Below are 57,162 nucleotides of genomic sequence, written 5' to 3' on the forward strand. Positions count from 1 at the left end.
CCCCTTCCCGGGGTGGCCGGCCACCGCCAAGTCGTCGTCCGGCCCTCACCACACGGAAGTAATGAAGGCCGACATCGGGGGCATCCTGACGACAGCCGGGACGGTCGCCGTGACGCAGCAGGGGACCTGCTCACCTCCAATGATCGACGGCCGCCCCGGTCCCGCATATGGATCCGGGTGTGTGAAGTCGAAATGGCGGGGCAGGCGACGGAAAGGCGGAACACAGCACGACCGCCGAGCACGACGTACGGAACAAGGAGGATCAGCGGCGAATTCATTTGCCGTCGTCCTCCGTTGACCGGAGGAGTTGTTTTTCGCGTGACTGAGCATGTGTGGAGTTACCAGCCGACTTCGGGCCACCTGGCCGGTACGGACCTGACCGGCTACAAGGTCGAGGCGACCGACGGCAGCATCGGCAAGGTCGACAAGCACTCCGACGAGGTCGGTGACGCCTACCTGGTGGTCGACACCGGGGTCTGGATCTTCGGCAAGGAGGTCCTGCTGCCGGCGAGCACCGTCGTCCGGGTCGACCCCGAGGACAAGAAGATCTTCGTCGACCGCACCAAGGAACAGATCAAGAACGCCCCCGAGTTCCACCGGGACAAGCACCTCGGCGACGCCGGTTACCGGCAGGAGCTGGGCACGTACTACGGCACGGGTGCGCCTTTCAATCGCCCCGTCTGATCGCTTCCCCGTATGACGATGCCGGTCCCGACACCCTTCGTGGGCGTCGGGACCGGCATCGTCGTACGGTCAGCCGCCCTCGAAGGCGAAGACCTCGGCCAACTCGGCTTCCTGCTCGTCCACGTCGCCGGCGCTTGCGGCGATCACCGCGTACCGCCAGGAGCGGCCGTCGGGCGGGACGTCCGCGTAGAGGACCACGCCCTCGCCCCGCTCCGGGTCGAACGCCAGGCCCAGGGCGGTCCCCCACTCCTCCAGCTCACCGACGACGTGCGCGCACGACGGCGGCAGCGGAGAGACGTACCCCGTGAAGGCGGCCTCCGCGCGCCGGCACATCCGCCCTGCGGGCAGCCTCATGCCCAGTCGGCCGGCCGCCTCGCGGAAGCCGGTCTTCGTGTTGAGCAGCATGGTCGTCTCGAGGGCGGCCTCGGCGCGCTCGACGGTGGGGTACGGGTGGACCGCGAGGCCCGTGTCCCGGGCGAACGCGATCGCCGACGCGTCCAAGGCCGTCGGCAGCAGCGCTGCGCCCCGGTCCCCCGCGAGGGCCCGGACGTGCTCGACGAGGCCGGCCTCGCGCACCGCCCGCGCCAGCGGCACGGCTCCGGCGGGCGGCACCTCGACCACCGTCACCGATTCCGGGGGCACGCCGGTCAGGTCGTACACGTACCGCAGGAACTCCCGGCTCAGCGGCACGGGAGTGACGAACACGTCCCCTGCCCGGAGCAGCCACGCCTTCCGCGGAGCCTGCTGGGCCCACTGCGTCAGGATCTGTCCCTCGTCGAGATCCACCGCCAAGTCCGAGACGAAGTTCGCGAACACCACGATCGAGCCCGTCCCAGCCACCGCCAGCCTCCTCTGATTACAGGTCAGGGGAACGGCTCCCACGCCTCGGGGCAGGCTCCCCGCCACTCGACGAAGTCGGGATCGATGCGCACCGGCACCTCTTCACGTCCGAACGGGTGGTCAGGACCGAGCCGGGCCTGCCGTGGCTCCGCGACGGTGAAGCGATCAGCCGGAGACGAGCACCGAGTCATCGAGGGCACCTGTGCCGGGCAGGCGGTGGCGGGCGGCAATAAGAGCAGCGTGGATGTCCGTCGTGCCGGTGGACACGCACAGCGCCCGTTCAACGTCCTCGATCTCCTTGCGCACGGGCGAGTCACCTTCCGCGGCGTCGAGTACCGACAGCGCCCAGTACCGGTCGACGAGGCCTGGGAGCACGGCCGGGTGAGCCATCAGCATGGGGGTGCCTTTCGCCAGCAGATCGAACAGATGGCCGCCGTTTACCCTCCCGATCACCGTTGAATCACACAGCCCAGCCTGTTCGCCTCTGGCCCCTCACCATGGCCTGGACGCTCATGCGGGCCGGTTCGACCCACGCCTCACGGCACAGCTGCGCACCGGCACGGCAGCTCGGCTGCCGCAAGTTCCGGCGCGCCGGCCGCAGAACTCGGCGAAACCGCAAGGGGTCTGCGGGGCTCGGCTGACCGACTCGGCGGATCCCCGCCACGTACCGTAGCCACACTCAGCCGCTCTGCCCTCACCTCGGAACGAGGCACGCGCCGTCAGCTCTTGGCGCTGGGAACGGCCAGCGGCTCGCCGGGAGCCTTCTTCTTCGCCTTCTCCATCTGTTCGCCGAGTTCGGTGAGGCGATTGCGGCCCATGGCCTTGCGAACGCCCGGGAACCACTCCTTCTCCTCCTCCTCGACGTGGTGGCGCACGTTCTCGATGAGGACGGTCATCTTGGCGTCGAAGCGCTCGTCGGCCGCGTCGAGGTCCTTGAGCCCGGAGAGCATCCACAGCACGACGTGGTGCTCCTCGATGCTCTCCAGGACGTGGTCCTCGGTGTCGGGCGCGGCCTCCCGAGCGGCCGGGTAGAAGATCCGCCGTACCGGGCGCCTCGGTCGGGCACCCCGACGGCGTGTACCCGATGCGCGTACGTACCGCTCATCCCCCTGGGGCGATTGGCCCGGACCGTCTGGCAGTGGTTCATCGTCCGGAGTCAGGGCAGGCGAGAAACCGCGGGGCAGGTCTCCCGTGAAAGATGCCGACTCTGGCATCCAGATGCCGTAGAGAAGGGATTGACTCGTGTCGAAGGTAGAAGAGTCCGTCGAGGTCGATGTGCCCGTACGCACCGCCTACAACCAGTGGACACAGTTCGACTCATTCCCTCAGTTCATGGACGGCGTGGAACGTATCGACCAGCGCACCGACACCATGACCCATTGGGTGACGAAGGTCGCGGGCGTGGAGCGCGAGTTCGAGGCCGAGATCACCGAGCAGATACCCGACGAGCGGGTCGCCTGGACGACCCTGGGCGGCGAGGTCAAGCAGGCCGGTGTGGTCACCTTCCACCGCCTCGACGACACCCGGTGCAAGGTGATGCTCCAGCTCGACTACGACCCCGACGGCTTCGCCGAGAACGTCGGCGACAAGCTCGGCTTCGTCAAGCGGCAGGTCACTGGCGACCTCAAGCGGTTCAAGGAGTACATCGAAGACCGCGGCCGCGAAACCGGCTCCTGGCGCGGGAAGGTCTGACCCCTTCCCGGTCCTGTACGTGTCGTCACCGTGGCACGCATCTCCTCCAGGAGCCCGGTCTGCGGTGCGGCACGCTCCGGCAGTGACTCCAGGCCCTTCGCGGAGAGGCGGCCGTCCGTTTCGGCCGAGGACCTCAGCGCCCGCCAGCCGATGCCCTTGCCGTGGGCTGCCAAGGGCATCGGCTCGGCTTCCAGGACATCGCTGAGCGGGGCGCGGGAGAGGGCGTCCCGATATTCCTCGATCTGGAGGACCAGAAGGGCCGGGAAGGGCCCCGTTCTCACGCCAAAGCTCTGACGGGCTGCTCCGCCTGGTGAGATTGAGCTGGGCCCCGCGGAGCTGAAGTCACCGACAGTGAGGGTCCGCTTCACTCGACGCACTCGTCGGCCACCGTCCCGCCCGCTACGCGGTGATTGCTTGACTCCGGCGCCTTCGGGTAGACGCCGAATGGATCGGCGGGCTTCCGCCGGCCACAGCCCATTCGCACCCGACAGTGCGGAATAGGGAGCGCTCCATGATCCTCATACTCGGCCTCGTCATCCTGATCGCCGCGCTGATACTCGCGGTGGCCGGGGTGATGGCGAACCTCGGCGGTGCCCACGAACTCACCAACGACTTCTCCGTCTTCGGCTACCACGTCACCAGCTCGACCGGCGCCCTGTTCCTCTACGGCATCGCCGTAGGCGCGGCCGCCGTCCTGGGTCTGGCCCTCATCTTGGCGGCGGCCCGCCGGGCCTCCCGCCGCAACCGCCTGGCCCGCCACGAAGCTTCCCTCACCTCGAAGCGGGAGAGCGCGGTCGTGGACCGCGAACGCGAGGACCTGATCGAGCAGCGTGACGCCGCCCGCGCGCAAACCGCCCAGGCCCTCGGCGACGACCATCCCACCACCGCGGCCCCGACCACAGGCCACCGGCGCCCCACATCGCTCGGCGGGCGGCACGATCCCCTCCAGTGACGCGAGTCGATCCTGGTGCCAGACCTCCCCACCGGTGGACCGTCAGCTCGTCGGTCACTGCCGGGCTTCCTGGGATCGAACAGCCACGGCCCGAAGAGGGCTGGTGTCGTGCGGTGCGTGAGGCTGAGGCATCTGCGTGGTGCAATGTCACCTGTCCGATGCCACCGGTGGCGCTGGTCCGTCGCGCATCCGAGACGGAGCCGAAGGTCAGCAAGCAGTGGGGAGTCTCTGTGAGCACAGGAGGTCCGGTTGGCGGGGAAGCAACGCGGCCTCCTTCGGGTGGCAACGGCCGGGGTACGGCGATGACCCTGGCCGGGACCCTGGAGGCCGCCGAGGCCGCAGCGCCCGTGGAGTCGCTCGACGTGGTCGCGCGCATGCTCAAGGAACACCTCGGGGCCGCGTCCGTATCGTTCCTGATCACCGACTTCACCGGCAGTTCGGTCGTACGGCTCGGAGCCGCGGGCAGCATCGAGACCGACGAGCCGGCCCGGCGCATCAAGCTCAGAGGCACCCTGTACGACGACGTGATCCGCAGCCAGCAACCTCGAGTCGAGGCCGGGAACGGTGACGAGGACGGGGAGCAGTTGGTTCGCGTCGTCGCTCCGGTGACCAACCGCGGAGATGCCATCGGGCTCCTCGAACTGTTCCTGCCCGCCGCCCCGGACGCGGAGGTGATGCAGGAGATCGGTGAGACCGCGCACGCGCTGGCGTACATCGTCATCGCGAACCGGTCCTTCACCGATCTGTACCAGTGGGGTCGCCGGACCACCCCGCTGAGCCTCGCCGCGGAGATCCAGCACCGGCTGCTCCCCGCGTCCCTGGCGTGCGAGGCGGCCCAGTTCGCGGTCGCCGGGGCTCTGGAGCCCGCCGACCATGTCGGGGGCGACACCTTCGACTACGTCATCGACCGGGACACCGTCCAGCTCTCCGTGACCGACGCCATGGGGCACGACGTCGACGCCGCGATGCTGGCGACCCTCGTAGTGGGCGCTCTGCGGCGCGCGCGGCGGGAGGGCGCAAGCCTGGAGGAACAGGCCCGGCAGGCCGACCGCGCCATACGGGATCACGGCCGCACGGGGTACGTCACCGGCCAGCTGTTGCGCATCAGCCTGCTCGACGGCACCACCGAGTTCATCAACGCCGGCCACCCCTGGCCTCTGCGGATGCGGGACGGGGAGGTCCGGGAGATCGTTCCACTCGTCGACCTGCCCTTCGGTTTCGGTCACCATGCCTCGCACGACTACGCCTACCGGTTGCAGACGCTGGACCTGCGACCGGGTGATCGGCTGGTCATGCTGACGGACGGCATGCTGGAGCGCAACGCCCGGACCCTCGACCTCGCGGACCTGATCATCCGCACCCGCGAGCTGCATCCACGAGAAGCCGCCCGCACCCTCATCGGCACGATCATCGACGCGGGCGACGGCCATCTCGACGACGACGCGACCGTCATGTGCCTGGACTGGCACGGCGTCGCCAACTCCCAACGCGACGCCGCCACCGGCGCAGACCTCACCGACGCCTCACAGCCGTCGAGAACGTAACGAACGAGAACCGGGCTACTGCCCGTCGGCGGGCTACGGGGCTACTGCCCGTCGGCTGGGTTTGATTCGTCGGGCCGGGGAGCGTGCTGCGACCACTTGGGCCGGATCCTTGCCGACTCCTCCGGCCAGGACGCGTGCTTCCGCGTGGTCGACGCCGGCCGGGACCCGACGTCGAGGTCGCCGGCGGCGCGTTCCCGGGTGTTGGCTTCACGGACTCGCTCGGGGTCGCTCGGCGGCGCCGTCGAACCCGTGCCCGCCCGGGAGGGGGCTCCTGGAGGCCGGCCGTGGTCGTCGGCGACGCCGCCCTGATGCTGCAGCAACGGAGGCCCTGGTGGGGCCGTGTCGGTGTCGGACGTCGTACCTTCAGTAGTGGATTCTCCCACGGCTCTCTCCGCTCTGTGCGTGTGATCGCTCCCCCGGGTCAGAGGCCCGGCGGGAACCTGTCCCAGGCGCGGTGCGAGGCCAGGGCTCCGGTGATCTGCTCCGTCACTGCCGCCACGCCTGCGGCCACGGCGATGCCCGGCTCGTCCGATCTCATGCCGGCGCCGGCCAGGAATTCTTCCGCACCGCTCCAGCCGCCGATGGCCTTGCCGTGGCGGTACGCCTCGGTGACGAGCAGCACCACGCGCGGGTCGGGAGCCTGCGGCGGCCGGGCCGTACCGGCCTTGGCGTCGCGGGCGCCGTAGGCGTCCGCGCCCGCTTCGGGCGCCCCGGCCAGGAGCAGCGCGTCGAATTCGACGGAGCGGGCGGTGGCGAAGGTGCGCTGGACGGCGATCGGGTCGCCGTCGGCGTCGAGGGTTCCGCCGGTGGGTGCGATGACCAGGGGCACCATGCCGGAGTCCAGGATCGCCTGGCGGGCGGTCCGTACACCGTCCAGATCGGCCTCCGGGTCGGCGATGATGCCGATCACGCGTCCGTCCGTGGGCCAGGTTCCTCCCATCTGGGAGAGGGCGGGGCTGGGGTCGGCGGCGACGAGGGGCACGGTGGCCACGGGTGCCGGCAGGCCGAGGCCTGCGGCGACCTTCGCCACGAGCTCGGGGTCGATGTTCGCCAAGACCTTCAGGGTGCGTTCCTTGATGGCCTGCTCGTAGCACTTGTTCAGCTCGAAGGTATAGGCGGCGACGATGTGTTCGCGCTCGGTCGGGGTCATGCTGAGCCAGAACAGGCGGGGTTGGGTGAAGTGGTCCGAGAAGGAGGCGGGTGCCTCACGGACCTTGCTCGCCGCCGGAACCTTCACGGGCGTCTCGATGAAGGCGCTCATGTCGGCGCCGGCGAGGAACGGGCAGCCGCCGTCAAGACTGTTGGGGTGGTAGGGGGCGACGCCGGTGTGGACCGCGGTCTGGTGCATGCCGTCGCGGAGCATGTCGTTGACGGGGGCGTGCGGCCGGTTGATCGGGATCTGGCCGAAGTTGGGGCCGCCGAGGCGGCTGATCTGGGTGTCGAGGTAGGAGAAGAGCCGGCCGGCGAGCAGCGGGTCGTCGGTGACGTCGATGCCGGGGACCAAGTGACCGGGGTGGAAGGCGACTTGCTCGGTCTCGGCGAAGTAGTTCTTGGTGTTGGCGTTCAGGGTCATCAGCCCGATGGGCTGGACCGGTGCGAGCTCCTCCGGGACGATCTTCGTCGGGTCGAGGAGGTCGATGCCCTCGAACATCTGGTCCTCGGTGTCGGGAAAGACCTGGATGCCCAGCTCCCACTGCGGGAAGGCGCCGGATTCGATCGCGTCGGCCAGGTCACGGCGGTGGAAGTCGGGGTCCATGCCGCAGATCAACTGCGCTTCCTCCCAGACCAGGGAGTGCACGCCCAGCCTCGGCTTCCAGTGGAACTTCACCAGCACGCTCTCGTCGGCCGCGTTGACCAGCCGGAAGGTGTGGACCCCGAAGCCCTCCATCATCCGGTAGGACCGCGGGATGCCGCGGTCGGACATGTTCCAGATGGTGTGATGGGTGGCCTCGGTGTGCAGGGACACGAAGTCCCAGAACGTGTCGTGCGCGCTCTGCGCCTGCGGGATTTCCCGGTCCGGATGCGGTTTGCCGGCGTGGATGACGTCGGGGAACTTGACCGCGTCCTGAATGAAGAACACCGGGATGTTGTTCCCGACCAGGTCGAAGGTGCCCTCGCCGGTGTAGAACTTCGTGGCGAAGCCCCGGGTGTCGCGCACCGTGTCGGCCGAGCCGCGCGAGCCGAGGACGGTGGAGAACCTTACAAACACAGGTGTCTCCACACCCTTCGCCAGAAACGCGGCCTTGGACACCTCGGCGGCCGCTCCGTACCCCTTGAAGACACCGTGGGCTGCGGCGCCCCGCGCGTGGACCACCCGCTCCGGGATCCGTTCGTGGTCGAAGTGGGTGATCTTCTCGCGCAGATGGTGGTCCTGGAGGAGGACCGGACCGCGCGGGCCCGCCTTGAGCGAGTGATCGGTGTCCGGCAGACGCGTGCCCTGCCCAGTGGTCAGGTACGCACTTCCCTGCGCCACCCGCGCCTGGCCAGCGCCCGTGGCCTGCCCGGTCGGGCTCATCGTCTCGGGGCCGTCCTGATCCGCCTTCGGGGGCAACGGGTCCACCGGCTGCGTGGGCTCGGCCGGCGGTGGCGACACGGGGCCCGGCTTGCCCGGCAGGCTGGGCTCGCCCGACTTGGGGGCGGAGGCCTTCGGAGTGCGCTTCGCGGTCATCATTTCTCCTGTGTCTCGGGGTGAAATGGGGACGTGACGGGCCGACCGTCGCTCACGTCATGGGGTGAAGAGGACTTTGACGGCGCCGTCGCGCTTCTTCTGGAACATCTCGTACGCGTCCGGTGCCTGCTCGAGCGGCAGGTGGTGCGTGGCGAAGTCGTCGACGCCGAGCAGGTCCCCGTCGGTGAGCAGGGGGAGGATGTCGTCCACCCAGCGCCAGACGTTGGCCTGGCCCGTGCGCAGCTGCAGCTGCTTGTCGAACATCATCAGCAGGGGCATGGGATCGACCGCACCGCCATACACCCCGGACACCGAGATGGTGCCGCGGCGACGGACGAGGTCGATGGCGGTGTGGAGGGCGGAGAGCCGGTCGATGCCCGCGCGTTTCATCAGGGCCGCGGCCCATGTGTCCGGCAGGTAGGTGGTCGCGCCCCCGACCGCGCCGATCAACCTGATGCGCCCGGTCCGCTTTCCACCCCGTCGCGTACGACCCGCATGACGAGTGGCCGACGGAAGCGTCGGCTTCAGGGGTCGGCCGCCACGACGATCCGCTCACGGATGCCCCTCGGCGAGAAGCCGACGTACTGCGTCCTCCACGGCGCCGTGCGTCGCGGGGTCCCCCTGCGCGGCGCTCGCGCCGAGCGCGTCGAGCGCGGGCCGGATCGTGATGCCGTCCTCGAACAGCTCCACCACGCGCGGGTTGATGTAGGACGCACGGCAGACAGCCGGCGTATTGCCCAGGTAGCGGCTCACTTCACGCACGGCCCGCGCCTCCGCGCTCCGACGACGGGCGAGCGAGCCTTCGGCCATCCCCTCGGACACGGCGAGGGCCACGGCGGCGAGCACCGTCGCGTGCCACGTGCGGAAGTCCTTCGCGGTGAGATCGGCGCCGGCCCTGTCCCGCAGGTACTCGTTCACCTCCTCGGCGCGTACGTCGTGCCAGGTGCCCGCCTGCCGGTAGACGAAGAGCTGCGGGCGGTCATCGCGCCGCAGGAGCGCCCGGACCACCGCGAAGGAGGCCGGATCCTCGATCGACCGAACCTGCTGCTGGGCCGACTTGCCCGGGAAGTCGAAGCGGACCTGCCCCCGGGCGCACCGTGCGTGTTCCCGCAGCAGTGTGGTCAGGCCGTACGCCTCGTGGTCGCGCCGGTACGCGGCTCCCCCGATCCGGAAAAAGCCGAGGTCCAGCAGCCGCGCCACGCAGGCGAGCACCCGGTCCCGTACCAGTCCCCGCCCACGCAGGTCCTCCTCGACCGCCTCCCTCAGGAACGGCAGGCGCGCGGACACCTCCAGTACGTGATCATGCTTGGACGCTTCACGCAGCTCGCGGAACCGTTCGTGATAGAGGTACTGACGCCGCCCGGCGGCGTCCGTCCCCATCGCCTGGATGTGCCCGTTCCCCCAGGGGCAGACCCACACGTCCCGCCAAGCCGGAGGGATGACCAGCGCCTTGATCCGGGACCGCTCCGCGTCGTCAGTGACACGACGCCCTTCGGAATCGACGTACCGGAACCCGCTCCCCGCGCGCAGGCGCGTCCATCCAGGACGGTCCGGGCGACTCGTACGCAGCCTCACGGCTCACCCCGCCCAAGCGGAGGCGCACACGAGGGCTCACACGGCTCTTTACATGACATATCGGGCGCCTACCCGTGGTGCACGTTCACACTCCCCCGCCCCGCTCCTCACGCGTTCGTCCGGCAGCCCGGCCGCCGGCGCCCAGCAGGCCGGTCTGGACGTCAGGGTGTCCGGCGCCGCGGATGAGGATCAGCTCGGCGGAGAACGGGCCGATGCCGGGCAGATCTCGCGGTGCCACCGGGCAGCGAACCCTCACCATCGACTGGCCGCCCTCTCTGCCCTCCCGGTTCCGTTTCACCGCGAGGGCAGAGAGGAGCTGCGCACCACCAGTTCCGGCTGCAGCACGATGTGCCGGTGCTCGTGTGCGGCCCCGGCTGCCCCCGTCTCCTCAAGGAGCATCTCGGCCGCCAGCGTGCCCATCGTGACGGCCGGCTGCCGCACGGACGTCAGCGGGACCGCCGCCGCCGCGGCGAATTCGATGTCGTCGTAGCCGACGATGGCCACGTCGTCGGGGACCCGCACGCCGGCGGCGTACATGGTCTGCAGGAATCCAAGGGCCAGCAGGTCGTTGGCGCAGAAGACCGCGGTCGGCCGGTCGGACAGGCCCAGGAAGCGCGATCCCGCGTCCCGGCCCGCGGCCACGTCGAGGCTTCCGGCCGGCAGCTCGAACAGCGCCGACTGCGCCAGGCCCGCTTCGGTCAGCGCGTTCCATGCCCCGGTGCGCCGGTCCCTGACCTGGCTGAGCTCCTCGGGCCCGGACACGTAGGCGATGGAACGATGCCCGGCATCGATGAGGTGGCGCACGGCCAGGGCCCCGCCGATCACGTCGTCGACCGAGACCGAACACTGGTCGGCCCCCTCGGCGACCCGGTCGACGACGATGAAGGGAATGCCGTGCCGCCGGAACGCCTCGAGGTTACGGCCGCTGGCGTCGGCGGGTGTGAGGAGCACGCCCCGCACCCGCTGCTCCGCGAAGAGCGCGAGGTATTCGGCCTCCTCGGCGGGGCTCTGCCCGCTGTTGCACACCATGACGCCCAGTCCCGCCCGGCGCGCGGCGCGTTCGGCACCCTTCGCGATGTCGACGAAGAAGGGGTTGGCCATGTCGAGGACGAGCAGCCCCAGGATGCGGCTGTGGCCGGCGCGTAGCTGGCGTGCGGACTCGCTGCGTACGTAGCCGAGCCGGTCGATGGCGGATTGCACCCGGAGCCTGGTGGTTTCGGAGACCGAATCCGGGCGGTTGATCACGTTCGAGACGGTTCCCACGGACACGCCGGCAGCACGGGCGACGTCTTTGATCCCCACCGATGGGGCCATGGGCCCAGACCTCCAGGCAGTACGGGCCGGCAACGGGCGTTCAGGTTACTAGATGAATCGTTTTAACCCCAGCGCCCACATCAGCAACAGCCGGGCCGCCGCTATGCGAGAAGGGCACCCTTGACAGGCAGTTGGCCAAGCTCTTAGCTTCCGAGCAAGGAATTGAATCGTTTCATTTCATCTTCATGCCGCAGGAGCGCCCAGTGACCGACCACGCCACCGTGAAGGCTGCCCTGAAGACCCAGGCCATCGAGACGCCGTCGTGGGCGTACGGCAATTCCGGCACCCGCTTCAAGGTCTTCTCCCAGCCCGGGGTGCCCCGCACTCCGCAGGAGAAGCTCGACGACGCCGCCAAGGTCCACGAGCTGACCGGGGCCGCGCCGAGCGTCGCCCTGCACATCCCCTGGGATCGGGTGGACGACTACGGGGCTCTCGCCGCGGACGCGGCCGAGCGCGGACTGCGTCTGGGCGCGATCAACTCGAACGTCTTCCAGGACGACGACTACAGGCTGGGCAGCGTCTGTCACCCCGATCCGAAGGTCCGGAAGAAGGCGGTCGGTCACCTCCTGGAGTGCGTGGACATCATGGACGCCACCGGGTCCAGGGACTTGAAGCTGTGGTTCGCGGACGGCACCAACTACCCCGGCCAGGACGACATCCGCGCACGCCAGGACCGTCTGGCCGAGGCCCTTGCCGAGGTCTACGGCCGGCTGGGCGAGGACCAGCGGATGCTTCTGGAGTACAAGTTCTTCGAGCCCGCCTTCTACGCCACGGACGTACCGGACTGGGGCACCGCCTACGCGCACTGCCTGAAGCTGGGCGAGCGGGCGCAGGTCGTCGTGGACACCGGGCACCACGCGCCGGGCACCAACATCGAGTTCATCGTCGCGACGCTGCTGCGCGAAGGGAAGCTCGGCGCCTTCGACTTCAACTCGCGCTTCTACGCCGACGACGACCTGATGGTGGGCGCCGCGGACCCCTTCCAGCTCTTCCGGATCATGTACGAGGTGATCCGCGGCGGCGGCTTCACGCCGGACGTGGCGTTCATGCTCGACCAGTGCCACAACATCGAGGCGAAGATCCCCGCGATCATCCGCTCGGTGATGAACGTCCAGGAGGCGACCGCGAAGGCCCTCCTCGTCGACCGGAACGCGCTGGCCGCGGCCCAGCGTTCCGGCGATGTCCTGGCTGCGAACGCGGCCCTCATGGACGCCTACAACACCGATGTGCGGCCCCTGCTCGCCGAGGTCCGGGAAGAGCTGGGCCTGGACGCCGACCCGGTCGGCGCATACCACCGCTCCGGCTGGGCGCAGAAGACCGCCGCCGAGCGGGTCGGCGGCGCGCAGGCGGGCTGGGGTGCGTGAGTCCCGCCAGCGCCCGTACCCCCACTCCACCCCGTCACGGACCTGAGGACACGTAGCGATATGACTCTGCACCCCGAAGCCGCCGCTCTGCTGGAGCGCTCTCACCAGCTCGGCGCGGACGCGCGCAACACCAACTACGCGGGCGGGAACACCTCCGCGAAGGGCACCTCCACCGACCCCGTCACCGGCGGCGACATCGAGCTGATGTGGGTCAAGGGCTCCGGGGGCGACCTCGGCACCCTCACGGAGGACGGGCTCGCCGTCCTGCGCCTCGACCGGCTGCGCGCCCTCGTGGGCGTCTATCCCGGCGTGGAGCGCGAGGACGAGATGGTGGCCGCCTTCGACTACTGCCTGCACGGCAAGGGCGGGGCCGCGCCTTCCATCGACACGGCCATGCACGGCCTGGTGGACGCCGCGCACGTCGACCACCTCCACCCGGATTCGGGCATCGCACTGGCCTGTGCGGCGGACGGTGAGAAGCTGACCGCCGAGTGCTTCGGCGACACGGTGGTGTGGGTGCCCTGGCGGCGCCCCGGTTTCCAGCTCGGCCTGGACATCGCCGCCGTCAAGGAGGCGAACCCGCAGGCCATCGGCTGTGTCCTCGGCGGCCACGGCATTTCCGCCTGGGGCGACTCCAGTGAGGAGTGCCGGCGCAACTCGCTGCACATCATCCGCACCGCCGAGCAGTTCCTCGGGGAGCGTGGCCGGTCGGAGCCGTTCGGGCCGGTCATCAGCGGATACGAGCCGCTGCCGGAGGGGGACCGCCGGGCCCGGGCCGCCGCCCTGGCTCCGCACATCCGGGCCATCGCCTCCCAGGACCGGGCGCAGGTCGGGCACTTCAACGACGGCGAGGCCGTACTCGACTTCGTCGCCCGCGCCGAGCACCCGAGGCTGGCCGCGCTGGGCACCTCCTGCCCCGACCACTTCCTGCGCACCAAGGTGCGGCCCCTGGTCCTCGACCTGCCGCCCACCGCACCCCTTGGCGAGGCCGTCGCCCGCCTGCGGGAACTGCACCTCGCCTACCGCGAGGAGTACACCGCCTACTACCGGCGCCACGCCACCGCCGACTCCCCCGCCCTGCGCGGTGCGGATCCCGCGATCGTGCTGGTGCCCGGTGTCGGCATGTTCTCGTTCGGCAAGGACAAGCAGACCGCGCGCGTGGCGGGCGAGTTCTACGTCAACGCGATCAACGTGATGCGCGGCGCGGAGGCCGTCTCCAGCTACCTGCCGATCGACGAGGCCGAGAAGTTCCGCATCGAGTACTGGGAGCTGGAAGAGGCCAAGCTGCGGCGGATGCCCGCGCCCAAGCCGCTGGCCACCCGCATCGCGCTGGTCACGGGCGCGGGCAGCGGCATCGGCAGGGCGATCGCCCACCGACTGGCGGCGGAGGGGGCCTGCGTGGTGGTCGCCGACCTGAACGAGGACAACGCCGCGGCCGTCGCCGAAGAGCTCGGCGGCCCTGACAGGGCCGTGGCGGTCCGCGTCGACGTCACCTCGGAGGAGCAGATCACGGGCGCGTTCCAGGAGGCTGTGCTCGCCTTCGGCGGCGTCGACCTCGTCGTCAACAACGCGGGCATCTCCATCTCCAAGCCGCTCCTGGAGACCACCGCCAAGGACTGGGACCTGCAGCACGACATCATGGCCCGCGGCTCCTTCCTCGTCTCCCGCGAGGCCGCGCGGATCATGCGGGACCAGGGCCTGGGCGGCGACATCGTCTACATCGCGTCCAAGAACGCCGTCTTCGCCGGCCCTAACAACATCGCCTATTCCGCCACCAAGGCCGACCAGGCACACCAGGTCCGCCTGCTCGCCGCCGAGCTCGGAGAACACGGCATCCGCGTGAACGGGGTCAACCCCGACGGTGTCGTCCGTGGCTCGGGGATCTTCGCCGGCGGCTGGGGCGCGCAGCGTGCCGCCACGTACGGCATCGAGGAGGAGAAGCTCGGCGAGTTCTACGCCCAGCGCACGCTCCTCAAGCGCGAGGTGCTGCCCGAGCACGTCGCGAACGCGGTGCTCGTGCTCACCAGTGGCGACCTCAGCCACACCACCGGCCTGCACATCCCCGTCGATGCCGGCGTCGCCGCCGCGTTCCTGCGATGAGCACCGAGCCGCAGCCGTTCGCCGCGGTCGACCTCGGCGCGTCCAGCGGACGCGTCATGGTCGGCCGCGTCGGCCCCGGCACCCTGGAACTGGCCGAGGCCCATCGCTTCCCCAACCGGCCCGTGCGTGCCGGTGCCACGCTGCACTGGGACATCCTCAGCCTGTACGCGGGCGTCCTCGACGGACTGCGCGCGGCCGGAGCCACCACGGGCGGACGCCTCGCCTCGGTCGGAATCGACAGCTGGGCCGTGGACTACGGGCTGATCGACGACGACGGCGCCCTGCTCGGCAATCCCGTGCACTACCGGGACGCCCGCACCGAGGGAGTGCCTGAAAAGGTGTGGTCCAAGGACCCGGCCGAGCGACTGTACGCGCAGACCGGCATTCAGTACGTGCCCTTCAACACCCTGTACCAACTGACGGCCGCCCGGAGCACTGCGCAGTTGGCCGCCGCTCGGCGGCTCCTGCTGATCCCCGACCTGGTCTCCTACTGGCTGACGGGCCAGGAGGGGACCGAGCTCACCAATGCCTCCACCACCCAGCTGCTCGACCCGCGCACGGGAAGCTGGTCGTACGCCGTCGCCGATGCCGCGGACATCGACCTCAGCCTGTTCCCGCCCCTGCGGCGTCCCGGCGATCCCGCGGGCCTCCTGCTGCCCGAGGTCCTCGACTCCACGGGGGTGGCCGGTCCCGTGCCGGTCACCACGGTCGCTTCGCACGACACCGCCTCGGCCGTTGTCGCCGTTCCCGCAGCGCGGGACGAGCGCTTCGCGTACATCTGCACCGGCACTTGGTCGTTGGTCGGCCTGGAGCTCGAATCACCCGTCCTGACCGAAGCGAGCCGCCGTGCGAACTTCACCAACGAACTGGGGATCGACGGGACCGTCCGCTACCTGCGCAACGTCATGGGGCTGTGGCTCCTGCAGGAGTGCATGCGGGAATGGGAAGACACCGGTCTCGTTCCGCTGCTGAAGGCCGCCGCGGAAGTTCCGGGCCTCGTTTCCGTTGTGGATGCCGCCGACCCCGACTTCCTCGCCCCCGGCCGGATGCCGCAGCGCATTGCCGAGGCGTGCGGCAGGTCGGGCCAGCCGGTGCCGCGTACGCCCGCCGAGACGACCCGGTGCATCCTCGACTCCCTGGCGCTCGCCCACCGTAAGGCCGTCCAGGACGCACAGCGCCTCGCCGACCGGGAGGTCGACGTCATTCACATCGTGGGTGGAGGAGCACGCAACGCCCTGCTGTGCCAATTGACGTCTGACGCGTGCGGGTTGCCGGTGGTGGCCGGTCCGGCGGAGGCGGCAGCCCTCGGAAACGTGCTCGTACAGGCGCGCGCCCAGGGACTCGTCGGCGATCGCGCGGCCATGCGGGAGCTGTTGGCGCGTACCCAGCCCCTGGCCCGCTACGAACCGACCAGTGCCCGGGCGGCCTGGGCCGCCGCAGCCGAGCGGATCACCCCTCCCTGACCGCTGTGCGCGGGCGCGGGTCGAAGCGTCCCCCGCGCCCGCCCGCGGTCCAACAGTCGCTACGAAGGAGCACCATGCGTGTCGCCCTGTTCCTGACGTGTCTGAACGACACGTTGTACCCCGACACCGGCAAGGCGGTGGTGAAGCTCCTGACCCGGCTGGGCGTCGACGTCGACTTCCCCATGGCTCAGACCTGTTGCGGGCAAGCGCACTACAACACCGGCTATCGGCACGAGGCCGAGCCGCTCGCCCTGCACTTCGCCCGCGTGTTCACCGGCTACGACGCGATCGTCACACCGTCCGGGTCGTGCGCCGCGATGGTGCGCGAGCTGTACCCGCGCATGGGCGAACGAGCGCGGGCCGAGGGCCGCGGCGGGACCCTGTCCGCCACCCTGGCCCCCGTGGTGCCCGCGACGTACGAGCTGACGGAGTTCCTCGTGGACGTGCTGGGGGTGACGGACGTCGGCGCGTACTACCCCCACACCGTCACCTACCACCCCACCTGCCACGGGCTGCGCAGCCTCGGCCTGGGAGAGCGTCCGTACCGGTTGCTGCGGGCCGTCAAGGGCCTGGAGTTGGTCGAGCTGCCGGGTGCGGACGAGTGCTGCGGTTTCGGCGGCACCTTCGCGGTCAAGAACGCCGATGTCTCGGCCGCGATGGGTGCCGACAAGATCCGCAACGCCGAGTCGACGGGCGCGCAGGCGCTCTGTGCGGCGGACAACTCGTGTCTGATGCACCTCGGCGGGGCCATGTCCCGGCTGAAGGTGGACATGCGGCCGGTCCACATCGCGGAGATCCTCGCGAGCACGGAAGGGAGGTCCGCGCTGTGAGCGGAACCTTCGTAGGAATGCCGGCGTTCCCGAAAGCAGCCCGTGAGGCCGTCGGGGACGAGCGGCTGCGTGCCAACCTCCGGCACGCCACCCACACCATCCGCGACAAACGGGCCCGCGCCGTCGGCGAACTCGAGGACTGGGCAGCCCTGCGGGAGGCGGGGAAGCAGATCAAGGACCACACGCTCCGTCACCTCGACCGCTATCTCCTCCAATTGGAGGAAGCCGTCACGGCCGCCGGTGGCATCGTCCACTGGGCCTGCGACGCCGCCGAGGCCAACCGGATCGTCGCGGACCTGGTGAAGGCCACCGGCGAGACCGAAGTCGTGAAGGTCAAGTCGATGGACACCCAGGAGATCGGCCTCAACGAGGCCTTGGAGGCCGAGGGCATCCGGGCCTACGAGACCGACCTGGCCGAGCTCATCGTCCAGCTCGCCAACGACCGGCGCCCTGTTCAACAAAGGACGTATCGGGCTCCTCGACGGGGACGACCTCGTCGACGTGACCGAACTGCTCGCCGGCTCCGGAACCTTCGGCGCGGCCGGAGCACTCCACCACCACATCGAGACCGCCGACCGGCACGGCCCCCTAGACCTGGACCTCGCCGGCCGTGCGCGGATACCGCTCGCCGAGGCCGTCCTGGAAGCCCCACTCCCCCGCCCTGGAAAGATCATCGGCGCACCGGTCAACTACCTCGACCACAAGGCCGAGATGGAGTACTCCACGTCGGTCGCCGACCTCGGAGTCTTCCTGAAGGCCAATTCGTCGGTCATCGGACCGGGCCAGGACATCCTGCTGCCCTACTCCGACAAGCGCACAGACCAGGAGGGCGAGCTCGGCGTCGTCATCGGTCGCACCGCCGCGCACGTCGGCCCTGACGAGGCCCTGGACCACGTCTTCGGCTACACGTGCCTGCTGGACATCACCGTCCGCTCCGGCGAAGACCGCTCCACCCGCAAGTCGTTCGACACCTTCACCCCCATCGGCCCCTGGATCGTGACCGCGGACGAGATCCCGGACCCGGACTCCCTCGACCTCCGCTGCGACGTGGGCGGCGCCACCCGACAGCGGACCAACACGGCCCACCTGATCTACGGCATCCGCGACCTGATCGCCTACACCTACTCCGTCATGACCCTCCACCCCGGCAACGTGATCGCCACGGGTACCCCCGCCGGAGTCGGCCCGCTGAGTCACGGAGACCGCGTGGTCGTGGAGATCGAGCGGGTCGGCCGCCTGGAGGTCGGCGTCGACGGCTCCCGTGCCACCCCGTACGAGGAACGTCCCGGCCGTAGGGACCACTGACCGACCGGTCACACGCGAGGTGGTCCCGGCGCGGCGCTCATGGACTCCACCGCACACCGGAGTCCCGCCGGCCGGCACCACCTGTACGAGAGCACACGAGAAGGACGGACCACCGTGGCGCGCGCACTGGAACTGGACAACTACATCGGAGACGAGACGTCCACCCGTCAGGCCTAGGAGTCAGCGCCTTGCGTAGCGGCCGGGACGGCGATCCACCCGACATGACGAGCCAATGGCTATGTTGACATAGGTATCTAGGCATACTTATATTGCCTGCATGGCCACCCCCAGCGCGTCCGAGCAGGACATCCGGCAGATCGCGTCAGCGATGTCGGCCGTCCTGCCCGCGCTGAACCGGGCACTGGACCGGCGCCTCGCCCAGGACTTTCCGCACCCCAAGCCGCCCGAGAGCCAGCTGGCGCTCCTGCGGCTCGTCGGCGAGCGTGACGGTGTCACGGTGCGCGAGGCCGCCGACGTCCTGCTGATGAAGCCGAACAACGTGAGCGCCCTGGTCACCCAGCTGGCGGGCCAGGGGCTGCTGGAGCGCAGGCAGGACCCCGCGGACAAGCGGGTCGCGCACCTGCACCTGACGGCCGAGGCCCGGCAGCGCCTCGACGAGGTCGGGAGCCTCCTGGACGGGTACCTCGTCGAGGCGCTGCACACCCTCACCGACGGGGATCTCGACGCCATCGGGTCCGTGCTCGGCGCGCTGCGGGGCTTGGCGCGGCACATTCACCCCGCCGCCCACTGACGGCGCACGCGTACGCGCGTCCCGTCGACCTCCATCTGTACGAGGAAGCAAGGCACCTCCATGTCCTCCACTGCCGTGGACAGCTCTCCCCTGCCCGCACACATCCGTCCCGCCGCTCCGGTGGGCCGCCGCGCCAATCCCTGGCTGACGCTGATCGCCGTCGCCTTCGGCCTGTTCATGGTCGGTCTGGACGGCTCCGTCGTCGCGATCGCCAACCCGGAGATCGGCCGGGACCTGAACGCCTCCACCGCCGACCTGCAATGGGTCACCAACTCCTACCTGCTGGCCCTGGCCGCGGCCCTGATCCTCGGCGGGAAGCTCGGTGACCGCTTCGGCCGGCGCACCTTCTATCTGATCGGCGTCATCGGTTTCACGCTCGCGTCGGTCGCCATCGGCCTGGCCGGGTCGATCGAGGGAGTCATCGCCTTCCGCGCCGTACAGGGCTTCTTCGGCGCGCTGCTGATGCCCAACACGCTCGGGCTGCTGCGCGCGGTGTTCCCGCCGAAGAAGTTCGGCATGGCCGTGGGCATCTGGGCGATGGTGTCGTCGGTGTCCACCGCGCTCGGCCCCATCGTCGGCGGGCTCCTCGTCGAGCACGTCAACTGGGAGTCCGTCTTCTACATCAACGCTCCGATCGGCGTCGTCGCGCTCGTCTTCAGCGCACTCGTGCTGCCGCAGAGCAAGAACGCCACCGTCTCCGGCAACCAGCGCTTCGACGTCCCCGGTGTGATCCTGCTCGCGGTCGGACTGCTCGTCGTCGTGTTCGGTGTGGTCAAGGGCGAGACGTGGGGCTGGAGTTCCGGCTCGACGCTGGGCGCGCTCGCCGCCGGCCTCGCGATCCTCCTGGTCTTCGGCTGGTACGAAACGCGGGTGGAGCACCCGTTGCTGCCCATGCGGCTGTTCCGCAACCGCGCGCTGACCATCGGCACGATCATCACCGCGATCAACTTCTTCGTCCTGCTCGGCGTGATCTTCTTCGTCATGCTGTACCTGCAGAACGTACGCGGCTTCACCCCCGTCGAAGCGGGCGTCCGCACCCTGCCGCTGAGCCTGGCCTCCGTGATCGCCTCGCCGCTGGGCGCGAAGCTCACCGAGAAGTACGGCGCGGGACTGTCCATGCCGCTCGGCATGGCGCTGCAAGGCGGCGCCGCCTTCGGCGTACTCGCATGGGGCGTGGACTCGCCGTACGTCGCGATGTGGCCCCCCTTCATCGCCCTGGGCCTCGGCGTGGGCATGGTGATGGCCGCCTCCTCCGACGCCATCGTGGGCAACTCCCCCGTCAAGGACGCCGGCGTCGCGGGCGGGCTCCAGGCCACCGCACTCCAGATCGGCGGCGCGCTCGGAACCTCCGTACTCGTGTCCCTGATCAGCAGCCGGGTCAACTCGACCCTGACCACCGAACTCACCTCCGCCGGGGTGCCCGCACCCATGGCCGAGGGCCTGCACGAGGCCAAGGACGCGGTGGCCATGGGTATTTCACCCGTCTCCGGAGACATGCCGGCGCAGCTGAAGGCCGCGGTGATCGAGGGCAGCGGCCAGGCATTCATCAACGGAGTCCACACCGCCGCGCTCGTCACCGGCGCCCTGTGCGTCATCGGAGCCGCCCTCGCCGCAGCCGGCGTACGACGCAACCCGCAGAGCGCCCGCCACTGAGGCGGCGACGGGGCCGACGGCCCGGCGGGGATCGCGAGTCCGCAGGAACGGCGGCTCGCACCCGGCCGGGCCCGGTCCCATGCGCTCCTCGCCGAGCAAACCGCCGGTGGACCGGAACCTCGGAAGAACAACTCACCTGGAGGCCCCGCCAAAGAGCCGCACGAACTGTCGTTTCCCCTGGTCAGCATGGGTGCCGCTGCTGTACCACCAGCAGATGAAGAATCTTCTTTGGCGGTGGGGGTCTTGGGCCGTCGGGAGCAGGACCTCCTCCACGTCCAGCTCGGGGGCGGGTTCGCCGGGGTGGGAGTCCGTTGGGGCTTCCTGTCGCGATTTCCGGACGGCGGGGTGTGAGGCGGGCGCGGTGACGCGTCGGGAGGCCCTGTTCCTAGGAGTGCGGTACCCCCTCCGGCGTGGCCTTCCATGGATACGGCGCCGGGGCGAGTCTCCTGGTGGCGGGATACCAGCCGGTTCCGGCCGTGGAAGAGGACGAGGAGGTGGCACGGTCATGGCGTTGTTGGGTTCGTACGTCACGCTCGGCCGTTCGGGGCTGAGGGTGAGTCCGCTGGCGCTGGGCGCGATGACGTTCGACGACGGGAGCTGGGGCTCGGCGCAGGAGGAGTCCTTCGCGATCATCGACCGTTATCTGGAGGTGGGCGGGAATTTCATCGACACCGCGAACCTGTACAACGGCGGGGCGTCGGAGGAGACGCTCGGGGCGTACTTCGCGGAGCGGCCCGGGGTCCGCGACCGTGTGGTGCTGGCCACCAAGTTCGGCGGCACCATGGACCCTCCCGATCCGAACGCGGGCGGAGCCGGGCGCAAGGCCGTACTCGCGCAACTGGACGCGTCGCTGCGGCGGCTGCGCACCGACTACGTGGACGTGTACTGGATGCACATGTGGGACCGGCACACTCCCCTGGAGGAGACGCTGTCGACCCTGAACGACCTGGTCCACGCGGGGAAGGTCCGTGCCATCGGACTGTCGAACACGCCCGCCTGGTGGGTGGCCCAGGCCGCGACGACCGCCCGGCTGCGGGGCTGGGAATCCGTGGCCGCGCTCCAGGTGGAGTACTCGCTGCTGGCCCGTACCGTGGAGGGCGAACAGTTCGGCGCCGCCCGCGCGTTCGGGCTGGGCATCACCCCCTGGAGCCCGCTCGCCTCCGGAGTCCTGTCGGGGAAGTACTCCCGCACCCGCACCGCCGTTCCGGGATCCGGGCGCGCCGGCTACGCGGCCCCGCTGCTGACCGAGGACACGTTCGTACTCCTGGACGTACTGGAACGCATCGCACAGGACCTGGGTACGACGGTCGCGGCCGTCGCCCTGGCGTGGGTGCGCCAGCAGGACCCCGTCACCTCGGTGCTGGTCGGAGCCCGGACCCTCGACCAGTTGGAGAACAACCTGGCATCGGCGGCCGTGACCCTGGACCCCTCCCAACTCGCCGAGTTGAGCGCACTGACCACGCCGGAACTCAACTATCCACACGCGTTCACCGAAGGGGTCGGGATCGGTTTCCTGCAAGGTGACGCCACGGTCAACGGTGTCACGTCAGTGGCGTTCCGCCGGTCCTGATGCGAGCACCGCCATCGAGGAGCCGAGGAGGGCGAGGGCGTCGGCGTCCGTGCTGCCCGGCTCGGCAGTGCCGATCAAGAGGTGCTGACCGGGCGTGTTCTGGACGTCGAAGGACTGGTACGTGAGGGTGAACCGGCCCACCGCGGGGTGGTTGAAGGTCTTGGGCCTGAGGCCGAATGAACTGACGCCGTGACTGCGCCACATCTGCTCGAACTCCTCGCTGCTGCTGCGCAGTTCCTTGATCGTGGCGGTCATCCGGGAATCGTCCGGATGGTGTCCGGCAGCCAGGCGCAGGGCTTCGACCGAGCATTTCGCGACGCTGTGCCAGTCCGCGTAGAGCCCTCGGGCCGCGGGGTCCAGGAAGAGGGAACGCAGTACTTGGCGCCGGTCGGCGAGTGGTGAGAGGAGGGCATCGGCCAGGGCGTTGGCCGCGAGTACTTCGAGGCGGCGGTTGATGACGTAGGCGACCGCGGTGGGGAAGGACTCCATGAGCTGGAGCAGGGCCGGGTCCACTGCGTCCGACTCGCCGGCGGCCTCGGCCGGCGGCAGGAGGCCGGCGAGACGGTAGGCGTGCCAGTGGGCGTCGGCGTTCAGGCGCAGCGCCCGCGAGAGGGCGTCGATGACCTGGCCGGAGGGGTTGCGTTCGCGCCCCTGTTCGAGCCGCGTGTAGTAGTCGGCGCTGACGCCGGCCAGCACGGCGACCTCCTCGCGCCGGAGCCCCGCGACCCTGCGGTGCCCGTAGGTCGGAAGGCCCACTTCTGCGGGCTTCAGACGGGAGCGCCGCGCTTGCAGGAATTCGCCGAGTTCGTACCCGCTCATGCCTCGATCGTACGCGGCTGGTTCCTGGGAGTGGCGCACCCAGGAAGTCTCGCCCTGCCTGCCCGAGGCGATCGCCTTCAGGATCGGAGGGTGGGTGGACGACCACCCGGTCGGCCATCGCCGGCTTGATCGAAGGGGTTCTCATGACCGTCCCGTCCATTTCCGCAGGCAAGGTCGTACTGATCACCGGGGCGAGCAGCGGTATCGGTGAGGCGACGGCCCGGCGGGTGGCCGCGTCGGGGCACCAGGTGATGCTGGGAGCCCGACGTACGGACCGCATCGCCGCCCTCGCCGAGGAGATCCGCGGCAACGGCGGGGAGGCCCACCACCAGGCACTGGACGTGACCAGCCTGGACAGCGTGCAGGCCTTCGTCAAGGCCGCGCAGGACCGGTACGGCCGCATCGACGTCCTGGTGAACAACGCGGGCGTGATGCCGCTATCTCCGCTGGCCGCACTCAAGGTCGACGAGTGGAACCGCATGATCGACGTGAATGTGCGCGGCGTGCTGCACGGCATCGCCTCGGTGCTTCCTCTCATGCGCGCGCAGGGCTCCGGCCACATCGTGAACATCGCCTCCGTCTCGGGGCACCGCGTCGACCCGACCGCCGCCGTCTACAGCGCGACCAAGTTCGCGGTCCGGGCCCTGTCCGAGGGCCTGCGGCAGGAGAGCCGAGACCTGCGGGTGACCGTGATCAGCCCCGGACTGACCAGGAGCGAGCTGGCCGAGGGCATCACCGACACGGCGGTGCGCGAGGCGACCGAGGACATGCTGAAGATCGCCATGCCCGCTGACGCCATCGCCGCGGCGATCGACTACGCCATCGGCCAGCCCGTCGAGGTCGACGTCAGCGAGATCGTCGTACGCCCCACCGCCCAGGGCTGAGCCGCCGGACCCACGCAGACACGTCGTACGGAGACACCTCATGGTGACGAAACAGCAGGTCGAAGCATGGGTCGAGGCGTACGTGCGGGCCTGGACCTCCAACAGCCGCAAGGACATCGCAGCCCTCTTCACCCCGCAGGCCGAGTATCACGAGCGGCCCTACGAGACGGACTGGATCGGCCGCGATGCGATCGTCGAGGGGTGGCGCGGCCGGGCCGGGTGGCAGGAAGGGGGCTGGGAATTCGAGTGGTCCCTCCTCGCGATCAACGGGGACACCGCGGCCATCGAGGGCACCGGGCGCTACACGGAGCTCGGGACCTTCGCCAACCTGTGGACCGTCACCTTCGACAGCCACGGGAAGTGCACGGTGTTCCGCATGTGGAACAACGAGGTCTGACACCCGCCGCGCCAAACAGAAACGTACGTTTGCGTTACCCCTCCTCCAGTGCTAGCTTCACAGTGAAACGAAAACGCTCGTTTCTCTTTGATGTGGCGGGTCTCCTGCGGATTTCGCAAGGATTCCCGCTCGACGAGGAGGCGTCATGCCTGCGTCGCCCATCACCACTCCCACCCCCCTCCCACCGCACACGGACGTCCTGATCGTCGGCGCCGGTCCCGTAGGACTGGCCCTGGCCGCGAGCCTGCGGCAGCTGGGCGTGGACCACGTCCTCATCGACCGCGACACCTGCGTGCAGAGCGGCAGCAGAGCGGCAGCGCTCCAGCCCCGCACCCTCGAATACCTGGACCGGATCAGCGTCGCCGAACACCTCGCCGCGGCCGGTGAGCGGGGGCGCGGGTTCCGCGTCCACGACCGGGAACACACCCTGCTGCACGCCCCCTACGACGATCTGGACACGCCCTACCCCTACGTCCTGCTCGCCTCCCAGCAGACGACGGAAGAGCACCTGCTCCGACGTCTGGGGAAGCTGGGTGGCGGGGTGCACCGCGGTCACAGGTTCCTCGGCTTCACGCCCGACTTTCCCGGGGTCACCGCCGTGATCGCCGATCCGGAAGGCTCGTTGCGATCGGTCTCCGCGCACTATCTGGTGGGCTGCGACGGTCTGCACAGCGCCGTGCGGACGGCTGCCGGGATCGGTTTTCCCGGAGAGGCGCCGGAGCAGTTGTTCGCCCTGGCCGATGTCCGCCTGGACGCCGGTGCGAGCGGCCTCGGCGAGGACGACACCACCTTCTTCCTCTCCTCCGCCGGGATGCTGCTCCTCTCTCCGCTCGCCGGCGGACAGCACCGCATCGTGACTCCCGCCGCGCCGGGGTCGGCCGCGCCCCGCGCCGTGGACATCGAGCGGCTGATCTCCGAACGCGGGCCTCTGGCAAGGCGCATCCGCGTGGCGGAGGTGGTGACCGCCTCCACGTACCGCGTCCAGGAACGGGTCGCCGAGCGATTCCGGGCCGGTCCGGTCTTCCTGGCCGGGGACGCCGCGCACGCCCACAGCCCGGCCGGCGGGCAGGGCATGAACACCGGCATCCAGGACGCCGGGAACCTGGCCTGGAAGCTGCACGCCGTCCTCACCGGCACGGCCCCCGCCGAACTGCTGGACGGCTACCACGACGAGCGGCACCCGGTGGCAGCCGAACTGGTCGCCTTCACCAGCCAGTTCGCCAAGATCGCCACCCTTCGGGACCCGGCCGCCGGGCAGCGCCGCAACGACCTCATCGCCGCGGCCGCGGCCACCTCCGGGATCGTCGACTGGGTCGCCGCCAAACTCGCCCAGCTCGACATCAGTTACGCGCGTGAGCCCAACCGCGACTCCCCGCAGGTGGGAGACCGGGTCTCGCCCCTGGCCGTCCCGCAGGCGGGCCTGCACTGGACGCTTGCCCTGCCCGGCCGGAGCGGACCGACCGACGGGCGGCAGCCGGAGGGCGTCCTGTCCGTGTGCCGCGTGCCCGAACTGCGCACCCCCCTGCTGGTCCGCCCCGACGGCTACCTCGCCGCACACGGAGTACCGGCCGAACCGGCCGAGGTGCTCAGCCAACTGGCCCAGCACCTGCCGCTGCCCCTGCCCGTTCCGTCCACCCGATGACCCGGCTGTTCAAAGGAGACAAGGACATGTCGACTTCTGCTTCCGCCCCCACCCTCATCCGTAGCGTCGCCGTCTTCGACGGCACCAGGCTCCACGCACCCCAGGACGTCCTCATCGACGGTCCCGTGATCACCGCCGTCGGCCCCGCCCTCGGCACACCGGCCGGGGCGATCGTGGTCGACGGCAGCGGCCGCACCCTGCTGCCCGGGCTGATCGACGCCCACACCCACACGAGCGACACCGAACAGCTGCGGCGGGCCCTGCTCTTCGGGATCACCACCGAGCTCGACATGGGCGGTACGCCCTCGGTCGCCCGCTCCGTACGGGAGGCCGCGCGCGAGCGCGACGACCTGGCCGACCTGCGCATCGCGACCACCGGAGCCACCGCCCCCGGCGGTCACCCGAGCCAGTTGGTCGAACTCGGCCTGATGGCCCCCTTCCCCACGGTCACCGGCCCCGAGGACGCCGACGCGTTCGTCGCGGCACGCGTGGCCGACGGGGCGGACCACCTCAAGATCTTCATCGAGGACGGCACCGCGATCGGCACACCGATGCCCGTCATGTCCCCCGAGACGATCCGCGCGCTGGTCCGGGCCGCACACGGGCGCGGGCTGCGCACCGCCGCCCACACCCTCACCCGCCGCTCGGCCCGCCTCGCGATCGACTGCGGCGTCGACGGCCTCGCCCACGCCCCCGCCGACGGGCCGTCCGACGACGCCCTCGTGGAAGACGCCGCTGCCCGGGGTGTGTTCGTCGTGCCTACACTGACCTCGCTGACCGGTACCACCGACAGCCCGGCCGAGTACGCCCTCATCGACGACCCCCGGTTGCGGCCCTACGCCGACCCGCAGTGGCTCAAGGAGATCGAGCGCATGCGGACCGAAGGCCTGGGCGAGGGCGAGGTGCGGGTGGGGCCGGTCTCGGTCGACGCCCGGTACGCGGCCGACGTCGCACTGCGGATGTTCCGGGCCGGGGTGCCCCTGCTGGCCGGGACCGACGGCACGGGCGGCGCCGGCCACCCCACCACGCACGGCATCAGCTACCACGGCGAACTGGCCCTCCTCGTCGCGGCCGGACTCACCCCGGCCCAGGCCCTCACGGCCGCAACCGCCGCCCCCGCCGACGCCTTCGGCCTGCCCGACCGCGGGCGCGTCGCCGCCGGGCTCCGCGCCGACCTCCTGCTGGTCGAGGGCAACCCCCTGGCCGACATCACCGCGGTACGGGACATCGCCGGCCTGTGGCGGCGCGGCGTCGCCGTGGACCGCGAGGCCGCGCTCCTCGCAGACGGGCTGGTCTGACCATGAGCACCCTGACGACCACGCCGAAGGCCCCGGCACACCAGGGCCTCCACCACCTCAAGCTGTGCGTCAGCGACCTGGAGCGCAGCGCCCGCTGGTACGGCGCCGTTCTGGGCACCCACCGCGTGGCCGAGCTGGACCACCGCCGCCCCGACGGCACCCTGTTCTCCGTCGCCCTCGACGTCCCCCACCTGCCCTGCCGGCTGGAGCTGCGGCTGGACCCGGCGACGGCCCGCGCCCTGGACGGGAACGAGCTCCTCACCCTGGCCGTCGAGGACCGTGCCGCCGTGGACCAATGGATCGCGTACCTGGACGGCCTGGGGGTCCGCCACTCACCGCCGGTCGTCGCGATGGTGGGCTGGGTGCTGGTCGTACCCGATCCGGACGGGCTGCGCCTGCGGCTCTACACGACCGAGCCGCACGGGCTCGACCGGTCGCGCGTCGAGTACGACTCCCCCTGGCTGAGCACCGGACCCTCCGACGGCGCGGCCGCGGAACGGCAGCGCCCCTGAGCTGGGTACGGCACGTGCTGGTGGGGCGCCCCCGCTCGGGGGCGCCCCGTCAGCTGGTCCAGGAGGCCGATCCGAGGGAGGACAGGCCCGCGATGAGGTGCTCGGCGGACACGGGTGCCACCAGGTGCCGGCCGACGAGGAGCCCCGGCATGAGGGTCATCAGCACCGTCGCGATCCCCCGGGGATCGGCATCCGCGGGGACCTGGCCCTCCTCGCACCAGCGCCGGGCCAGCGCCTCCAGCTGACCGTGCACGCCGAGGTAGAAGTCCCGGGTGCGCTCCTCCATGTCCGGCCTGCGCAGGGCCTCCCCCCAGGACTGGATGGCGATCCGCGTGAGGTCGTACTCCGACCGGGCGTCCCGGTCCCGGACCTCACCCACCATCGCGGCGATCACCTGCGCCGGTGACGCGGTGGGACGCCGGGCCAGCAGTCCGTCGAACAGGCTCCGTACGAGGGTCATGGCCTCGTCCGCGGCGGCGTCGATGAGGTCGTCCTTGCTGCGGAAGTACCGGTAGACGGCGCTGGAGGACATGCCGGTCGCGGCGATCACGTCGTCCATGGACGTGGCGTGGAAGCCGTTGGCGGAGAAGCAGGTCCAGGCACTGGTGAGGATGTGACGGCGCCGCTCTTCCCGGCGCTCGTCCGTCAGGCGAGGCATCCCCCCACACTAAACGAGAACGGTGGTTTCCGTTCTGGGCGCGCACGGAGCCACGGAGCTACGGGGCCACGGAGCTACGGGGCGCACAGTTCGCCCAGTTCGTTGACGTCCCGCTGGAGAGTGGTTCAGGGGTGCATCGCGTACGTTCCGGCGACCGCCTCGATGCCCTGCCACAGGTCGTGGGTCCGTGCGGCGTCGTGGGCGGGGGTGCGCAGGCAGGCGAGGGCGTGTTTGCGCTGTTGGTCCGTGGTGGCGGGCTTGCCGTGGAGTTCGGTGAGCGGACCGGCGAAGTCCCTGATGAGCAGGGCGAAGATCTGGTCGAGGACGCCCCGGTCCAGGCCGGTCAGCCGGGCCTGCTCCAGGATGAGGTGGCCGTAGACGACGGTCATGAACAGCCGGCCGATCGGCAGCATGAAGTCGAGGTCTTGCCGCTGTTCTGCGTCCGGGCCGCAGTTGGTCAGCAGCTCCCGGAATCCTTCGACCTGTTCCCGGAACCGGGCCACGTTGGGCACGTCCTCGAAGTGGTCGAAGGCGGGGCGCCAGTCGTGGAAGCGGACCTCGCCGAGTCGGCCGCTCGCCCCCTGCCGGAACAGGAACCCGTCGTCGCCGGCATCCGTCCGGGAGGGCACCGGTTCGTAGGGGGCGTCGCCGAGCAGGTAGTTGTGCAGGAACTTCAGGATCAGCGTGGTGTTGACGTGGACGGTCCCCTCCAGCCGTGGCAGCCCCGGCAGGTCGCGTGCGACCCAGTTGAAGTGGGTGTCGGCTTCGAAGCCCTTGGCGGCGATGGCGTCCCAGAGGAGGGTGACGACCTGCTCCGCTTCCGTGGTCACCTTCGTCTTGGACATGGCCGTGAAGAGGATGTAGCGGCGGTCGTCCTCGTGCGCGGACCGCACGTAGTCGACGGCGCGGTTCGTGAACATCTTCATGGCGAGCAGGCGGAGGTAGGCGTCGCTGAAGATCCGGCGGATGTGCGGGAAGTCGGTGACGCGCCGCCCGTAGAGCATGCGGGTGTGCGCGTGGTTGAGGGACTCGTGGAAGGCGTGCTCACAGGCGCCGATCCCGGCGGTGCCGAGGTTGAACTTGCCGATGTTGACGGTGTTCAGGGCGACGTCGAGGGCCGGTTTGCCGGTGTGCAGGATGTCGTCGGCGGTGACGGGATAGTCGTCGAAGCGGATCTCGGCGACGTAGAGGTGGTCGTTGGCGACGTTGCGGACGGCCGTGTAGTTCGGGTGGCGGCTGTCGGCCAGGAAGAACACGTAGCCGTCCGGGCCTTCGACGTCGGTGCGGCGCCCGAATGCGGTGACGATGCCGGCCACGTTCCCGTTGCCGATGTAGTACTTCGACCCGCTCGCGCGGAACCCGCCGTCGGCCGTGGGGGTGAGGAGGAGGTCCGTCGCGTAGATGTCGGCTCCGTGGGTCTTCTCCGACAGCGCGAAGGCGGCCGAGTGGCCCTGCCGGAGGAGTTCGACCGTACGGCGGCGGGCGGTCGCGTTGCCGCTCTGCCAGACGGGGGCCAGGCCCAGCATGGTGACGTGCCAGGTGTACCAGCCGTTGATGCCGTAGAAGGCGAGGACCTCGTTGAAGGCGGTATTGCGGGCGGTGTCCCAGCGCCCGCTGCCTCCGTCGGCGGCCGAGGGGATCAGGCAGTGCGCGAAGATGCCCTGCTCTCCGGCGAAGGCGAGGAATTCGGCGAACCACGACGCGTAGCTTTCGACGAGCCGCTTCTTACCGCGCCCTTCGAACCAGTCGATCACCGCCCTCAGCAGCCGTCGGGTTTCCGGGTCGAACTCGGCGGGATCGTAGGACCGCGGGTTCAGAATCTCCGGCTGAAGCATGTGGGACCACCTGTTTCCTTGCGTGGCCGGGGTCCCCGGCCGTCCTGGACTCTCGCGCACCCTTCGCGAACGTTGGAACATTCACGCCTGCCATCCCTCCTGCCTACCGTGATGAGGCAGGACATCGAGACCCGTCTCAGGGGTTCACAGGCAGGAGCAGTGATGATGCGCAAGCAACTGATCGCAGCCGCAATGACCGCACTCTTCGTAACCGGTGGGCTGGCGGCAGCGCCGAGCAGCTTCGCCGTGCCGTCGGCCTCACCGGCCACCACGCACATCGCGTCGACCGGCCGGGCCTCCCACCCCGCGTCCCGCGACACCTACGTACCGCTCATCTGCTCCAGGGCCTGCCACTGACCCCTGCCCTGAAGGTGGCCGGCGGCAGCACTACTCCGACCGGGTGGAACGTCGCACGGCCCTGGAATCCGCCCACGAGTACGACCTCCTGACGCTGGGACACCGGTCGCACGGCCTACGGCGGCGGCGTTTCCGGGCACCGCCCCGACCGGGGAAGCGCCGCTGCCACTCATCGTGAGGGGTGATCAACAGCATGTGAATGCTTGCCCGTCCGTACGACTTGCGTGAGAGTCCGCCCATGACCGCACCGTCCTCCACGCCCCACCCCTCGTCTGCGACCTGGGGCGATCCCATCACCGAGACCCTCGAACTCACCGGTGCGCGCTGCGCCTTGTCCCGCGGTCTCATCGCCGCCGGGGACTGGGCGCTGGCCTTTCCGGCGCCGGGCCGGCTCAAGATCCAGGCCGTGATGCAGGGAGTCGTCTGGCTGGTGATAGAGGGCGTCGAACACCCCGTCCGCCTGGAGGCAGGCGACATCGCCGTCTTCGCCGGCGACCGCCGGTACACCCTGGCGAGTGACCCGGCCGTGCCGCCGGTCGACGCGCTGCCCGTCCTCCGGGCGACCACCGAGACCTTCTTCCATGCCGGGGACGAAGGGCGGGACGCTGTCACGATCGGCGGCCACATCGATCTCAACACCACCGGCAAGGACCTGCTGCTGAGCGCCCTTCCGCCCGTGATGCACGTCAGCGCGACCACCGCCGAGGCGCCCGCGGCCTGCTGGCTCATGGATCAGACCCTCCACGAGATGCGGTCGGCCGCACCGGGGGCCGCCTTCGCGGCGGAGCACCTCGCACAGCTGCTCTTCGTACAGGTCCTGCGCGTCTTCCTGACCGACGCGAGCGCCGACACCTACCCGGTGGGCTGGCTGCGCGCCCTCGCCGACGAACGGATCGCCCCCGCCCTGCGCCTCATGCACGGCGACCCGGCCCGCGCCTGGACCCTGACCGAACTCGCCCGCGCCGCGGCCATGTCCCGCACCAGCTTCGCCCAGCGCTTCAAGGAGGTCGCGGGCGTCCCTCCCCTCACCTACCTGTGCACCTGGCGCATGCGCCTGGCCCAGCACAGCCTGCGCCGGGAGGACACCCCCGTGGCGGCCATCGCATCCGCCCTGGGCTACGGCTCCGAGAGCGCCTTCAGCAACGCCTTCAAACGCACCACCGGAGTGGCCCCGCGCCGTTACCGGGAGGCCGCGCGGGCCGGCTGAGCCGCGACCGCCGCACCGACGCTGCCCCCGGCACCGGCAGCCCGCCCCGCGCCCCCTACCCGCCCTGCAGGCCGGGGTCGCGGGGCGGCCAGGAGGTCCCGCGCAGCGCGGCGACCGCCTGGAGCGTCCCGTCCGTACGGCCGGCCAGCAGACCCCGGGGCGTGCGAACGCTCCAGAGGGTGTCCGCACCAGGTGCGGCCCAGCCCAGGGGAAGCGGATGGGTGATGTCCGTGACGTCCTGGATGACGACCTCGCCGTCGGAGCGGGCCGCGCTGTAGCTGCGGCCCATGCATTTGAAGACCGTGGGCCTCGAAGTGACATCGGCGAGCCCGAGCAGGGGGGATACCCCCTGCTCGGGACCGCTACCGGACAGTGGACCGCGCATGGCGCCTCCGTTACAGCACGCGACCAATCAAACGCTCATGGTAGCCATGAGGCGGCAGTGCTCCTGCGGCCCAGCGAGTTCACCCGTCCGCGATACCTGCGTGAGAGTCCGGAACGGGCCGTGGCGGACTCTCGCGCAGGAAGCCCGGACGGTTGCGCATTCCGTCCGGATGGCGGGCAAACCTAGCCTGGCTCCGCGGGCATCGGAAGCCGGCCAACGGGCCGCCGGAGTGCCCGTTCGCCCCGCAACCACCTCGCCGGCGCCTTCGAACCGCTGCGGGAACGCGCAACCCCCAAGGACGAGAACGTGACTACGGACGCCCCCGCATACCTGCCTCCCCGCACGGTCGCCACCGCTCCCGGGTGCCTGCCCCTGGTGGGGCACTCGCTGGCGCTGCTGCGCGATCCGATCGGCGTACTGCAGTCGATCCGGCCCCTGGGCGACCTGGTGGAGATCCGGCTCGGCACCCTGTCCGTGTACGCCGTCAACTCGCCGGCGCTCCTGCGGGAGATGCTCGTCACCGACGCGGTCTCCTACGAGAAGGGCCGCTACTTCCAGAAGTCCCGCCCCTTCCTCGGCAATGGACTGCCCAACTCCGAGGGCGACTTCCACCGCCGCCAGCGCCGCCTGATGATCCCCGCGTTCCACCGCGAGAAGCTCAACTCCTACACCGGCGTCATGCGCCTGAGCGCCACCACGTACTCCGAGGCCTGGACACCCGACAGCACGATCGACGTGGCCTCCGAGATGTACGCGATCGGCAGCGAGGCCGTGGCCAAAGCCCTCTTCGGCAGCGCCCTCGGCAACGAGGAGGTCCGCCTCATCCGGCGCTGGCTGCCCACCTACGTCCACGAGCTGATGCGCCGCGTCGTCTCGCCCGTCGACTGGCTCGACCGCCTCCCCACCCCCGGGAACCGCCGCTTCCAGGAATCGGGCACCCAGTTGCGCAAGGTCGTCGACCGGCTCATCCGCGAGCGCCTCGACGACGGAGAACCCCGCGCGGACCTCCTCGGCATGCTGATGGCCGCCCGCGACGCCGACACGGGCGAACCGATGAGCCCCGACCAGCTCCACGACGAGGTCATGACCGTCATGGCCGCCGGGATCGAGACCGCCTCGACCAGCCTGACCTGGCTCTTCCACGAAGTCGGCTCCCGCCCCGACATCGAGCGCAGGCTCCACGCCGAGCTCGACGAGGTCCTCGGAGGGAGGCCGGTCACCTTCGAGGACCTGCCGAAGCTCGTCTTCACCCAGAACCTGGTCAGGGAGACGCTCCGGCTGCGCAGCCCGGCGTGGATCCTGATGCGCCAGCCCGCCCGCCCCGGCGTCGTCCTCGGCGGAGTGGAGATCCCCGCGGGAACCGAGCTCCTGTTCAGCCCGCTCACCATCCACCGCGACCCGGGCCTCTACCCGAACCCCATGGAGTTCGACCCGGACCGCTGGCTGACCGCCGACCCGCGCGGCTGGGCCTTCCTGCCGTTCGGCGCCGGCCCCCGCAAGTGCATCGGCGACCACTTCGCCCTCACCGAGATGGCCACGGTCGTCGCCACCGTCGCCGCCCGCTGGCGGCTCGTCCCGCTCTCCGAGCAGCCGCCCCGCGAGGTGCCCGGCGCCGTACTGGTACCGAGCCTGCTCCAGATGTCCCCGCAGCCCCGCGCCGCGCAGACCCGTACCGGCGGCACACGGAACGACGCCGGCCTCCACCTCCCCTTCCCCGCACGGATCAGCCCCGACGCCGCACGCGCGGCCGCCGAACACCTCCAGTGGCCGCGGTCCTTCGGCCTGCTCCCCACCGACGCGGCCGCCGAACGCCACGCCCGCGCCCACTACGCCGAACTCGCGGCCCGCTTCCACCCGGCTGCGACCGGCCCGGAACTGGCCCTGGGAGTCGACCAGATGAGCTGGTTCTTCTGCTTCGACGACGCCTTCGACGGCCCGGCCGGCGACGACCCCGAACAGGCCCGCACGGTGGTCGACGCGGTCGCCTCCGCCCTGGACCGGCACCCCGCCCCCGACGCGCCGCCGCTCGCCCGCGCCTTCCGCGACCTGTGGCTGCGCAGCTGCGAGGGCATGTCACCGACCTGGCGCGAGCGGGCGGCCGAGCACTGGCAGGCGTACTTCTACGGCCACGTCCAGGAAGCCGCCAACCGGCAGTCCGGAACCCCGCTCACCGTGGACGAGTACCTGCGGCTGCGCCGCGACACCATCGGCGTACAGCCCACGCTCGACCTCGCCGAACGGATCGGCCACTACGAACTGCCCACCACCCTCTTCGCCTCGGACACCGTGACCGCTCTGCGCACCCTGGCCGCGGAAATCGACTCCCTCCACAACGACCTCTACTCACTGGCCAAAGAAGACGCGGGTTCGGACCCGCACAACCTCCTCCTGATCCTCCAGCGCACGGACGGGGCGGCCCAGGATGACGCCTCCGCCAAAGTGCTCGGCATGCTGCACGAGCGCATCACCCGCTTCCGCAGCCTCGAAAGCGAACTGCACGCCCCTGCCGGTACGGCCCTGCACCGCTACCTCCGGGACGCCCTGCACTCGGTCATGCGCGGCCCCTACGACTGGGCACCACGATCCGGGCGGTACAGCACCGACCCGCTGTGATCACCGGGACGGCCCTGGACACCGCTCGCACGCCGCGACCCGACCAGCCGGCGCCCCCGCGCCTGCCGGAGAGCACTCGAACGCGACGAGGACTCCGTCGAGCTGTGGAAGAAGGAGGTGTGGCCGCGGGTAAAAGCGTCACTGGGAACCGCAGTAGTAAGGCCCCGTGGGCCATTGAGAGCGCCCTGCCTCCTCCCGCGAAACCCGTGCTTCCAAGGGCAGCAGAAATCCGTGGACGGACCCGCGGAAGATCACGTACCGTGTGGCTCCACGCCCTGAGATGAACGGAAGGAGGCGAGTGCCGTGTGGTTCACACCGTTCCAGCGCTCCCTCTTCCAGCATCCCGGCGTGGTTTCTCAGTTCTGACCGGGGGCGCTCCAAGCAGCCTGTATCCCGGAGGAATCCATGACCGATCTGGTCATCCGTGCGCTCTCTGCGAGCGACGCACATCTCTTTGACGCACTTCCCGACCCCCTGGGCGCCCGTGAGGGTCATCGGCGTACTCGCTTCCGCCCCCACTGGAAGCGCGTCGCCCTGCGCGATGGCGAAGTCGTTGCACGCGGCGCGTGGTGGGGCGGCCCCGACGACTCGGAGCCCGTCAACATCAACTGGTTCGACGTGGCCGAGGGGGAGGAGGAGGCCGGAGCCGAACTCCTGCGCTCCGCTCCCTGGCAGGTCGAACTCGAGATCAACCTGCCCAGCGGCTGGCGGGACGACCCCGAACTGCGGGCCGGAGCCGAGACGCGCTTCGCCGCCGCGCGAGCCGCTGGGTACGAACTCCTGGTGGAACGCTTCCTGTACCGCTGGACCCCGGAGCAAGGTCTGCCCGAGCGGCCCGGACGCCTGCGCTTCAGCGCCGAACCCGACGACGCCGTGTTCTTCGACGCGTTCCGCCGCATCCATTCCGTCACCCTGGACGCCCACGCGCTCAGGGCCATCGAGGAGGGCGGTCTCGACCAGGCCGCCCAGGAGGAACTCGACTTCCTCCACTGGTGCCCCTCCCCACGGGAGTGGTGGCAGATCGCGCACACCCCCGAGGGCGACCTGGCCGGCATCCACATACCGGCCCACAACCCCTCCGGCCCGACCATCGGCTTCATCGGAGTCCTGCCGGAGCAGCGCGGTCACGGCTACGCCTACGACCTCCTCGCGGAGTGCACCCACCTCCTCGTCGAACAGGGCGCGGAGGTCGTCACCGGATCGACCGACCAGGGCAACTTCCCCATGGCCGCGAACTTCACCAAGGCCGGCTTCCCCGTCATCAAGGAACGCATCAACTTCCACTCAGCGGGCCAGGAGGCCTAGCGAGGAGTAGCCACCCGGTGCGAGCGGTCCGGTCCGAGGGCAGGTCCGGACCGCTTGCCAGTGCCCGGTGGCAGGCTGGCTGGCCGGCTGGCTGGCTGGCCGGCACGGTCCTCACCTCCGAGCCGCGGCCGCCCCGCACCCCCGACGGACCGTCACTCGACGGTGATGAGGGCGGCGGTGACGTCGATTCCGGTGCCGATGGAGACGGCCTGGAGGTGGGTGGCTCGCAGTAGGGGGTAGTACGTCTCGCCGCACGCGCCTCCGGACAGGCCGGTCCCGCCGTGGGTGGGGGCGTACGGGGTGGTGCCCGCGTGGGTGTCGTTGATTTTGATCATGCCGCCGTTGGTCACCGCGCCGAGGAACCGGTCGATGGTGGTGGGGGATGCGGTCCACAGGGAGTTGCGCAGCCCGTAGCGGTTGCGGTTGAGCAGGCCGACGATCCGGTCGAGCAGGTCGGGGCCGGCCTCGGCAGCCGTGGGGACGACCACGGGCAGCAGCGGGAAGAAGGTCTCCTCGGTCACGGCGGGCAGCCAGGAAGTCCTTGGCCTTGGCCACCGGTGCGAGTACGGCGCCGGGCTCGGAGGGCAGCCCGGGGTGCAGCAGGTCGGCCAGCTCGGCCAGGCGCCGTAGGAACCCGTCCGCGACGGCGGGGTGGACGACGACGTACTTGGGGACCATGCAGATCTGGGTGGAGGCGAGGAAGCTCTCGGCGGCGGCGTGTGCGGCCTGGTCGAGGTCCGCATCCTCCCAGACCGCGAAGCCGTCGTTGCCGGCCAGCTCCAGCAGTGGCTTCTTCCCGCGCCGGAAGCACTCGTTGCCGATCTCGATGCCGACGTCGGAGGAGCCGACGAAGGCGATGTCGTTGATCAACGGGTCGTCCAGCCAAGGCCTGGACGGCCTGTTGTGCCCCGCCGCACACCAGGTTGCAGACGCCGGGTGGAGCTCCGGCATCCTCCGGAGCGGGCAGCACGATCTCGCGGAAGAGGTACATCACGCCGCTCGGAACCGCGTGGGGGGCGCGCATCACGAGGGTGTTGCCGGCCAGCATCATCGGGATTGCGAGACAGGAGAGGGTGGCGGCCGCGTTCCGAGGCGGGTGGAAGGCGACACACCGTCGGGGAGCCGGCGCAGGATCACCTGGCGGTTGCCGACGGTCTCCTGCCGGTGCAGTTCGGCCGCGCCGCGCGCCAGTTACGCGGGGCTGAGGATGTGTTCGATGCCGGCGGCGTACCACCGGGCCACCCGGTCGGGGTAGCCGTCGGCGATCATCATTCGCGATGACTCCCTCGCCGACCCTTCCCTCGCGGGCCTCGCCGGCGGCCTGTTCGGCGGCACAAGGGTCGCCGATGGCGAGGTCGGCGTGCACGGGAAAGGTCCAGTGGTCACCGGCCACGTCGGCGCCGCCGATGTGCATCGGCCATACGTAGGGCTTCAGCACGGCACCTGCTCCTGTGCGGCGCCCGACCGGGCGTACTGTTCCGGGCAGTCCGGCTGCTCACCGGCGTGCAGGGTGATGGGCACTTGCAGGAGGTCGGCGTCGAGTCCGAAGGCGTCCACCAAGGCGGTGCCGTACCGGGCCAGCTCCCGGCCGCCTTCCTCGATCCCGGCGTGCACGAGGCGCCACTGGGACGGGGTGAGGCGCTGTTCGGCCAGGTGCCAGTCGCCGTGCCGGGCCAGTAGGTTGAGGCCGTGGTGGAGCGTCAGCAACTCCAGCGCGCGGCCTGCTTCGGGCGTTTCCGCCTTGGCCACGCCGTCCAGCATGCTCCGGTAGCCCTGGGCCTGGCAGTGGGCGATGGCGGCGTCGCGGGCAACACCGGAGCAGGCGTTCCACGTCTCGAAGCGGCTGCCGTGGCCGGCCCGGCCGTCTGACACCGGTCGCGCGTCGTCCACGTTCCTGCCGCCACCTGTCCGAAGGGCGTTGTTCGGGGCACCGTACCCATCCTCAGCAAGGAAGTTGATCTGGAAGGCGAGCTCGTTCGGGTGTGGCGCCCCGGAAGGTGAAGAGGACGCGGCAGCGGATGCGGTGGCCGGTCGTCGTGGCGCTGAGCGATGTTCACGCCTGTGCGTGACCGCCCGGCCGCGACTGCTGCTGACAGCGCGCACGGGGTGCTGAGCTGGTCGATCGCATGCCCCGGGCCCGGTTCCGCCGTCAATGATCCGTAAGGAGTTGGCCGGGCGCCGTATGGGACCCGTTACGGGGTGATCGCAGGTGGGCGGGTGCGGGGATACGTTCGATGACGCGTCCCGGACTGCCTCCCCGCACCCGGGGCGCCACCTGCCGCTCGTGGTTCCTCAGGGAGGGCCCCATGTGTTTGTTCCAGTACGCCGACGACGCCGAGCCTGAAGAACGGATCCCGGCCGGGCCCCTGTACGTGCCCGCCCGGCCGGGAGGGGCACACCAGGTGGTGCGGCTGTTCCGCACCCCGCTGGGAACGCGCACCGCTGTCGGCTTCACCAGCCCGGCCCGGCTGGCCGCCACGCTCGGGGCGGAGCAGCCCTGGATCCGGCTCTCCGAAACCGCGCTCCGCGCGATGGCCCGGCCTCTCGGAATCTCCTCGCTGACCGTCGACCCGACCCTCACCGCACCCCCGGTGGCCGCGGAAGCCACCGCCCGCACGGTCGGGGCGCCGCTCCCGCAGGCACCCGCATCCACCGCCCGGACTGTGTGAAGGGGAGCCCCGCATGACCATCACCGTTCTCCCCGGCACACCGGCCGACACCGACGAGCTGTCCGTCTGGCCCGCGTCCGCGGCCCCGCTCCCGCACGGCGGCCTGGCCGTCGGCGGGGTGTCCCTCGCCGAGATCGCCGAGCGCTTCGAGACCCCGGCCTACGTACTGGACGAGGGCGAGGTCCGCGGACGCTGCCGGACCTACCGGGACGCCTTCCCCGAGGCCGGTGTGCTGTACGCCGCCAAGGCCTTCCTGTCCCGTGCCATGGTGCGCTGGGTCGACGAGGAGGGCCTCGGGCTCGACGTCTGCTCGGCGGGCGAGTTGGAGCTCGCCGTCACCGCCGGGTTCCCGCCCGAGCGCATCGTGCTGCACGGCAACGCCAAGTCGTCCCGGGACATCGAGGCCGCGATGCGGCTCGGGGTGGGGCGGATCGTCATCGACAGCCCCTCCGAGATCGCCCGCATCGCGGCCGCCGTGGGACTTGAGGGCCGCCAGAAGGTCATGGTGCGGGTGGTGCCGGGTGTATCGGCCGGCGGCCACGACAAGATCCGTACCGGTACGGAGGACCAGAAGTTCGGCCTCTCCCTCACCGATGGGGGCGCACAGCATGCCATCACACGGATCCTCGGCCAGCCGCGGCTCGAACTGACCGGCCTGCATTGCCACATCGGTTCGCAGATCACCGAGGTGAAGCCCTACCTCGTGGCCCTGCGCCGCATGGTCGGGCTGATGGCCCGCGTCCGCGACATGCACGGCACCGTGCTGCCGGAGCTGGACATGGGCGGCGGCCACGGCATCGCCTACCGGCCCGGCGAACCCTCCCTCGACCTCACGGCGCTGGCCCGCCGGCTGCGCGCCGAGCTCGTCCAGGGCTGCGCCGCCGCCGGGCTGACCGTGCCCCGGCTCCTGATCGAGCCCGGGCGGGCCGTCGTCGGGCCGGCCGGGGTCGCCCTGTACCGGGTGCTCGCCGTGAAGCACACCAGCGAGAAGGTGTTCGTCGCCGTCGACGGCGGCATGAGCGACAACCCGCGGCCCGCCCTGTACGGGGTGCGCTACGCGCCCCGTCTCGTCGGCCGCCACTCGACGGCCACTCCGCGTACGACGACGGTCGTCGGCCGGCACTGCGAGGCCGGTGACGTCCTCGCCTCCGGCGTGGAGCTGCCGGGCGACATCCACCCCGGCGACCTGCTCGCCGTCCCGGTGGCCGGCGCCTACCAGCTGTCCATGGCCTCCGGCTACAACTTGGTCGGCCGGCCCCCGGTCGTCGCCGTCCACGAAGGCACGGCCCGGGTACTCGTACGGCGCGAGACGCTGGACGACGTCCGGACGCGTGACATCGGCGACTAGCGACCGCCGAGCGCCATCACCGGCGGTGGCCGCGACCCGAAGGAGCCCGGGGGGGGCGGTGCCGGCCGCCATCGCCGGATCGCCGGATGTCAACCTGCGTAAACGTGGGGCCGGCGGGCCCAGTCCGGTTCGGCCTCGCGGATGACCTCGCGGGTGACGGGGGCGACTTCGCCCTGGCCGAAGAGGAAGAAGCGGAGGAAGTTGGCCATCGGGTTGCCCTCGGTCCACTCGAAGTAGATGTGGGGGCGAGGGCCATGATGCCGCCGATGAAGCAGGCGCCGATCTTCACGCCGTCGGGACGTTCGACGACGTTGACGGCCGTGGTGTAGATGAAGACGGCCGAGATGATCCCGAAGCCGAACGTCCAGCCGCGCTCCCCCGCCCGGCGGGCGGCGATGGTCACGGCCACGGCCGCCGAGGTGATCAGGACCAGGACGCCGGTGGCGTACGCGCCGCCCTGCGCGTCGACGTCGGCGTCGAAGATCCAGGTCACCAGGAACGCGACCAGCGTGAAGACGATGACCATCGGGCGCAGGGCGCGGGCCCATTGCGGGGCCATGCCGTAGCGGGGCAGGTGGCGCGGCAAGAAGTAGTCGAGACCCGTCAGGCACATGACCCGCCACCACGGACGGCCGTGCGGCTGGGCCGCCGCCTCCTTGGCGGCGGGCGAACCGTTCTCGGCGGTCAGGCCTTCCAGCATCCACGCCCGCAGGCGCGGCGTAGCACGAGGCCCTTGACGGGGTTCAGCCGAGGCCGGGGATGGTGGACACCGACGCCGGCCTCGGCGACGCCGGCCTCGGCGGCGATGGCTCGGGCCGTCAGCTCGTTGTCGCCGGTCACCATGACCGTACGGATACCCATGGCGCGAAGCTCTGTAAAGCGCTCCCGGATGCCGCCCTTGGCCACGTCCTCGAGGTGGATGATCCCGAGGACCCGCGGGCCGTCCCAGTCGTGGACCGCGACCAGCAGGGGCGCGTCGCCGGACTCGGACACCGAGGCCGCCCATGTGCCGGCTTCCGCCGGTACGGTGCCGCCGTGCGCCACCCCCAGTCGCAGACCTGCGTCACCGCGCCCTTGCGGATGGCGCAGCCGGCGCCGCCCGTCCAGCTCAGGTTGATGCCGCTCATCCGGGTGCGGGCGCTGAACTCGGCGAAGCGGGGATTGCTCAGGTCCTCCACGGCCACCGGCTCCAGGCCGTACTGCCGGGCGAGGGCGACCACCGACCTGCCCTCGGGGTCTCGTCGGCGAGGGAGGACAGCTGGGCGGCCGGCACCGGCGAGTTTGATGTGGTCGATGCCGGGGAGCGGGATGAAGGCCGCGGCTTCGCGGTTCTCGTTCGGGGTCTTCTGCCGGGTGGCGCCTTCGACGAGGGCGATCATCCGGTCGATGAAGCCGTTCCCGGGGCGCGAGGTGACCCGTACGACGATGGCGTCCGACAGGACGGTCGTACCGCCTGTCACGCCGGACCGGTCGCCGCCCGACTCCCTTAGGACCGGGGCCGATTCGCCGGTGACGGCCGACTCGTCCACCGTCGCCGCCCCGTCGACGACGTCGCCGTCGGCCGGCGCGACCGCCCCGGTCTCGGCTTGCCGCAGGTTCGCCCCGTACGTCCAGTGGTTGAGCCGCAGTGCGACCGTGTCCGTACGCGCCTTGCGCAGCGACTCGGCCTGAGCACGTCCGCGGCCTTCGGCGACGGCCTCTGCGAGGTTGGCGAGCAGGACAGTCAGCCACAGCCAGACGCTGATCACCCAGGTGAAGACGGACGGGGGGAATGGCGCCGAGAGCGTGGTCAGGACCGATCCGACGGCGACGACGAACAGCACCGGCTTCTTGACCAGTTCGCGCGGGTGGAGCTTGGCGAAGGCCTCCCGAGCCGAGCCGGCGAGGAGTTCGGGCTCCAGCATGTTCGCCTGCCCGGCCCGTTTCCGGGACGGCCGGTCGAGCGGAGCCCCGGGAGGGGTTCCGAGACCCGGAGGAACGTGCTGCGCGGCGGCGGGAGCCGTGAAGGGACCTTCTGGTGAGTTCGGCTTCGGCAAGACACCCCTGCCGGAGTTCAGTTCAGTTCGGTTCAGTTCAGTTCGCGTCGTCGGTGATGCGGAAGCGCAGTCGGCAGATGACGGCGTCGGTGTCGCGGCGTACCGCGTGGGCGACGACGGAGCCGCGCTGGTTCTGCAGCATCCGCTGCCACAGGTGGGCGGGTTCGGTTTCCGGGATGACCACGGTCACCTGGGTTCCCGGATGTGTCTGCGCCAGCTCTCGGATGTATGCCGACACCGGACGGCCGAGCGAGCGGGTGTCCGAGGAGAGCTCGATCAGCTCGACTCCCGGCTTCCACAACTCCCAGTCCCGGCGCAGCGCTTCGGCTGCCTGCCGGTCCTCGGGAGCCGGGTGGGTCACCGTCACGGCGAGGACCTCGTCGCCGAGCGAGCGGGCGGCGGTCAGGGCCTGGCAGGTCAGTCGGGACAGCCCGGAGACGGGCACGACGACCAGGGAGCGGGAGCGCCGGGGCGCCTGCGGGATGCGGCCGAGCTCCAGGCGTTCTCCGATCTGGGCGTAGGCACGGTGGATCTTCTCGAACGCGAGGACGATGAGCGGCAGGGCGAGGACGATCAGCCAGGCACCCTCGGTGAACTTGGTCGCGGTCACGACGATCGCCGAGACCCCGGTGAGGAGCGCCCCGAAGCCGTTGAGGGCCGCCTTGGCCCGCCAGCCCCGCGGGCGTTCGCCGTTCCAGTGCAGGACCATGCCGACCTGGCAGATGGTGAAGCCGACGAAGACGCCGATGGCGAAGAGCGGCACGAGGGTGTTGGTGTCGCCGCCCGAGAAGACGAGCAGTACGGCGGAGACGAGCGCCAGCCAGATCACACCGTGGCGGTGCACCTGACGGTCGGCCTTGAGGGCGAAGAAGTGCGGCAGGAAGTTGTCGCGGGCCAGCAGGCTCATCAAGACGGGCAGGCCGCCGAAGGAGGTGTTCGCGGCGAGCGCGAGGAGCACCATGGTGGCGAACTGGACGACGTAGAAGGCCGCGTTGTGACCGAAGGAGGCGTCCGCGAGCTGGGCGAGGACGGTGACCCCCTCGACCGGCTGGAGGTGGAAGCGGCCGATCAGGACCGAGAGCCCGATCAGCATCACGCCCAGCAGGGCTCCGAGCGCCACCTCGGTGCGCTGGGCCCGGCGGGCGGCCGGGGCGCGGAAGGACGGCACGGCGTTGGCTACGGCCTCGACGCCGGTCAGGGCCGAGCAGCCGGCCGCGAAGGCCTTCAGCAACAGGAGCGCGCCGACCGTGGTGGCCCCCTCGCCCAGCGCGGATGCGTGTCCGGCGGCCGAGGCGGTGCTGACCGGCCCGTCGCGGAACAGGCCGACCCCGACCATGGCCAGGATCGACCCGACGAACACGGCGGTGGGGACGAGGAAGGCCTTGGCCGAGTCCACGACGCCCCGCAGGTTGACCGCCGTGACCAGGACGAGGATCCCGAGGCAGATCCATACCCGCTCCGGGTACAACTCCGGGAAGGCCGAGGTCAGCGCGGCCACGCCGGCGGTGACGGAGACGGCCACGTTCAGCACGTAGTCGAGGATCAGCGAGGCCGCGGCCACCAGGCTCGTACGCCGGCCGAGGTGCCTCTTCGCGACGGCGTACGAACCGCCGCCGTCGGGGAACGCGGCGATCACCTGCCGGTACGAGGCCACCAGGACGGCGAGCAGCGCGGCGATGGCCAGGGTGACGGGGAGCGTGAAGCCCATCCCGTACGCGCCGGCCGCGGCGAGGACCAGCACGATCGACTCGGGCCCGTACGCGACGGAGGCCATCGCGTCGAGCGACAGGGCGGCCAGGCCCTGGAGGGCGGTCAGCCGGTGCGGGTCCTTCGCCCCCTGCGTCCGTGCGCCGGGATCAGGAGGCTCCTCCGTGCCCGGCGTCGTTCCTGCCACCGTCGTTCCTGCCGCCGTCGTTCCTGCCGCCGTCGACTTCTCCATGTGTATGGACATCTCGCCTGTTCCTCCGTCGGACAAAGTGAGGACAGCGTCCGGACGGCGAGGCCGGATGACCAGTGCTCTTGGCGCGATCCATACGGCCACCACCCCACTCTTCACGCACTCCTTACGCCGGGGCCGGAGATTCGTATGAGGTGCGTCAAGACCTCGCCGTCGCGAATGGCTCCCGCTTCGGCGGAGGCACGCTTGATGTGGGCAGCCGTGTCAGGCCGCCCGGACCGGACCGGAGCGGTTCCGGTCAGGACCTGCGTCTCCGGTCAGGAGGCATCACATGTCCGGGTACCGACTCCACGACCGCGCCGTGCTGCTCGCGGCGCTCGTGGTCCCCTTCCTCGTGGCGCTCGGGCTCGCGCCCTTCCGCGGGGCGCTCTCCGCGGCCAACGAGGCTCTGATCATGGTCGTCGCCGTGGTCGCGGTCGCCGCACTCGGCACCCGGGCCGCCGGCGCCCTGGCCGCGCTCTCGGCGGCCGTGTGGTTCGACTTCTTCCTGACCCGGCCGTACCAGCGCTTCGCCATCGCCGACGGTGAGGAGATCCGGACGGCTGTCCTGCTGCTGGTCGTCGGCCTGCTGGGACTGCGCGGCTGCCGCTTCGAGTACGGGACCCTGATGGGGACCCTGCCGCGCCTGGAGCACGGCGGCGGCCTGTGGCTGCGCCAGGGAACCCGGATCACGCAGTACGCGGCCTGGCCGGACGGAGAGACCGAGCTTCGGGTGACCGGCGGCGGCCACTACTACGGCCGTTTCCTCCTCGATCCGCTGCCGGACCGCCCCCTGCCCCCCGAAGAGGCACGCCTGGTGGCCGTCGCCCTGGCAGCGCAGGCGGGCGCCGCCCTGGACACCGCCGGCCTCTCCCACCAGGGCTGACCAGCGGTTGACCGGCGGTTGACCCGCGTTTCACGGCCCTTGGCGTAAGTGCGGCGTTAAGAGTTCCCCGGCGGGCGTATGGACACCGTCAAGGCGTCTTAACGCCGGGGTGAAGACACGGTTGTCTCGTCATCGGCCGTCTGGCCGATTCTTTTCTTCCCTCTTCATCCAGGAGCTCACGGTGGCCGATCTGGCCTTCGTCGTCACCACGGTCGCGGTCTTCGCGCTGGTGGCCCTTGTCGCCCGGGGGGTGACCAAGCTGTGAACGCCGAAAACATCGTCGGCCTCGTCGTGGCCGTCTCCCTGCTCGGATACCTCATCCTCGCCCTCGTGTACCCGGAGAGGTTCTAGCCACCGATGAGTCCCGTTCTCGCTGGTGTGCTCCAGCTCCTCGCACTGATCGCAGCGCTCGCACTGGCCTATCGCCCCCTCGGCGACTACATGGCCAGGGCCTACTCCTCGGAAAAGCACTACAAGCCGGAGAAGTGGATCTACAAGGCCATCGGCGCCAACCCGTCGGCCGAAATGCGCTGGCCCGCCTACCTCCGCGGCGTCCTCGCCTTCTCGGCGGTCTCCGTCCTCTTCCTCTACGGCCTCCAGCGGGCCCAGGGCATCCTGCCCGGCTCGCTCGGCTTCTCCGCGATCGACCCGGACCAGGCCTTCAACACGGCCGCCTCCTTCGTCGCGAACACCAACTGGCAGTCGTACTACGGCGAACAGGCCATGGGCCACGTCATACAGACCGGCGGCCTCGCGGTCCAGAACTTCGTCTCGGCGGCGGTCGGCATGGCCGTCGCGGTCGCCCTCGTACGGGGCTTCGCCCGCTCCCGCACCGGCGAACTCGGCAACTTCTGGGCCGACCTGGTCCGCGGTGTCGTCCGGATCCTGCTCCCCATCTCCGTGATCGGCGCGATCGTCCTCGTCGCCTGCGGCGCCATCCAGAACTTCTCCGGCATCCACGAGGTCGGCCAGTTCACGGGCGGCACCCAGCAATGGAACGGCGGCGCTGTCGCCTCGCAGGAAGTCATCAAGGAGCTGGGCACGAACGGCGGCGGCTACTTCAACGCCAACTCCGCCCACCCCTTCGAGAATCCGGGCCCCTTCTCGAACCTCTTCGAGATCTTCCTCATCCTGGTCATCCCCTTCTCCCTGACCCGCACCTTCGGCCGCATCGTCGGAAACCTGCGCCAGGGCTACGCGATCCTCGCGACGATGGCCACCATCTGGATCGGCTTCACCGCGCTGATGATGTGGACGGAATTCGCCCACCACGGCCCGGCGTTCGACGTGGCCGGCGGGGCGATGGAGGGCAAGGAGACCCGGTACGGGATCGCCGCCTCCTCCATCTTCTCCGTCGCGACCACGCTCACTTCCACGGGCGCGGTCAACTCCTTCCACTCCTCGTACACCGGCCTCGGCGGCGGGATCCAGCTGCTGGGCATGCAGCTCGGCGAGATCGCCCCCGGCGGCGTCGGCTCCGGCCTCTACGGCATGCTGATCATGGCGATCATCGCGGTGTTCATCGCCGGCCTGATGGTCGGGCGCACCCCCGAGTACCTGGGCAAGAAGATCGGTACCCGCGAGATCAAGTTCGCGGCGCTCTACATCCTCATCACCCCGGCCCTGGTGCTGTGCTTCACCGCGGCGGCCATGGCGCTGGACACCCCGGGCAACTCGATGACGAACTCCGGGGCGCACGGCTTCTCCGAGATCCTCTACGCGTACACCTCGGGCGCCAACAACAACGGATCCGCCTTCGCCGGGCTGAACGCCGACACCCAGTGGTTCAACAGCACCATCGGCATCGCCATGCTGCTGGGCCGCTTCCTGCCGATGGTGTTCGGCCTCGCGCTGGCCGGCTCGCTGGCCGAGCAGAAGCCCGTCCCCGAGACCGCGGGCACCCTGCGCACCGACAAGCCGCTCTACACGGGCCTGCTCGTCGGCACGATCCTCATCGTCACCGGTCTGACCTACTTCCCGGCCCTGGCGCTGGGTCCGCTCGCCGAAGGGCTCGCATCATGAGCACCGCCACACCCACCAGGGCTCCGCACCAGGACGTGCCCACCGGCCACAAGCCGGACTCCGGACGCGTGGGCGGCGGCCTCTTCGACCCGAAGCAGCTGCTGAAGTCCTTCCCCGACGCGATGAAGAAGCTCGACCCGCGCGTCATGATCAAGTCGCCGGTCATGTTCGTCGTCCTGATCGGCTCGGTCGTCACGACCGTCCTGGCGGTCAAGGACCCGACGGACTGGTTCGGCTGGGCGATCACCGTCTGGCTGTGGCTGACCACCATCTTCGCCAACCTCGCCGAGGCGGTGGCGGAGGGCCGCGGCAAGGCCCAGGCCGACACCCTGCGCAAGGCCAAGACCGACTCCATCGCCCGCCGGCTGACCAAGGACGGCAAGGGTGAGGAGCAGGTCCCGGGCACGGAGCTGCGTATCGGCGACCTCGTGGTCTGCGAGGCCGGCGACATCATCCCCGGTGACGGAGACGTCGTCGAGGGCGTCGCGTCCGTGGACGAGTCCGCCATCACGGGTGAATCGGCCCCGGTCATCCGCGAGTCGGGCGGCGACCGCAGCGCCGTCACCGGTGGCACGAAGGTGCTGTCCGACCGGGTCGTCATCAAGATCACGACGAAGCCCGGCGAGACCTTCATCGACCGCATGATCAACCTGGTCGAGGGCGCGGCCCGGCAGAAGACGCCCAACGAGATCGCGCTGAACATCCTCCTGGCGTCCCTCACCATCGTCTTCCTGCTCGCGGTGGTCACCCTCCAGCCCTTCGCGATCTACGCGGGCGCCAAGCAGTCGATGATCGTGCTGACGGCGCTGCTGGTCTGCCTGATCCCGACCACCATCGGCGCCCTGCTCTCCGCCATCGGCATCGCCGGCATGGACCGCCTGGTCCAGCGCAACGTCCTCGCGATGAGCGGCCGCGCCGTCGAGGCCGCCGGTGACGTCTCCACCCTCCTCCTGGACAAGACGGGCACCATCACCCTCGGCAACCGCCAGGCCTCCGAGTTCGTCCCCGTCAAGGGCACCACCGAGGCCGAGCTCGCGGACGCCGCGCAGCTCTCGTCCCTCGCGGACGAGACCCCCGAGGGCCGCTCGATCGTGGTCCTCGCGAAGGAGAAGTACGGCCTGCGCGAACGCCACCAGGGCGAGCTGGTCGGCGCCGAATGGATCCCCTTCACCGCCCAGACCCGCATGTCGGGCGTGGACCTGGACGGCAAGAAGACCCGCAAGGGGGCGACCGGCTCGGTCGTCGCATGGGTCAAGGAGCAGGGCGGCCAGGTCGCCGAGGACGCTCAAGCCCTCACGGACCGGATCTCCCAGGCCGGCGGCACCCCGCTGCTGGTGGCGGTCAAGGACGACAGGGGCGCTCGCATCCTGGGTGTCATCCACCTCAAGGACGTGGTCAAGGAGGGCATGCGCGAACGCTTCGACGAACTGCGTCGCATGGGAATCAAGACCATCATGATCACCGGCGACAACCCGCTCACCGCCAAGGCCATCGCCGAAGAAGCGGGCGTCGACGACTTCCTCGCGGAAGCCACCCCCGAGGACAAGATGGCCCTCATCAAGCGGGAACAGGCCGGCGGAAAGCTCGTCGCCATGACCGGCGACGGCACCAACGACGCCCCGGCGCTGGCACAGGCCGACGTGGGCGTGGCGATGAACACCGGCACCTCGGCCGCCAAGGAGGCCGGGAACATGGTGGACCTGGACTCCAACCCCACCAAGCTCATCGAAATCGTCGAGATCGGCAAGCAGCTCCTCATCACCCGAGGCGCCCTCACGACCTTCTCGATCGCCAACGACGTGGCGAAGTACTTCGCGATCATCCCGGCCATGTTCGCCGTGGTCTACCCGGGCCTGGACAAGCTCAACATCATGGGCCTGGCCTCCCCGGAGTCGGCGATCCTCTCCGCGGTCATCTTCAACGCGCTGATCATCATCGCCCTGGTGCCGCTCGCCCTGAAGGGCGTCCAGTACCGGCCGACCAGTGCCGACAAGATGCTCCGCCGGAACATCGGGATCTACGGACTCGGCGGCCTCATCGCCCCGTTCATCGGCATCAAGATCATCGACATGCTCATCTCCCTCATCCCCGGAATCGGCTAAGGCTATGAACAACTCTGTAGGCAACACCGCACGGTTGATCGGCGCCGGCCTGCGAGCCCTGCTCGTCCTCACGGTCATCTGTGGGGTCATCTACCCGCTCGCCGTCACCGGGATCGCCCAGGCCGCCTTCAACGACAAGGCCAACGGCTCCGAGATCAAGGACAAGAGCGGCCAGGTCGTCGGCTCCTCGCTCATCGGGCAGACCTACAGCCTGCCGAAGAAGGACCCCGACGACGCGGAGGAGGCGGTCAAGCCGGACCTCAAGTGGTTCCAGCCTCGCCCCTCCAACGGCCTCGGCTCCAACAGCGTCAACACCCAGTACTCGCTGATCCTCTCCGGCGCCACCAACCGCTCCGCCGACAACGGCGCGATCAACGGCAAGTGCACCGACCAGGCGGAGGAGGGCACCCTCTGCGCCCAGGTCATCGCCGCCAAGGACGCCGTCATCGCCGACAACTCCACCGCCGGGTACACGGTCAAGCCCGAGGACGTGCCGGCCGACGCCGTCACCTCCTCCGGCTCCGGCCTCGACCCCGACATCTCCCCCGAGTACGCCAAGCTCCAGATCCACCGGGTCGCCGAGCAGAACAAGCTCGACGTCCAGCAGGTCGAGAAGCTCGTCGCCGACCACACCGAGGGCCGGACGCTCGGCTTCATGGGCGAACCCCGTGTCAACGTCCTCGAACTCAACATCGCCCTGAAGGCGCTGTCCAAGAGCTGATGTTCCACACCGCACGGTCAACGAAGCCGGCGGGGCGCGGAAGCTCCCCCAGCTACCGCTGGGAGGGCCCCGGCGCCCCGCCGGCTTCTTGCCGTGCCCGCAACGAAGGAAAGGCTGCACACCGATGACCCGGGTGCTGGTGGTGGAGGACGACCCGCAGCTCGTCCGCGCACTGAAGATCAACCTCCAGGCGCGCAAGTTCGAAGTCGAAGAGGCTTCCGACGGCGGCACGGCCCTGCGGCTCGCGGCCGCCCGCAAGCCGGACGTCATAGTGCTCGACCTCGGACTCCCCGACATGGACGGCATCGAAGTCATCAAGAGCGTCCGCGGCTGGAGCAAGGTCCCCATCCTGGTCCTCTCTGCCCGGCACACCTCCGAGGACAAGATCCGGGCCCTGGACGCCGGCGCGGACGACTACGTCACGAAGCCGTTCAGCATGGACGAGCTCCTGGCCCGCCTGCGGGCGGCCACGCGCAGGCAGGAGGCGCCCGAGGCCTCCCGGTCGGCCGAGGTCTCCGTCGTCACGACCGACGAGTTCAGCATCGACCTGATCGCGAAGAAGGTGCACCGGGGCGAGCGCACCGTACGGCTGACCCCGACCGAATGGCACCTGCTGGAGATCCTCATCACCCACCCCGGCCGGTTGATCACCCAGAGTCGGCTGCTGCTGGAGGTCTGGGGACCGACGTACGGGGAGAACACCAACTACCTGCGCGTGTACATGGCCCAGCTGCGGCGCAAGCTGGAAGCGGACCCCTCGCACCCGCGCTACCTGATCACCGAACCGGGGATGGGTTACCGCTTCGAGCCCTGATCACCGGCCCTCCATCCTCAGCTCTCCATCCTCAGCACACAGAAGAAGAGACGGAACATGGGACGCGGCAAGCTCCGCATCTACCTCGGCGCGGCGCCGGGCGTCGGCAAGACGTACGCGATGCTCTCCGAGGCGCACCGCCGGATCGAGCGGGGCACCGACTGCGTCGTCGGCTTCGTCGAGCACCACCACCGACCGCGCACCGAGGTCATGCTGCACGGCCTCGAACTCATCGAGCGGCGCGAGATCGAGTACCGCGGCTCCGCCTTCGCCGAGATGGACGTGGACGCGATCCTGGCGCGGCGCCCCGCCGTCGCCCTGGTGGACGAGCTCGCGCACACCAATGTGCCGGGCTCGCGCAACACCAAGCGGTGGCAGGACGTGGAGGAACTCCTCCGGGCCGGCATCGACGTGGTCTCCACCGTCAACATCCAGCACCTCGAATCGCTGGGCGACGTGGTCGAGACGATCACCGGGGTCCGTCAGCGCGAGACCGTCCCCGACGAAGTCGCCCGGCGGGCGGACCAGATCGAGCTGGTGGACATGTCCCCGCAGGCGCTGCGCCGCCGCATGGCCCACGGCAACGTCTACAAGCCCGACAAGGTCGACGCGGCCCTGTCCAACTACTTCCGGCCCGGGAACCTCACCGCGCTGCGCGAGCTCGCGCTGCTGTGGGTCGCGGACCGGGTCGACGAGTACCTCCAGGAGTACCGCGGCGAGCACAACATCCGCTCGACGTGGCAGGCCCGCGAACGCATCGTCGTCGGCCTCACCGGCGGCCCGGAAGGCCGTACGCTGATCCGCCGAGCCGCCCGTCTCGCCGAGAAGGGCTCCGGCGGCGAGGTCCTCGCCGTCTACGTCGCCGCGAGCGACGGGCTGACCTCGGCCTCGCCCAAGGAACTCGCCGTCCAGCGAACCCTGGTGGAGGACCTCGGCGGCACCTTCCACCACGTCATCGGCGACAACGTCCCCGACGCGCTGCTGGAGTTCGCCCGCGGCTGCAACGCCACCCAGATCGTGCTCGGCGTCAGCCGCCGCCGCTCCTGGCAGTCCGTGTTCCGCCCCGGCGTCAGCGCCACCGTGGCCCGCGAGTCCGGACCCGACCTCGACGTCCACATCGTCACCCACGACGCAGCCGCCAAGGGCCGGAGCCTGCCCGTCGCGCGCGGCGCACGGCTCGGGCGTTCGCGCATCATCTGGGGCTGGATCGCCGGTGTGGCCGGCCCGGCGCTGCTCGCGCTGCTGCTGAACCAGGTCGTCCCCGACCTCGGGCTCGCCAACGACATGCTGCTCTTCCTCACCTTCACGGTGGCGGCGGCCCTGCTCGGCGGACTGCTCCCCGCGCTGGCCTCGGCGGCCTTCGGCTCCCTGCTGCTGAACTACTTCTTCACGCCGCCGCTGCACGAGTTCACGATCTCCGACCCCAAGAACATCGTCGCCATCGCGATCTTCGTGGGTGTGGCCGTGTCGGTGGCCTCCGTGGTCGACCTGGCCGCCCGCCGTACCCACCAAGCCGCCCGCCTGCGCGCCGAGTCCGAGATCCTCTCCTTCCTCGCGGGCAGCGTCCTGCGCGGCGAGAACTCCCTCGACGCCCTCCTGGAACGGCTGCGCGAAACCTTCGCCATGCAGTCGGTCGTCCTCCTGGAACGCACCAGCGAGGTCGACCCCTGGACCACCGCCGCATCCGTCGGCACCGGGGCCGTCGGCCGGCCCGAGGACGCGGACGTCGACCTGCCCATCAGCGACAACATGGCCCTCGCCCTGACCGGCCGGGTGCTCCGGGCCGAGGACCGCCGCGTACTCGGCGCCTTCGCCGCGCAGGCAGCCGTCGTACTCGACCGCCGGCGCCTCGTCGACGAGGCCGAGAAGTCCCGCGCACTGGGCGAAGCCAACCGCATCCGCACCGCCCTGCTCGCCGCCGTCAGCCACGACCTGAGGACCCCGCTCGCCGGCATCAAGGCCTCCGTCAGCTCGCTGCGTTCCGACGACGTGGAATGGTCCGAGGAGGACAAGGCCGAGCTCCTCGAAGGCATCGAGGACGGCGCCGACCGCCTCGCCGCGCTGATCGGGAACCTCCTCGACATGTCCCGCCTCAACACCGGCACCGTCGTCCCGCTGATCCGCGAGACCGACCTCGACGAGGTCGTCCCCATGGCCCTGGGCGGCGTACCCGAGGACAGCGTCCTCCTGGACATCCCCGAAACCCTGCCGATGATCGCCGTCGACCGCGGGCTGCTGGAACGGGCCGTCGCCAACATCGTCGAGAACGCCGTCAAGTACAGCCCCGCCGGCCAACCGGTCAACGTCTCGGCCAGCGCCCTCGCCAGCCGCGTCGAACTGCGCGTCGTCGACCGCGGCCCCGGAGTCCCCGACGAGGCCAAGGACCGCATCTTCGAACCCTTCCAGCGCCACGGCGACGCCCCGCGCGGCGCCGGAGTCGGCCTCGGCCTCGCGGTCGCCCGAGGCTTCACGGAGGCCATCGGCGGCACCCTGACCGCCGAGGACACCCCCGGCGGCGGCCTCACCATGGTCATCACCCTCCCCATAGCGGGCAGCGCCCCGCCGGTCACCGCGGAACTGCCGACCTCGGTGGTCACCTGACAGCGTGGTATCCATCGGCCCGTGCCCACGGAAACACGTGAGCCGTCCGCTTCCGGTATCCCCCACGGCCATCAGAAGGCCGTCAAAGGCACGTTCAGGTGCTTGCCGCCGCATCCCCCGTGCGCTGGGACGGGGTCATGAACAGCGGTCCGCGCTACGAAGATCGGCCACCGACCGGCTGATCGCCTCCGCGGGCATCCCCGACGCCCTACGGCGCCCGCTCACCGCCGACGGCAACGAGATCTCCTTCCAGGTCAACTTCCTTGCCCACTACCTCCTCACCACCCTCCTGGAGCCCGCCCTCACCAGTGACCCCGGCGGACGCGTCGTCAACGTCTCCTCCGCACTGCACCGTTCGGGCGCCGTTCAGTGGAACGACCCGCAGCGCGTGCGGTGTTACTCCCGCCTCGCCGCGTACGCGCAGTCGCAGCCGGCCCTGACCGTCTTCGCGGCCGACCCGCGCGTCACCGCCGTCTCCGTCAACCCCGGCGTGTGCGACACCGGCCTGCTCTCCCTCTACGGACACGAGGGCGCGCCGGCCGCCGAGGGCGCCGAGCGCGTCGCCCCGGTCGGCGCCGCCACCGAGGACCGCGCCGTCAAGCGCCTCGACAAGCTCGCCGACCTCCTCGTCGGCCACACCGCCTGACGGCCCTCCGAAACAGGGCCGCGCTCACGCGTCGAAGCGGTACCCCATGCCCGGGGCGGTGATCAGATGGCGGGGGTGCGACGGGTCCGCTTCCAGCTTCCGCCGGAGGTGGGCCATGTACACCCGCAGGTAGTTGGTCTGCGTCCCGTACGAGGATCCCCACACCTCCTGAAGCAGCCGCCGCTGGCTGACGAGCTTGCCCCGGTTGCGGATCAGGACCTCCAGCAGGTGCCATTCCGTCGGCGTGAGTCTGATGTTCACCCCGCCGCGCCTGGCCTTCTTCGCGAGCAGGTCGACGGTGAACTCCTCGGTCTCCACGACCGCTTCGTTCGCGACGGCCGCGACGTGGGCCGGCGTGCGGCGTACGACGGCCGCCACCCTGGCCATCAGCTCGTCCATGCTGAAGGGCTTGGTGACGTAGTCGTCGGCGCCCGCGTCGAGGGCCTGGATCTTCTCCTCGGAGTCGTGGCGGGCGGAGACCACGAGGACGGGCACCTGGGACCATCCGCGCAGATGCCTGAGCACCTCGATGCCGTCCATGTCGGGCAGCCCGAGGTCGAGCAGGACCGCGTCCGGGCGGCGGGCCGCCACGGAGTCCAGGGCCGCGCGCCCGTCGTGCGCGCAGTCCACCTCGTAGGTGCGGGCCTTCAGATTGATGACCAGCATCCGCGCGAGCCGCGGTTCGTCGTCCACCACCAGCACCCGGGTCATCGGCGTGCCGCCTTCCTGTTCGTCGCCATCCCCCATGGACATGCGACCACCAGAGAACAGCGGATTCCCTCCGCCACGGCAGGCGTTGACGACGTCCATACGCCGGCGGCGGTGACCTTGACGCACCGCTGATGCCCTGCGGAGCGTGTGTGGCCCGGCGGTCCCGGCCCCTCCGCGGCCACCCGTATCAGAGTGGTGTCAAGGTCGGGGCGGCCTCCTTGAGTCCGGCCTCGCACGGCAGTTGGATGGGCGACGTGAACAGCGCTCTGCGCCACGACGACCGGCCACCGCATACGGTGCGCCCGGCCTCGCACACTGCTCGCCCGCCGATGCGCTGACGCACCGCCCCGGATGGTGTATGTCCACCAGGCGAAGGCGCTCCTCCCCCGGCCGCTGCGTGGCGTCACGGTGCGGCGGCTGACGCCCGAGGACGCTCCGGCGCTCTCCGAACTGCACTCCGAGAACGCCTGGATCCACGGCAGTTGGGGCGGTCCCGCCGGTCTCGCCGCCTCCGGCCACGGCTGGGCGGCCTTCACGAAGGACCGGGTCCTCTCCGTCGCCTGTACCTACTTCCTCGGCAGCGCCTACGAGGACATCGCGGTGGTCACCGTGCCCGACCGGCGCCGCGAACACCTCGCACTCGCCTGCATCGCCGGCCTGACGGCCGACGTCCAGGCCCGAGGACACACCGCCAGGCCTTCACCCTGTCGGCGCATCGGCCGTCAACGCCCCGTAAAAGTCCTGGCCGAGAGCCGTCAGGAGCGCGTCAGGGAGGTTCTGTGCGCGCCACCCCTGGTGTTCGCTGGTCGGGTTGAAGGCGCACAGAGGAGTCGGGTACGCGTGAGCACGGAAACCATCGTAGGCATCGTCGTCGCGGTCTCGCTGGCCGGTTATCTGATCCTGGCCGTGTTCTTCCCGGAGAAGTTCTGACGAGACGGCCCTCACCTCAGGCGGCGACGAGCTCCTGCTCGCGGTCCGGGGTCTTGACCTTGGGCTTCTTGTTCGGCAGCGAGAGCCGGAAGACCTTGTGCCATGCGGAGAACACCTGCTTGGGCAGCGGGCCGGTGACGTACTCCAGCTCGTACTTCTCGAACAGCGCGCGCACCTTCACCGCGACCTCGGCGTAGCGGTTGCTCGGCAGGTCCGGGAACAGGTGGTGCTCGATCTGGTGCGACAGGTTGCCGGTCATGAAGTGCATGGCCTTGCTGCCGCTGATGTTCGCCGAGCCCATCATCTGGCGCAGGTACCACTGGCCGCGCGTCTCGCCCTTGATCGACCGGCGCTCGAAGACCTGTACGCCCTCGGGGAAGTGCCCGCACATGATCACCGAGTGGGTCCAGAGGTTGCGGACCAGGTTCGCGGTGAAGGTGGCGGCGAGTGTGGGGAGGAACGACGGGCCCGAAAGGAGTGGGTGGATCACGTAGTCCTTGAGGACCTGCTTGCGGATCTTGCGGCCGACGGCCTTGGCCCGCGCGCGGAACTCCGGGTTGTTGCGGCGGCGCTTGTGGAGGTTCTTGGCGAGCTCCAGGTCGTACGCCGCGATGCCGTACTCGAAGAAGCAGGCGTTGATGAAGTTCCACAGCGGCTGGCCGAGGTGGAACGGGTGCCACCTCTGGTCCTCGTCGACGCGCATGATGCCGTAGCCGAGGTCGTTGTCCTTGCCGATCACGTTGGTGTACGTGTGGTGCAGCTCGTTGTGCGAGTGCTTCCACTGCTCGGACGGGGAGACGTGATCCCATTCCCAGGTGGTGGAGTGGATCTTCGGGTCCCGCATCCAGTCCCACTGGCCGTGCAGGATGTTGTGGCCGATCTCCATGTTGTCCATGATCTTCGCCACGGACAGTCCGGCGGTGCCGATCAGCCACGCGGGCGGGAAGATCGAGAACAGCAGCACGCCCCTGCTGACCAGCTCGAGCTTGCGCTGCGCCGAGATGACCTTGCGGATGTAGGCGGCGTCCTTCTCGCCGCGGCCGGCGATCACCTCGTCGCGGATCGCGTCCAGCTCGCGGCCGAGCTCGTCGATCTGCTCCGCGGTCAGGTGGGCGGTGGGGTCGATGGCGGTCAAGGTGCTCCTACCGTTCGATGTCGCAAGGGCCCGCCGCGGCGGACACGCAGGTCTGGATGAGGACGCCCGGCTCGGCCTCGGTGATCTCTCCGGTGCGCAGGTCGCGGACGGCGCCCGCCTTGAGCGGCGTGACGCAGCCGAAGCAGATGCCCATGCGGCACCCGGAGGGCATGAGCACGCCGGCCTCCTCGCCGACGTCCAGCAACGGCGTGGCGCCGTCCGCGTCGACGGTCTTGCCGGTGACGCTGAACGTGACCTCGCCGCCGTCGCCGGCGACGACGATGCCGGGGCGGAAGCGTTCGGTGTGCAGGCGCTCTCGTACGCCGTGTTCGGTCCAGTGCGCTTCGGCGGCGTCGAGGAGGCCCGCGGGCCCGCAGGCCCAGGTCTC

Annotated in this window: 50 protein-coding genes and 6 pseudogenes (1 of these 56 only partly in view); 35 read left to right on the forward strand and 21 right to left on the reverse strand. The window is 70.3% G+C overall.

From position 1 onward, the window contains the following. Positions 1–318 precede the first annotated feature (318 nt). On the forward strand, positions 319–684 hold the full coding sequence (locus tag ACFWNV_RS13555) for a PRC-barrel domain-containing protein (protein ID WP_383945221.1): 366 nt from the start codon (positions 319–321) through the stop codon (positions 682–684). 69 nt (positions 685–753) lie between these two features. On the opposite strand, the gene ACFWNV_RS13560 is transcribed toward ACFWNV_RS13555, so the two are convergent. From ACFWNV_RS13560 to ACFWNV_RS13570, 3 genes and pseudogenes are all read right to left on the reverse strand, one after another. Continuing rightward, positions 754–1,524, reverse strand: coding sequence for a peptide ligase PGM1-related protein (locus ACFWNV_RS13560; protein ID WP_383945223.1), 771 nt, complete (start codon positions 1,522–1,524; stop codon positions 754–756). A gap of 165 nt (positions 1,525–1,689) precedes the next feature. Then, positions 1,690–1,977, reverse strand: a complete 288-nt coding sequence (locus ACFWNV_RS13565) for a DUF5133 domain-containing protein (protein ID WP_383945226.1) — start codon at positions 1,975–1,977, stop codon at positions 1,690–1,692. A 266-nt stretch (positions 1,978–2,243) separates the two neighbouring features. Then, a pseudogene (locus ACFWNV_RS13570) lies at positions 2,244–2,564 on the reverse strand (hemerythrin domain-containing protein); the annotation flags it as partial. Between the two features lie 202 nt (positions 2,565–2,766). Here ACFWNV_RS13570 and ACFWNV_RS13575 point away from each other — a divergent pair. From ACFWNV_RS13575 to ACFWNV_RS13585, 3 genes are all read left to right on the forward strand, one after another. Next, entirely contained in the window at positions 2,767–3,216 is a 450-nt protein-coding gene (locus ACFWNV_RS13575) for an SRPBCC family protein (RefSeq protein WP_383945229.1), read from the forward strand. A 511-nt stretch (positions 3,217–3,727) separates the two neighbouring features. Beyond that, positions 3,728–4,168, forward strand: coding sequence for a hypothetical protein (locus tag ACFWNV_RS13580; RefSeq protein ID WP_383945232.1), 441 nt, complete (start codon positions 3,728–3,730; stop codon positions 4,166–4,168). Between the two features lie 302 nt (positions 4,169–4,470). Next, on the forward strand, positions 4,471–5,712 hold the full coding sequence (locus ACFWNV_RS13585) for a PP2C family protein-serine/threonine phosphatase (RefSeq protein WP_383945234.1): 1,242 nt from the start codon (positions 4,471–4,473) through the stop codon (positions 5,710–5,712). Positions 5,713–6,133: 421 nt separating this feature from the next. Here ACFWNV_RS13585 and ACFWNV_RS13590 read toward each other — a convergent pair whose 3' ends face one another. The 5 genes and pseudogenes from ACFWNV_RS13590 to ACFWNV_RS13610 all read right to left on the reverse strand — a co-directional run bounded on the left by ACFWNV_RS13590 (position 6,134) and on the right by ACFWNV_RS13610 (position 11,269). Beyond that, complete coding sequence (locus ACFWNV_RS13590; RefSeq protein ID WP_383945237.1) at positions 6,134–8,380, reverse strand: catalase; 2,247 nt, start codon at positions 8,378–8,380, stop codon at positions 6,134–6,136. 57 nt (positions 8,381–8,437) lie between these two features. Continuing rightward, positions 8,438–8,803, reverse strand: a pseudogene (locus ACFWNV_RS13595) (glutathione-dependent formaldehyde dehydrogenase); the annotation flags it as partial. A gap of 129 nt (positions 8,804–8,932) precedes the next feature. Then, positions 8,933–9,955 carry a DNA topoisomerase IB gene (locus ACFWNV_RS13600; protein ID WP_383945240.1) on the reverse strand — a complete coding sequence of 341 codons (1,023 nt, stop codon included), beginning with the start codon at positions 9,953–9,955 and terminating at the stop codon, positions 8,933–8,935. An 85-nt stretch (positions 9,956–10,040) separates the two neighbouring features. Further along, complete coding sequence (locus tag ACFWNV_RS13605; RefSeq protein WP_383945393.1) at positions 10,041–10,193, reverse strand: hypothetical protein; 153 nt, start codon at positions 10,191–10,193, stop codon at positions 10,041–10,043. 56 nt (positions 10,194–10,249) lie between these two features. Beyond that, the gene (locus ACFWNV_RS13610; protein WP_383945242.1) at positions 10,250–11,269 is read right to left on the reverse strand and encodes a LacI family DNA-binding transcriptional regulator; all 1,020 of its coding nucleotides are present in this window, start codon (positions 11,267–11,269) and stop codon (positions 10,250–10,252) included. A 203-nt stretch (positions 11,270–11,472) separates the two neighbouring features. Between ACFWNV_RS13610 and rhaI the strand changes: the two genes are divergently transcribed. The 10 genes and pseudogenes from rhaI to ACFWNV_RS13660 all read left to right on the forward strand — a co-directional run bounded on the left by rhaI (position 11,473) and on the right by ACFWNV_RS13660 (position 22,305). Next, positions 11,473–12,633, forward strand: a complete 1,161-nt coding sequence (gene rhaI, locus ACFWNV_RS13615) for an L-rhamnose isomerase (RefSeq protein WP_383945245.1) — start codon at positions 11,473–11,475, stop codon at positions 12,631–12,633. A gap of 60 nt (positions 12,634–12,693) precedes the next feature. Further along, on the forward strand, positions 12,694–14,733 hold the full coding sequence (locus ACFWNV_RS13620) for a bifunctional aldolase/short-chain dehydrogenase (protein ID WP_383945248.1): 2,040 nt from the start codon (positions 12,694–12,696) through the stop codon (positions 14,731–14,733). Then, the gene (locus ACFWNV_RS13625; RefSeq protein ID WP_383945251.1) at positions 14,730–16,196 is read left to right on the forward strand and encodes a rhamnulokinase family protein; all 1,467 of its coding nucleotides are present in this window, start codon (positions 14,730–14,732) and stop codon (positions 16,194–16,196) included. Before ACFWNV_RS13620 ends, ACFWNV_RS13625 begins: the two co-directional genes overlap by 4 nt. Positions 16,197–16,270: 74 nt before the next feature. After that, positions 16,271–17,026, forward strand: coding sequence for a (Fe-S)-binding protein (locus ACFWNV_RS13630; protein ID WP_383945254.1), 756 nt, complete (start codon positions 16,271–16,273; stop codon positions 17,024–17,026). Continuing rightward, positions 17,023–17,472 (forward strand): annotated as a pseudogene (locus ACFWNV_RS13635) (LUD domain-containing protein); the annotation flags it as partial. The gene ACFWNV_RS13630 and the pseudogene ACFWNV_RS13635, both read left to right, overlap by 4 nt. A 55-nt stretch (positions 17,473–17,527) precedes the next feature. Continuing rightward, positions 17,528–18,331 carry a fumarylacetoacetate hydrolase family protein gene (locus tag ACFWNV_RS13640; protein ID WP_383945257.1) on the forward strand — a complete coding sequence of 268 codons (804 nt, stop codon included), beginning with the start codon at positions 17,528–17,530 and terminating at the stop codon, positions 18,329–18,331. Positions 18,332–18,370: 39 nt separating this feature from the next. Next, the gene (locus ACFWNV_RS13645) at positions 18,371–18,508 is read left to right on the forward strand and encodes a hypothetical protein (protein WP_383945260.1); all 138 of its coding nucleotides are present in this window, start codon (positions 18,371–18,373) and stop codon (positions 18,506–18,508) included. A gap of 100 nt (positions 18,509–18,608) precedes the next feature. Beyond that, positions 18,609–19,082, forward strand: a complete 474-nt coding sequence (locus ACFWNV_RS13650; RefSeq protein WP_383945263.1) for a MarR family winged helix-turn-helix transcriptional regulator — start codon at positions 18,609–18,611, stop codon at positions 19,080–19,082. 60 nt (positions 19,083–19,142) lie between these two features. Then, positions 19,143–20,735 (forward strand): MFS transporter, encoded by a 1,593-nt coding sequence (locus ACFWNV_RS13655; protein WP_383945266.1) that lies wholly within the window; start codon positions 19,143–19,145, stop codon positions 20,733–20,735. A gap of 505 nt (positions 20,736–21,240) precedes the next feature. Continuing rightward, positions 21,241–22,305 (forward strand): aldo/keto reductase, encoded by a 1,065-nt coding sequence (locus ACFWNV_RS13660; RefSeq protein ID WP_383945269.1) that lies wholly within the window; start codon positions 21,241–21,243, stop codon positions 22,303–22,305. Here the strand turns inward: ACFWNV_RS13660 and ACFWNV_RS13665 are convergent. Continuing rightward, positions 22,282–23,124, reverse strand: a complete 843-nt coding sequence (locus tag ACFWNV_RS13665) for a helix-turn-helix domain-containing protein (RefSeq protein WP_383945272.1) — start codon at positions 23,122–23,124, stop codon at positions 22,282–22,284. The two genes, ACFWNV_RS13660 and ACFWNV_RS13665, sit on opposite strands and share 24 nt — an antisense overlap. 143 nt (positions 23,125–23,267) lie before the next feature. Here ACFWNV_RS13665 and ACFWNV_RS13670 point away from each other — a divergent pair, with 143 nt between their 5' ends. The 5 genes from ACFWNV_RS13670 to ACFWNV_RS13690 all read left to right on the forward strand — a co-directional run bounded on the left by ACFWNV_RS13670 (position 23,268) and on the right by ACFWNV_RS13690 (position 27,857). Then, the gene (locus tag ACFWNV_RS13670; protein WP_383945274.1) at positions 23,268–24,008 is read left to right on the forward strand and encodes an SDR family oxidoreductase; all 741 of its coding nucleotides are present in this window, start codon (positions 23,268–23,270) and stop codon (positions 24,006–24,008) included. A gap of 40 nt (positions 24,009–24,048) precedes the next feature. Then, complete coding sequence (locus tag ACFWNV_RS13675; protein ID WP_383945277.1) at positions 24,049–24,405, forward strand: nuclear transport factor 2 family protein; 357 nt, start codon at positions 24,049–24,051, stop codon at positions 24,403–24,405. Positions 24,406–24,550: 145 nt separating this feature from the next. Next, the gene (locus ACFWNV_RS13680; protein WP_383945279.1) at positions 24,551–26,047 is read left to right on the forward strand and encodes an FAD-dependent monooxygenase; all 1,497 of its coding nucleotides are present in this window, start codon (positions 24,551–24,553) and stop codon (positions 26,045–26,047) included. Positions 26,048–26,073: 26 nt separating this feature from the next. Then, positions 26,074–27,345 (forward strand): amidohydrolase family protein, encoded by a 1,272-nt coding sequence (locus ACFWNV_RS13685; RefSeq protein WP_383945282.1) that lies wholly within the window; start codon positions 26,074–26,076, stop codon positions 27,343–27,345. A 2-nt stretch (positions 27,346–27,347) separates the two neighbouring features. Then, entirely contained in the window at positions 27,348–27,857 is a 510-nt protein-coding gene (locus ACFWNV_RS13690) for a VOC family protein (RefSeq protein WP_383945285.1), read from the forward strand. Between the two features lie 49 nt (positions 27,858–27,906). Here the strand turns inward: ACFWNV_RS13690 and ACFWNV_RS13695 are convergent, their stop codons facing one another. Then, a complete protein-coding gene (locus ACFWNV_RS13695; RefSeq protein WP_383945288.1) occupies positions 27,907–28,515 on the reverse strand; it encodes a TetR/AcrR family transcriptional regulator in 609 nt (202 codons plus the stop codon). Positions 28,516–28,640: 125 nt separating this feature from the next. Beyond that, complete coding sequence (locus ACFWNV_RS13700; protein WP_383945291.1) at positions 28,641–30,350, reverse strand: acyl-CoA dehydrogenase; 1,710 nt, start codon at positions 30,348–30,350, stop codon at positions 28,641–28,643. A gap of 162 nt (positions 30,351–30,512) precedes the next feature. Here ACFWNV_RS13700 and ACFWNV_RS13705 point away from each other — a divergent pair, with 162 nt between their 5' ends. Both ACFWNV_RS13705 and ACFWNV_RS13710 read left to right on the forward strand, forming a co-directional pair. Beyond that, the gene (locus ACFWNV_RS13705) at positions 30,513–30,707 is read left to right on the forward strand and encodes a hypothetical protein (RefSeq protein ID WP_383945294.1); all 195 of its coding nucleotides are present in this window, start codon (positions 30,513–30,515) and stop codon (positions 30,705–30,707) included. Positions 30,708–30,945: 238 nt separating this feature from the next. Then, positions 30,946–31,914: an AraC family transcriptional regulator gene (locus ACFWNV_RS13710; RefSeq protein ID WP_383945297.1), complete on the forward strand. Its 969-nt coding sequence runs from the start codon at positions 30,946–30,948 to the stop codon at positions 31,912–31,914. A gap of 55 nt (positions 31,915–31,969) precedes the next feature. Here the strand turns inward: ACFWNV_RS13710 and ACFWNV_RS13715 are convergent, their stop codons facing one another. After that, positions 31,970–32,299 carry a hypothetical protein gene (locus ACFWNV_RS13715; protein ID WP_383945300.1) on the reverse strand — a complete coding sequence of 110 codons (330 nt, stop codon included), beginning with the start codon at positions 32,297–32,299 and terminating at the stop codon, positions 31,970–31,972. 306 nt (positions 32,300–32,605) lie between these two features. Here ACFWNV_RS13715 and ACFWNV_RS13720 point away from each other — a divergent pair, with 306 nt between their 5' ends. Together ACFWNV_RS13720 and ACFWNV_RS13725 are read left to right on the forward strand one after the other, a co-directional pair. Next, entirely contained in the window at positions 32,606–34,912 is a 2,307-nt protein-coding gene (locus ACFWNV_RS13720; RefSeq protein WP_383945303.1) for a cytochrome P450, read from the forward strand. Between the two features lie 405 nt (positions 34,913–35,317). After that, positions 35,318–36,217, forward strand: a complete 900-nt coding sequence (locus tag ACFWNV_RS13725; protein WP_383945306.1) for a GNAT family N-acetyltransferase — start codon at positions 35,318–35,320, stop codon at positions 36,215–36,217. Positions 36,218–36,369: 152 nt separating this feature from the next. Here the strand turns inward: ACFWNV_RS13725 and ACFWNV_RS13730 are convergent, their stop codons facing one another. The 3 genes and pseudogenes from ACFWNV_RS13730 to ACFWNV_RS13740 form a co-directional block, all read right to left on the reverse strand. Further along, positions 36,370–36,738, reverse strand: a complete 369-nt coding sequence (locus ACFWNV_RS13730; RefSeq protein WP_383945309.1) for an aldehyde dehydrogenase family protein — start codon at positions 36,736–36,738, stop codon at positions 36,370–36,372. Positions 36,739–36,763: 25 nt separating this feature from the next. Then, a pseudogene (locus ACFWNV_RS13735) lies at positions 36,764–37,168 on the reverse strand (aldehyde dehydrogenase family protein); the annotation flags it as partial. A 480-nt stretch (positions 37,169–37,648) separates the two neighbouring features. After that, complete coding sequence (locus ACFWNV_RS13740) at positions 37,649–38,107, reverse strand: acyl-CoA dehydrogenase (protein ID WP_383945312.1); 459 nt, start codon at positions 38,105–38,107, stop codon at positions 37,649–37,651. A 416-nt stretch (positions 38,108–38,523) separates the two neighbouring features. On the opposite strand from ACFWNV_RS13740, the gene ACFWNV_RS13745 reads away from it, so the two are divergent. Both ACFWNV_RS13745 and lysA read left to right on the forward strand, forming a co-directional pair. After that, complete coding sequence (locus ACFWNV_RS13745) at positions 38,524–38,886, forward strand: SAV_915 family protein (RefSeq protein WP_383945315.1); 363 nt, start codon at positions 38,524–38,526, stop codon at positions 38,884–38,886. A gap of 13 nt (positions 38,887–38,899) precedes the next feature. Next, a complete protein-coding gene (gene lysA / locus ACFWNV_RS13750; protein WP_383945318.1) occupies positions 38,900–40,234 on the forward strand; it encodes a diaminopimelate decarboxylase in 1,335 nt (444 codons plus the stop codon). A gap of 89 nt (positions 40,235–40,323) precedes the next feature. Here the strand turns inward: lysA and ACFWNV_RS13755 are convergent. From ACFWNV_RS13755 to ACFWNV_RS13765, 3 genes and pseudogenes are all read right to left on the reverse strand, one after another. Then, positions 40,324–40,841, reverse strand: a pseudogene (locus ACFWNV_RS13755) (hypothetical protein); the annotation flags it as partial. A 179-nt stretch (positions 40,842–41,020) separates the two neighbouring features. Beyond that, a pseudogene (locus tag ACFWNV_RS13760) lies at positions 41,021–42,138 on the reverse strand (HAD family hydrolase); the annotation flags it as partial. 169 nt (positions 42,139–42,307) lie between these two features. Continuing rightward, a complete protein-coding gene (locus ACFWNV_RS13765) occupies positions 42,308–44,221 on the reverse strand; it encodes an APC family permease (protein ID WP_383945321.1) in 1,914 nt (637 codons plus the stop codon). A gap of 277 nt (positions 44,222–44,498) precedes the next feature. Here ACFWNV_RS13765 and ACFWNV_RS13770 point away from each other — a divergent pair, with 277 nt between their 5' ends. From ACFWNV_RS13770 to ACFWNV_RS13810, 9 genes are all read left to right on the forward strand, one after another. Beyond that, complete coding sequence (locus ACFWNV_RS13770) at positions 44,499–45,092, forward strand: DUF4118 domain-containing protein (protein ID WP_383945324.1); 594 nt, start codon at positions 44,499–44,501, stop codon at positions 45,090–45,092. Between the two features lie 109 nt (positions 45,093–45,201). Next, complete coding sequence (locus tag ACFWNV_RS13775) at positions 45,202–45,357, forward strand: hypothetical protein (RefSeq protein ID WP_383945327.1); 156 nt, start codon at positions 45,202–45,204, stop codon at positions 45,355–45,357. Then, complete coding sequence (kdpF, locus tag ACFWNV_RS13780; RefSeq protein ID WP_037690508.1) at positions 45,354–45,443, forward strand: K(+)-transporting ATPase subunit F; 90 nt, start codon at positions 45,354–45,356, stop codon at positions 45,441–45,443. The genes ACFWNV_RS13775 and kdpF overlap by 4 nt, the downstream gene beginning before the upstream one ends. 6 nt (positions 45,444–45,449) lie before the next feature. Further along, on the forward strand, positions 45,450–47,114 hold the full coding sequence (gene kdpA, locus ACFWNV_RS13785; RefSeq protein WP_383945330.1) for a potassium-transporting ATPase subunit KdpA: 1,665 nt from the start codon (positions 45,450–45,452) through the stop codon (positions 47,112–47,114). Further along, a complete protein-coding gene (kdpB, locus tag ACFWNV_RS13790) occupies positions 47,111–49,216 on the forward strand; it encodes a potassium-transporting ATPase subunit KdpB (protein WP_383945333.1) in 2,106 nt (701 codons plus the stop codon). The genes kdpA and kdpB overlap by 4 nt, the downstream gene beginning before the upstream one ends. Positions 49,217–49,220: 4 nt before the next feature. After that, positions 49,221–49,937, forward strand: coding sequence for a potassium-transporting ATPase subunit C (locus ACFWNV_RS13795; RefSeq protein WP_383945335.1), 717 nt, complete (start codon positions 49,221–49,223; stop codon positions 49,935–49,937). Positions 49,938–50,061: 124 nt separating this feature from the next. After that, positions 50,062–50,751 (forward strand): response regulator, encoded by a 690-nt coding sequence (locus tag ACFWNV_RS13800; RefSeq protein WP_383945337.1) that lies wholly within the window; start codon positions 50,062–50,064, stop codon positions 50,749–50,751. A gap of 57 nt (positions 50,752–50,808) precedes the next feature. Further along, positions 50,809–53,352, forward strand: a complete 2,544-nt coding sequence (locus ACFWNV_RS13805; protein WP_383945340.1) for an ATP-binding protein — start codon at positions 50,809–50,811, stop codon at positions 53,350–53,352. 37 nt (positions 53,353–53,389) lie between these two features. Then, positions 53,390–53,998, forward strand: a complete 609-nt coding sequence (locus tag ACFWNV_RS13810; protein ID WP_383945343.1) for an SDR family NAD(P)-dependent oxidoreductase — start codon at positions 53,390–53,392, stop codon at positions 53,996–53,998. A 24-nt stretch (positions 53,999–54,022) separates the two neighbouring features. On the opposite strand, the gene ACFWNV_RS13815 is transcribed toward ACFWNV_RS13810, so the two are convergent. Next, positions 54,023–54,709 carry a response regulator gene (locus tag ACFWNV_RS13815; RefSeq protein WP_383945387.1) on the reverse strand — a complete coding sequence of 229 codons (687 nt, stop codon included), beginning with the start codon at positions 54,707–54,709 and terminating at the stop codon, positions 54,023–54,025. Between the two features lie 351 nt (positions 54,710–55,060). On the opposite strand from ACFWNV_RS13815, the gene ACFWNV_RS13820 reads away from it, so the two are divergent. Beyond that, on the forward strand, positions 55,061–55,639 hold the full coding sequence (locus tag ACFWNV_RS13820; protein ID WP_383945346.1) for a GNAT family N-acetyltransferase: 579 nt from the start codon (positions 55,061–55,063) through the stop codon (positions 55,637–55,639). A gap of 16 nt (positions 55,640–55,655) precedes the next feature. Here the strand turns inward: ACFWNV_RS13820 and ACFWNV_RS13825 are convergent, their stop codons facing one another. Both ACFWNV_RS13825 and ACFWNV_RS13830 read right to left on the reverse strand, forming a co-directional pair. Further along, entirely contained in the window at positions 55,656–56,774 is a 1,119-nt protein-coding gene (locus tag ACFWNV_RS13825) for a fatty acid desaturase family protein (protein ID WP_383945349.1), read from the reverse strand. Positions 56,775–56,781: 7 nt separating this feature from the next. Next, a protein-coding gene (locus ACFWNV_RS13830; RefSeq protein ID WP_383945390.1) for a ferredoxin reductase crosses the window boundary here: on the reverse strand, positions 56,782–57,162 show its final stretch. The gene runs 630 nt beyond the window's last position; only the last 381 of its 1,011 coding nucleotides appear in the window; its start codon lies beyond the right edge, outside the window; its stop codon occupies positions 56,782–56,784.

The sequence above is a fragment of the Streptomyces sp. NPDC058401 genome (assembly GCF_042722885.1).
GTDB lineage: Bacteria > Actinomycetota > Actinomycetes > Streptomycetales > Streptomycetaceae > Streptomyces.

Coding starts and splice junctions, on each gene's coding strand:
- ACFWNV_RS13650 (WP_383945263.1), top strand. CDS start 18,609: ATGGCCACCCCCAGCGCGTCCGAGCAGGACATCCGGCAGATCGCGTCA.
- ACFWNV_RS13800 (WP_383945337.1), top strand. CDS start 50,062: ATGACCCGGGTGCTGGTGGTGGAGGACGACCCGCAGCTCGTCCGCGCA.
- ACFWNV_RS13690 (WP_383945285.1), top strand. CDS start 27,348: ATGAGCACCCTGACGACCACGCCGAAGGCCCCGGCACACCAGGGCCTC.
- ACFWNV_RS13675 (WP_383945277.1), top strand. CDS start 24,049: ATGGTGACGAAACAGCAGGTCGAAGCATGGGTCGAGGCGTACGTGCGG.
- ACFWNV_RS13770 (WP_383945324.1), top strand. CDS start 44,499: ATGTCCGGGTACCGACTCCACGACCGCGCCGTGCTGCTCGCGGCGCTC.
- ACFWNV_RS13665 (WP_383945272.1), bottom strand. CDS start 23,124: ATGAGCGGGTACGAACTCGGCGAATTCCTGCAAGCGCGGCGCTCCCGT.
- ACFWNV_RS13695 (WP_383945288.1), bottom strand. CDS start 28,515: ATGCCTCGCCTGACGGACGAGCGCCGGGAAGAGCGGCGCCGTCACATC.
- ACFWNV_RS13630 (WP_383945254.1), top strand. CDS start 16,271: ATGCGTGTCGCCCTGTTCCTGACGTGTCTGAACGACACGTTGTACCCC.
- ACFWNV_RS13590 (WP_383945237.1), bottom strand. CDS start 8,380: ATGACCGCGAAGCGCACTCCGAAGGCCTCCGCCCCCAAGTCGGGCGAG.
- lysA (WP_383945318.1), top strand. CDS start 38,900: ATGACCATCACCGTTCTCCCCGGCACACCGGCCGACACCGACGAGCTG.
- ACFWNV_RS13705 (WP_383945294.1), top strand. CDS start 30,513: ATGATGCGCAAGCAACTGATCGCAGCCGCAATGACCGCACTCTTCGTA.
- kdpA (WP_383945330.1), top strand. CDS start 45,450: ATGAGTCCCGTTCTCGCTGGTGTGCTCCAGCTCCTCGCACTGATCGCA.
- ACFWNV_RS13610 (WP_383945242.1), bottom strand. CDS start 11,269: ATGGCCCCATCGGTGGGGATCAAAGACGTCGCCCGTGCTGCCGGCGTG.
- ACFWNV_RS13620 (WP_383945248.1), top strand. CDS start 12,694: ATGACTCTGCACCCCGAAGCCGCCGCTCTGCTGGAGCGCTCTCACCAG.
- ACFWNV_RS13820 (WP_383945346.1), top strand. CDS start 55,061: ATGGTGTATGTCCACCAGGCGAAGGCGCTCCTCCCCCGGCCGCTGCGT.
- ACFWNV_RS13725 (WP_383945306.1), top strand. CDS start 35,318: ATGACCGATCTGGTCATCCGTGCGCTCTCTGCGAGCGACGCACATCTC.
- ACFWNV_RS13670 (WP_383945274.1), top strand. CDS start 23,268: ATGACCGTCCCGTCCATTTCCGCAGGCAAGGTCGTACTGATCACCGGG.
- ACFWNV_RS13765 (WP_383945321.1), bottom strand. CDS start 44,221: ATGTCCATACACATGGAGAAGTCGACGGCGGCAGGAACGACGGCGGCA.
- ACFWNV_RS13660 (WP_383945269.1), top strand. CDS start 21,241: ATGGCGTTGTTGGGTTCGTACGTCACGCTCGGCCGTTCGGGGCTGAGG.
- ACFWNV_RS13815 (WP_383945387.1), bottom strand. CDS start 54,709: ATGACCCGGGTGCTGGTGGTGGACGACGAACCGCGGCTCGCGCGGATG.
- ACFWNV_RS13805 (WP_383945340.1), top strand. CDS start 50,809: ATGGGACGCGGCAAGCTCCGCATCTACCTCGGCGCGGCGCCGGGCGTC.
- ACFWNV_RS13580 (WP_383945232.1), top strand. CDS start 3,728: ATGATCCTCATACTCGGCCTCGTCATCCTGATCGCCGCGCTGATACTC.
- ACFWNV_RS13645 (WP_383945260.1), top strand. CDS start 18,371: ATGGACTCCACCGCACACCGGAGTCCCGCCGGCCGGCACCACCTGTAC.
- ACFWNV_RS13745 (WP_383945315.1), top strand. CDS start 38,524: ATGTGTTTGTTCCAGTACGCCGACGACGCCGAGCCTGAAGAACGGATC.
- ACFWNV_RS13700 (WP_383945291.1), bottom strand. CDS start 30,350: ATGCTTCAGCCGGAGATTCTGAACCCGCGGTCCTACGATCCCGCCGAG.
- ACFWNV_RS13685 (WP_383945282.1), top strand. CDS start 26,074: ATGTCGACTTCTGCTTCCGCCCCCACCCTCATCCGTAGCGTCGCCGTC.
- ACFWNV_RS13715 (WP_383945300.1), bottom strand. CDS start 32,299: ATGCGCGGTCCACTGTCCGGTAGCGGTCCCGAGCAGGGGGTATCCCCC.
- ACFWNV_RS13625 (WP_383945251.1), top strand. CDS start 14,730: ATGAGCACCGAGCCGCAGCCGTTCGCCGCGGTCGACCTCGGCGCGTCC.
- ACFWNV_RS13585 (WP_383945234.1), top strand. CDS start 4,471: ATGACCCTGGCCGGGACCCTGGAGGCCGCCGAGGCCGCAGCGCCCGTG.
- ACFWNV_RS13680 (WP_383945279.1), top strand. CDS start 24,551: ATGCCTGCGTCGCCCATCACCACTCCCACCCCCCTCCCACCGCACACG.
- ACFWNV_RS13655 (WP_383945266.1), top strand. CDS start 19,143: ATGTCCTCCACTGCCGTGGACAGCTCTCCCCTGCCCGCACACATCCGT.
- kdpB (WP_383945333.1), top strand. CDS start 47,111: ATGAGCACCGCCACACCCACCAGGGCTCCGCACCAGGACGTGCCCACC.
- ACFWNV_RS13710 (WP_383945297.1), top strand. CDS start 30,946: ATGACCGCACCGTCCTCCACGCCCCACCCCTCGTCTGCGACCTGGGGC.
- ACFWNV_RS13795 (WP_383945335.1), top strand. CDS start 49,221: ATGAACAACTCTGTAGGCAACACCGCACGGTTGATCGGCGCCGGCCTG.